54 protein-coding genes and 1 pseudogene are annotated in these 54,060 nt (G+C 54.2%); 16 read left to right on the top strand and 39 right to left on the bottom strand.

Annotated elements, in window-relative coordinates:
- Window positions 1-1,113, top strand: a pseudogene (locus JIN85_RS15820) (hypothetical protein); the annotation flags it as partial.
- A gap of 92 nt (window positions 1,114-1,205) precedes the next feature.
- Here JIN85_RS15820 and JIN85_RS15815 read toward each other — a convergent pair.
- Complete coding sequence (locus JIN85_RS15815; RefSeq protein WP_200272508.1) at window positions 1,206-1,559, bottom strand: winged helix-turn-helix transcriptional regulator; 354 nt, start codon at window positions 1,557-1,559, stop codon at window positions 1,206-1,208.
- An 84-nt stretch (window positions 1,560-1,643) separates the two neighbouring features.
- Between JIN85_RS15815 and JIN85_RS15810 the strand changes: the two genes are divergently transcribed.
- The 4 genes from JIN85_RS15810 (at window position 1,644) to JIN85_RS15795 (ending at window position 6,649) form a co-directional block, all read left to right on the top strand.
- Window positions 1,644-2,321 carry an NAD(P)H-dependent oxidoreductase gene (locus JIN85_RS15810; protein WP_200272506.1) on the top strand — a complete coding sequence of 226 codons (678 nt, stop codon included), beginning with the start codon at window positions 1,644-1,646 and terminating at the stop codon, window positions 2,319-2,321.
- 126 nt (window positions 2,322-2,447) lie between these two features.
- Window positions 2,448-4,547, top strand: a complete 2,100-nt coding sequence (locus tag JIN85_RS15805) for a glycosyltransferase (RefSeq protein ID WP_200272504.1) — start codon at window positions 2,448-2,450, stop codon at window positions 4,545-4,547.
- A 281-nt stretch (window positions 4,548-4,828) separates the two neighbouring features.
- Entirely contained in the window at window positions 4,829-5,863 is a 1,035-nt protein-coding gene (queA, locus tag JIN85_RS15800; protein WP_234047464.1) for a tRNA preQ1(34) S-adenosylmethionine ribosyltransferase-isomerase QueA, read from the top strand.
- A 27-nt stretch (window positions 5,864-5,890) separates the two neighbouring features.
- Complete coding sequence (locus JIN85_RS15795) at window positions 5,891-6,649, top strand: exodeoxyribonuclease III (protein WP_200272502.1); 759 nt, start codon at window positions 5,891-5,893, stop codon at window positions 6,647-6,649.
- 110 nt (window positions 6,650-6,759) lie between these two features.
- Here JIN85_RS15795 and JIN85_RS15790 read toward each other — a convergent pair whose 3' ends face one another.
- The 9 genes from JIN85_RS15790 to JIN85_RS15750 form a co-directional block, all read right to left on the bottom strand.
- A complete protein-coding gene (locus tag JIN85_RS15790) occupies window positions 6,760-7,854 on the bottom strand; it encodes a coiled-coil domain-containing protein (RefSeq protein ID WP_200272500.1) in 1,095 nt (364 codons plus the stop codon).
- A gap of 148 nt (window positions 7,855-8,002) precedes the next feature.
- Window positions 8,003-10,339, bottom strand: coding sequence for a M56 family metallopeptidase (locus tag JIN85_RS15785; protein ID WP_200272498.1), 2,337 nt, complete (start codon window positions 10,337-10,339; stop codon window positions 8,003-8,005).
- 1 nt (window position 10,340) lies between these two features.
- Window positions 10,341-10,721, bottom strand: a complete 381-nt coding sequence (locus tag JIN85_RS15780; RefSeq protein ID WP_200272496.1) for a BlaI/MecI/CopY family transcriptional regulator — start codon at window positions 10,719-10,721, stop codon at window positions 10,341-10,343.
- A 119-nt stretch (window positions 10,722-10,840) separates the two neighbouring features.
- Window positions 10,841-11,224 (bottom strand): VOC family protein, encoded by a 384-nt coding sequence (locus JIN85_RS15775; RefSeq protein WP_325109632.1) that lies wholly within the window; start codon window positions 11,222-11,224, stop codon window positions 10,841-10,843.
- 53 nt (window positions 11,225-11,277) lie between these two features.
- Entirely contained in the window at window positions 11,278-11,691 is a 414-nt protein-coding gene (locus JIN85_RS15770) for a hypothetical protein (protein WP_200272494.1), read from the bottom strand.
- 53 nt (window positions 11,692-11,744) lie between these two features.
- Window positions 11,745-12,023: a hypothetical protein gene (locus JIN85_RS15765; RefSeq protein ID WP_200272491.1), complete on the bottom strand. Its 279-nt coding sequence runs from the start codon at window positions 12,021-12,023 to the stop codon at window positions 11,745-11,747.
- A complete protein-coding gene (locus JIN85_RS15760) occupies window positions 12,016-12,558 on the bottom strand; it encodes an RNA polymerase sigma factor (protein WP_200272489.1) in 543 nt (180 codons plus the stop codon). Before JIN85_RS15760 ends, JIN85_RS15765 begins: the two co-directional genes overlap by 8 nt.
- A 75-nt stretch (window positions 12,559-12,633) precedes the next feature.
- The gene (locus JIN85_RS15755) at window positions 12,634-13,068 is read right to left on the bottom strand and encodes a Spy/CpxP family protein refolding chaperone (protein ID WP_200272487.1); all 435 of its coding nucleotides are present in this window, start codon (window positions 13,066-13,068) and stop codon (window positions 12,634-12,636) included.
- A gap of 48 nt (window positions 13,069-13,116) precedes the next feature.
- Window positions 13,117-13,482, bottom strand: coding sequence for a hypothetical protein (locus tag JIN85_RS15750; RefSeq protein ID WP_200272485.1), 366 nt, complete (start codon window positions 13,480-13,482; stop codon window positions 13,117-13,119).
- Window positions 13,483-13,647: 165 nt separating this feature from the next.
- Between JIN85_RS15750 and JIN85_RS15745 the strand changes: the two genes are divergently transcribed.
- Window positions 13,648-14,100: a universal stress protein gene (locus tag JIN85_RS15745; RefSeq protein ID WP_200272483.1), complete on the top strand. Its 453-nt coding sequence runs from the start codon at window positions 13,648-13,650 to the stop codon at window positions 14,098-14,100.
- Window positions 14,101-14,122: 22 nt separating this feature from the next.
- Here the strand turns inward: JIN85_RS15745 and JIN85_RS15740 are convergent, their stop codons facing one another.
- Together JIN85_RS15740 and lpdA are read right to left on the bottom strand one after the other, a co-directional pair.
- Window positions 14,123-16,249, bottom strand: coding sequence for a prolyl oligopeptidase family serine peptidase (locus tag JIN85_RS15740; protein ID WP_234047463.1), 2,127 nt, complete (start codon window positions 16,247-16,249; stop codon window positions 14,123-14,125).
- A gap of 122 nt (window positions 16,250-16,371) precedes the next feature.
- Window positions 16,372-17,754 carry a dihydrolipoyl dehydrogenase gene (gene lpdA, locus JIN85_RS15735; RefSeq protein ID WP_200272481.1) on the bottom strand — a complete coding sequence of 461 codons (1,383 nt, stop codon included), beginning with the start codon at window positions 17,752-17,754 and terminating at the stop codon, window positions 16,372-16,374.
- Window positions 17,755-18,086: 332 nt separating this feature from the next.
- Here lpdA and JIN85_RS15730 point away from each other — a divergent pair, with 332 nt between their 5' ends.
- Entirely contained in the window at window positions 18,087-18,359 is a 273-nt protein-coding gene (locus JIN85_RS15730; RefSeq protein ID WP_200272479.1) for a hypothetical protein, read from the top strand.
- Between the two features lie 18 nt (window positions 18,360-18,377).
- Here JIN85_RS15730 and pdeM read toward each other — a convergent pair whose 3' ends face one another.
- Together pdeM and JIN85_RS15720 are read right to left on the bottom strand one after the other, a co-directional pair.
- Window positions 18,378-19,025 (bottom strand): ligase-associated DNA damage response endonuclease PdeM, encoded by a 648-nt coding sequence (pdeM, locus tag JIN85_RS15725; RefSeq protein ID WP_200272477.1) that lies wholly within the window; start codon window positions 19,023-19,025, stop codon window positions 18,378-18,380.
- Window positions 19,022-21,448 carry a ligase-associated DNA damage response DEXH box helicase gene (locus JIN85_RS15720; RefSeq protein WP_200272475.1) on the bottom strand — a complete coding sequence of 809 codons (2,427 nt, stop codon included), beginning with the start codon at window positions 21,446-21,448 and terminating at the stop codon, window positions 19,022-19,024. Before JIN85_RS15720 ends, pdeM begins: the two co-directional genes overlap by 4 nt.
- Before the next feature lie 98 nt (window positions 21,449-21,546).
- Here JIN85_RS15720 and JIN85_RS15715 point away from each other — a divergent pair, with 98 nt between their 5' ends.
- The gene (locus JIN85_RS15715; RefSeq protein ID WP_200272473.1) at window positions 21,547-21,978 is read left to right on the top strand and encodes a hypothetical protein; all 432 of its coding nucleotides are present in this window, start codon (window positions 21,547-21,549) and stop codon (window positions 21,976-21,978) included.
- Between the two features lie 5 nt (window positions 21,979-21,983).
- Here JIN85_RS15715 and JIN85_RS15710 read toward each other — a convergent pair whose 3' ends face one another.
- The 6 genes from JIN85_RS15710 to JIN85_RS15685 form a co-directional block, all read right to left on the bottom strand.
- Window positions 21,984-22,826: a hypothetical protein gene (locus JIN85_RS15710; RefSeq protein ID WP_200272471.1), complete on the bottom strand. Its 843-nt coding sequence runs from the start codon at window positions 22,824-22,826 to the stop codon at window positions 21,984-21,986.
- A gap of 102 nt (window positions 22,827-22,928) precedes the next feature.
- Window positions 22,929-23,228 (bottom strand): transcriptional regulator, encoded by a 300-nt coding sequence (locus tag JIN85_RS15705; protein WP_200272469.1) that lies wholly within the window; start codon window positions 23,226-23,228, stop codon window positions 22,929-22,931.
- Window positions 23,228-23,845, bottom strand: a complete 618-nt coding sequence (locus tag JIN85_RS15700; RefSeq protein ID WP_200272467.1) for a hypothetical protein — start codon at window positions 23,843-23,845, stop codon at window positions 23,228-23,230. Before JIN85_RS15700 ends, JIN85_RS15705 begins: the two co-directional genes overlap by 1 nt.
- Before the next feature lie 96 nt (window positions 23,846-23,941).
- Window positions 23,942-28,198 (bottom strand): PVC-type heme-binding CxxCH protein, encoded by a 4,257-nt coding sequence (locus tag JIN85_RS15695; RefSeq protein WP_200272465.1) that lies wholly within the window; start codon window positions 28,196-28,198, stop codon window positions 23,942-23,944.
- A 41-nt stretch (window positions 28,199-28,239) separates the two neighbouring features.
- The gene (locus tag JIN85_RS15690; protein ID WP_200272463.1) at window positions 28,240-29,133 is read right to left on the bottom strand and encodes a helix-turn-helix transcriptional regulator; all 894 of its coding nucleotides are present in this window, start codon (window positions 29,131-29,133) and stop codon (window positions 28,240-28,242) included.
- Between the two features lie 90 nt (window positions 29,134-29,223).
- Window positions 29,224-29,760 (bottom strand): hypothetical protein, encoded by a 537-nt coding sequence (locus JIN85_RS15685; RefSeq protein ID WP_200272461.1) that lies wholly within the window; start codon window positions 29,758-29,760, stop codon window positions 29,224-29,226.
- Between the two features lie 116 nt (window positions 29,761-29,876).
- Here JIN85_RS15685 and JIN85_RS15680 point away from each other — a divergent pair, with 116 nt between their 5' ends.
- The gene (locus JIN85_RS15680) at window positions 29,877-30,341 is read left to right on the top strand and encodes an NUDIX domain-containing protein (RefSeq protein WP_200272459.1); all 465 of its coding nucleotides are present in this window, start codon (window positions 29,877-29,879) and stop codon (window positions 30,339-30,341) included.
- Here JIN85_RS15680 and JIN85_RS15675 read toward each other — a convergent pair.
- The 5 genes from JIN85_RS15675 to JIN85_RS21690 all read right to left on the bottom strand — a co-directional run bounded on the left by JIN85_RS15675 (window position 30,299) and on the right by JIN85_RS21690 (window position 33,915).
- Window positions 30,299-31,117 carry an HAD family hydrolase gene (locus JIN85_RS15675; protein ID WP_200272457.1) on the bottom strand — a complete coding sequence of 273 codons (819 nt, stop codon included), beginning with the start codon at window positions 31,115-31,117 and terminating at the stop codon, window positions 30,299-30,301. The two genes, JIN85_RS15680 and JIN85_RS15675, sit on opposite strands and share 43 nt — an antisense overlap.
- A gap of 63 nt (window positions 31,118-31,180) precedes the next feature.
- Window positions 31,181-31,780, bottom strand: a complete 600-nt coding sequence (gene leuD, locus JIN85_RS15670; RefSeq protein WP_200272455.1) for a 3-isopropylmalate dehydratase small subunit — start codon at window positions 31,778-31,780, stop codon at window positions 31,181-31,183.
- 117 nt (window positions 31,781-31,897) lie between these two features.
- Window positions 31,898-33,322 (bottom strand): 3-isopropylmalate dehydratase large subunit, encoded by a 1,425-nt coding sequence (gene leuC / locus JIN85_RS15665; RefSeq protein ID WP_200272453.1) that lies wholly within the window; start codon window positions 33,320-33,322, stop codon window positions 31,898-31,900.
- A gap of 196 nt (window positions 33,323-33,518) precedes the next feature.
- Window positions 33,519-33,683 (bottom strand): hypothetical protein, encoded by a 165-nt coding sequence (locus JIN85_RS15660; RefSeq protein ID WP_200272451.1) that lies wholly within the window; start codon window positions 33,681-33,683, stop codon window positions 33,519-33,521.
- A gap of 109 nt (window positions 33,684-33,792) precedes the next feature.
- Window positions 33,793-33,915, bottom strand: a complete 123-nt coding sequence (locus tag JIN85_RS21690; protein WP_267906674.1) for a hypothetical protein — start codon at window positions 33,913-33,915, stop codon at window positions 33,793-33,795.
- 203 nt (window positions 33,916-34,118) lie between these two features.
- Between JIN85_RS21690 and JIN85_RS15655 the strand changes: the two genes are divergently transcribed.
- The 3 genes from JIN85_RS15655 (at window position 34,119) to leuA (ending at window position 37,773) form a co-directional block, all read left to right on the top strand.
- Window positions 34,119-34,772, top strand: coding sequence for an OmpH/Skp family outer membrane protein (locus tag JIN85_RS15655; protein WP_200272449.1), 654 nt, complete (start codon window positions 34,119-34,121; stop codon window positions 34,770-34,772).
- A gap of 36 nt (window positions 34,773-34,808) precedes the next feature.
- On the top strand, window positions 34,809-35,852 hold the full coding sequence (gene lpxD, locus JIN85_RS15650) for a UDP-3-O-(3-hydroxymyristoyl)glucosamine N-acyltransferase (RefSeq protein ID WP_200272447.1): 1,044 nt from the start codon (window positions 34,809-34,811) through the stop codon (window positions 35,850-35,852).
- A 238-nt stretch (window positions 35,853-36,090) separates the two neighbouring features.
- Window positions 36,091-37,773 carry a 2-isopropylmalate synthase gene (leuA, locus tag JIN85_RS15645; RefSeq protein ID WP_200272445.1) on the top strand — a complete coding sequence of 561 codons (1,683 nt, stop codon included), beginning with the start codon at window positions 36,091-36,093 and terminating at the stop codon, window positions 37,771-37,773.
- Window positions 37,774-38,017: 244 nt separating this feature from the next.
- Here the strand turns inward: leuA and JIN85_RS15640 are convergent, their stop codons facing one another.
- Window positions 38,018-39,400, bottom strand: a complete 1,383-nt coding sequence (locus tag JIN85_RS15640) for an ATP-binding protein (protein WP_200272443.1) — start codon at window positions 39,398-39,400, stop codon at window positions 38,018-38,020.
- Window positions 39,397-40,068, bottom strand: coding sequence for a response regulator transcription factor (locus JIN85_RS15635; RefSeq protein WP_200272441.1), 672 nt, complete (start codon window positions 40,066-40,068; stop codon window positions 39,397-39,399). The genes JIN85_RS15640 and JIN85_RS15635 overlap by 4 nt, the downstream gene beginning before the upstream one ends.
- 166 nt (window positions 40,069-40,234) lie before the next feature.
- Here JIN85_RS15635 and purE point away from each other — a divergent pair, with 166 nt between their 5' ends.
- Window positions 40,235-40,732, top strand: a complete 498-nt coding sequence (gene purE / locus JIN85_RS15630) for a 5-(carboxyamino)imidazole ribonucleotide mutase (RefSeq protein WP_200272439.1) — start codon at window positions 40,235-40,237, stop codon at window positions 40,730-40,732.
- Between the two features lie 3 nt (window positions 40,733-40,735).
- Window positions 40,736-41,884, top strand: a complete 1,149-nt coding sequence (locus tag JIN85_RS15625; protein ID WP_200272438.1) for a 5-(carboxyamino)imidazole ribonucleotide synthase — start codon at window positions 40,736-40,738, stop codon at window positions 41,882-41,884.
- Window positions 41,885-41,905: 21 nt separating this feature from the next.
- Here the strand turns inward: JIN85_RS15625 and JIN85_RS15620 are convergent, their stop codons facing one another.
- Window positions 41,906-44,302, bottom strand: a complete 2,397-nt coding sequence (locus JIN85_RS15620) for an NPCBM/NEW2 domain-containing protein (protein ID WP_200272436.1) — start codon at window positions 44,300-44,302, stop codon at window positions 41,906-41,908.
- 288 nt (window positions 44,303-44,590) lie between these two features.
- Here JIN85_RS15620 and JIN85_RS15615 point away from each other — a divergent pair, with 288 nt between their 5' ends.
- A complete protein-coding gene (locus JIN85_RS15615) occupies window positions 44,591-45,163 on the top strand; it encodes a fasciclin domain-containing protein (protein WP_200272434.1) in 573 nt (190 codons plus the stop codon).
- Window positions 45,164-45,308: 145 nt separating this feature from the next.
- Window positions 45,309-46,193 (top strand): sugar phosphate isomerase/epimerase family protein, encoded by an 885-nt coding sequence (locus JIN85_RS15610; protein ID WP_200272432.1) that lies wholly within the window; start codon window positions 45,309-45,311, stop codon window positions 46,191-46,193.
- Between the two features lie 9 nt (window positions 46,194-46,202).
- Here the strand turns inward: JIN85_RS15610 and JIN85_RS15605 are convergent, their stop codons facing one another.
- From JIN85_RS15605 to JIN85_RS21430, 11 genes are all read right to left on the bottom strand, one after another.
- Window positions 46,203-47,210, bottom strand: a complete 1,008-nt coding sequence (locus tag JIN85_RS15605) for a DUF2891 domain-containing protein (RefSeq protein ID WP_200272430.1) — start codon at window positions 47,208-47,210, stop codon at window positions 46,203-46,205.
- 285 nt (window positions 47,211-47,495) lie between these two features.
- Window positions 47,496-48,584, bottom strand: coding sequence for a hypothetical protein (locus tag JIN85_RS15600; protein ID WP_200272428.1), 1,089 nt, complete (start codon window positions 48,582-48,584; stop codon window positions 47,496-47,498).
- A 6-nt stretch (window positions 48,585-48,590) separates the two neighbouring features.
- The gene (locus JIN85_RS15595) at window positions 48,591-48,938 is read right to left on the bottom strand and encodes a hypothetical protein (protein WP_200272426.1); all 348 of its coding nucleotides are present in this window, start codon (window positions 48,936-48,938) and stop codon (window positions 48,591-48,593) included.
- 50 nt (window positions 48,939-48,988) lie between these two features.
- Complete coding sequence (locus tag JIN85_RS15590) at window positions 48,989-49,246, bottom strand: hypothetical protein (RefSeq protein WP_200272424.1); 258 nt, start codon at window positions 49,244-49,246, stop codon at window positions 48,989-48,991.
- A 414-nt stretch (window positions 49,247-49,660) separates the two neighbouring features.
- Window positions 49,661-49,900: a hypothetical protein gene (locus tag JIN85_RS15585; RefSeq protein WP_200272422.1), complete on the bottom strand. Its 240-nt coding sequence runs from the start codon at window positions 49,898-49,900 to the stop codon at window positions 49,661-49,663.
- Window positions 49,901-50,053: 153 nt separating this feature from the next.
- Window positions 50,054-50,608, bottom strand: coding sequence for a hypothetical protein (locus JIN85_RS15580; protein WP_200272420.1), 555 nt, complete (start codon window positions 50,606-50,608; stop codon window positions 50,054-50,056).
- Window positions 50,609-50,707: 99 nt separating this feature from the next.
- Window positions 50,708-51,142, bottom strand: coding sequence for a hypothetical protein (locus JIN85_RS15575; protein WP_200272418.1), 435 nt, complete (start codon window positions 51,140-51,142; stop codon window positions 50,708-50,710).
- A 36-nt stretch (window positions 51,143-51,178) separates the two neighbouring features.
- Entirely contained in the window at window positions 51,179-52,231 is a 1,053-nt protein-coding gene (locus tag JIN85_RS15570) for an RHS repeat domain-containing protein (RefSeq protein WP_234047462.1), read from the bottom strand.
- A 396-nt stretch (window positions 52,232-52,627) separates the two neighbouring features.
- The gene (locus tag JIN85_RS15565) at window positions 52,628-53,122 is read right to left on the bottom strand and encodes a hypothetical protein (RefSeq protein WP_200272414.1); all 495 of its coding nucleotides are present in this window, start codon (window positions 53,120-53,122) and stop codon (window positions 52,628-52,630) included.
- 216 nt (window positions 53,123-53,338) lie between these two features.
- A complete protein-coding gene (locus JIN85_RS15560; RefSeq protein ID WP_200272412.1) occupies window positions 53,339-53,836 on the bottom strand; it encodes an RHS repeat-associated core domain-containing protein in 498 nt (165 codons plus the stop codon).
- 14 nt (window positions 53,837-53,850) lie between these two features.
- A partial coding sequence (locus JIN85_RS21430; RefSeq protein ID WP_234047468.1) for a hypothetical protein occupies window positions 53,851-54,060 on the bottom strand: 210 nt, incomplete at its 5' end.

The following is a 54,060-nucleotide window of genomic DNA, read 5'->3' as shown; positions in this document are numbered from 1 at the left end:
ACTGGAGCAACTGGAGCAACTGGAGCAACTGGAGCAACTGGAGCAACTGGAGCAACTGGAGCAACTGGAGCAACTGGAGCAACTGGAGCAACTGGCGCAACTGGACCTGCAGGCACCACCTCATGGGACGGCCTTACCGATGTTCCGACGAATCTACTGGATGGCGACAACCAGACCCTCTCGTTAGGGACCGATGGAACTCTCTCGATCTCAGATGGAAATAGCGTCATCCTGCCAGGAGCCTCGAATATTTATGTTGCCGACGGAACGCTGACTGGCGATCGCGTGGTGACTCAGGACTCGAATACCTTGTCCTTTTCCACCAGCGGCACTGGCCGGGTGGGGATTGGAACCACAACTCCGGATGCCAGCGCCATTCTCGACCTGACTGATTCGAACAAAGGGTTTCTGCCGCCACGGGTGCAACTGACCAGCAACGTGGACACGGTCACGATCCCATCACCCGCAACAGGCTTGATTGTTCATAACATCGAAGCGGCAGGCTCTGGCGCAGCAGCTGTCGACGCCAACACCATGTACATGTGGGATGGTGAGGAATGGAACCGCATCGTCACCAGTAAGGACTCTTTAACTGGTGGTACGAATCCGTTCGAGATCGGAGAAATCAGAAGCTGCATGATGGTCGTTCCCTATGCCACCTTCAGAGCAAATTCAGGCAGCCGCAGATTAATGTCCGGGAAAGCTGTCGGGAATGTGACTACCACCAACCGTCAAGTAGCCAGTGAGTTGGCAACGAATAATCCTGATTACGTTTATATCAACGGGCTTAGACTCGATTTCATGGAATCAACGACGAATGGTAACACTTCTCCAAAATTTTATAATACCACCAGCGATTCCATTTCATTCAGCATCTCCTCACTCTCAACAAATAATGCTTATATTACAGGAGCCAATACTGTAATTGCAACTGATGCATATTCTTACAGAATTGATGGAAACGATGACTTCTCAACCACTGCGACATATGCCGAATATGTCAACGCCATGGTAACCTTCCCCAATGGAGAATGGTATAACTGCACATTCCATGCTACGACCGACGGTTCGAATTACTATTATTTCTTCGTCACCGCCCAACGACTTAATTAATATCAGTCTCGAACTAGGCTAAACCACTAATCCACCTGGAAAGGATTTTTTCTTTCCTGGTGGATTTTTCGTTTTTTGAGTCCGGGAATCAACTAATCGCCTCCCATACGGGCCTGTCGCTGGCGAACTTTGCCTGCTTTTGCCGGAGGATTTTGGCGACCCCAGGCACACATCGCATCCAGAATTGGCATCAAGGTTTCGCCGTGAGGAGTCAGGCTATATTCCACTTTCGGGGGGACCTGCTGATAAACTTTTCGCCGGATCACCGCATCGCGTTCCAGCTCCCGAAGTTGTTGCGTGAGCATCTTCCCACTTGCCTGCGGAATCAACCGACCCAATTCACCGGAGCGAAGTGGCCGCGCTGCTAAAAAATGCAGGATGTAGGGCTTCCATTTACCGCCGATCACCTCAAGGGTGAAAGTAATTGGACATTCTTGCTGATTCATTATCAATAATTAGCACTTTTAAGTTAGTAAGTGACAAAATGGTGGGTAATTGCCGATTTGGGAGTTTCGGCCCATGGTTGGCTCATGTCGAATATTTTGATCGTCCACGCTCACCACGAACCGAAAAGCTTTTCCTCTGCACTAGCTCAAACGGCTAAAGAGGTGCTCACACGTCAAGGGCATGAAGTCGTATTTTCAGACCTTTACGCGATGAAATTTGATCCCGTATCCGATCGGAGAAACTTCCGTAGCGTCGCAAACCCCGACTATCTGAAGCAGCAAGTTGAAGAAACTTATGCGACAAATCACAACGGCTTCGCGGCGGATCTTGAGACAGAAATGCGCAAGATCGAAGCGTGTGACCTGCTGATATTTTCCTTCCCGCTGTGGTGGTTTTCCATGCCTGCCATCCTCAAAGGCTGGGTGGACCGTGTGTTTGCGTATGATCGATTCTATGGAGCCGGGCGATGGTATGATACCGGCCATTTCCAAGGAAAACGGGCGATGGTTTTGATGACGACGGGAAGTGATGAAGAAAAATATTCCGGCCGAGGACCGCATGCCTCTCTTGAAGTCCTACTGGCACCCATTCACCACGGAATTTTTCGCTTCAATGGATTTTCCCCGCTCTCTCCATTCGTGGCCTGGAGCGCTGCCCATGGCACCGATTCTGATCGTGGATTGGTCATCGAAGCTTGGAAGCAACGCCTGAAAAACCTTCTGACTGAAACTGCTTTACCAAATCCCGCTGCGGAGCTGTGAAGACGAGGCTCAAATTGCCATCCATTCAGAATTTACCAACTCATTGCCAGGATTCGGTGGCGACAGAGTCAGAATCGGGCCATTTTTGGATTTCGGAATCCACTGGTAGGCATTTAGTGTCGCCGCGTGGTGAAGGATTCCCTGGATGGGCATTGGCGGACAGACGGGAAATTCTTCCGCGTCGGGGATCGTCGTGTCTGGATCAAGGCGGTGACTTATGGCCCCTTCCCCGGTGGCTGGCCGGATTCGTTCGATTCGGATTTTTCCCAGATCGGTGCCGCCGGATTCAACAGTTTGAGGCTCTATGAACTGCCCGAAAAATCGTTGTTGGACGCTGCCGCAAACCATGGATTCAAAGTATTTGGCGGTCTGAATTGGCGAATGAATGCGGATTTCCTGGACTGCCCCGCGCTGTTTTCCGCCGCAGCGGTCCAGCTTCAGGAATACTTGCGCGAAACAGCGCAGCACCCGGCACTAGCGGGGATTTTCGTCGGGAATGAAATCCTCGCAGACCTGGTCCGCTGGATGGGACCTGTGGAAGTTCGGGAAAAAATCGAAGAACTGATCACCATCGGTAAGTCACTGGCACCAAATGTATTGTTTGCCTACGCCAATTACCCGAGCACCGAGTATTTGGAGCCGGAAAATGCGGACTTCAGCGCGTTCAACATCTACCTTGAGGATCCAAAGGCGTTCCGAAATTACATGCAGCGCTTGCACCACATCGCAGGCGATCGACCCCTCGTGATTTCGGAATTCGGATTGGATTCGCAGCGAAATGGCCTGGAAAAACAGGCCGAAGCCTTCCGCTGGGCATGGCAAATTGCCGCTGAACAGGAAGTCGCTGGAATGACCGCCTACTCCTGGAGCGACCGCTGGCTCAACAATGGTGAAGAAGTGCTCGATTGGGATTTCGGCATCACCGATCGCGCGGGGAAACCGAAGCCCGCTTTGCAGGCGATTCGAGAAGCCCTACCCAACTTTCCAGCAGCTCTGCAATCGGACCTCTCCATCTCGGTCATTGTTTGCACCAGAAATGGAAAAGGCCGCATCGAGGCATGCCTGGAAGCGATTCAGCAAATCCGCGGTGGGCATTTCGAGACCATCGTAGTCGATGATGGCTCAACAGATGGCACTGGTGACGTGGTGGCCGAGCAGTTTCCGTGGGTGCGATTGCTGAGATTGCAACCTGGCGGTCTCAGCGCCGCGCGAAATGCGGGAGCCGCTGCAGCAGTTGGAAAAATCCTCGCCTTCACCGATGACGATTGCGAACCGGACAAGGAGTGGTTGCCGCGATTGAGGGAAATTTTCGAGACCGGAATGTATGCAGCTGTCGGTGGACCCAACCTTCCACCCGCGCCGAAATCCTGGCAGGCAGCGGTTGTTTGCGCCTCACCCGGAGCACCGAGCCATGTCATGTTGAGCGATGTGGAAGCCGAGCATCTTCCAGGCTGCAACCTGGCGGTGACCAAGGAGGCTTTCGATGCAATCGGCGGATTTGATCCGATTTTTCGCACGGCGGGGGATGACGTGGATTTCTGTTGGAGACTCAGGTCAGCAGGCTACCGGCTGGGCTTCGCGGCCGGCGCGTTTGTGTGGCATTGGCGTCGGCCTTCGCTGGTCGCGTTTCTCCGTCAGCAGCTGGGATACGGTCGCGCGGAGAAACTCCTGATCGGCAAGCATCCGGAAAAATTTTCCAAACACGGCCAGGCGAAATGGGATGGATTCATCTATGGCGGCGGCCCTGTCCGGGCTGTCCGAGATTCGGTGATTTACCACGGCGCCATGGGAAATGCCGGCTACCAATCGGTGCTAAATCGAATGTTGCCGCTTCGTGGAATCGCAGCCGATTTCGATCATTTCAAATCCAGAGCAGCGCTCGCACTGATCCATTTCCTGCAGCCTCGTCTGCGTGCGTGGGAGCGAAACCGGCGCTGGTGTTTCAGCGCAAAACGAGTTCACGGGATTTCGCCACCCAGCCCGGTCGCCACTTTCGCGATCTCAAGCCGAAATGGCATGGATCGCCACGATTTCATCCGTTCTCTGCTTTCCGATGGTTGGTCAGCTGGCGGCAACCTTGATTCATGGGACGTCGAGAAAAATGGGACCCGGCTGCTGCTTGCGACGGAGCGCGGAGAAAATCAGGAAACCCGGACATTGGTTCGCGTCTGGGGAGACGACTCACCGGAACTGCGCCAGTGGTTTCACTCGCAAGCAGCGAAGTAGATCCAATTTTTGAACAAATCGCGCTCTTTCGGACGATAGCCTATAAAATCAAAACCCCCGGGAGTGATCCCGAGGGCCTTGATTGTTCTACAAAAGGTCCCCGTTGGACCTAAAGATGGTTGAAAAATAATTCGCAATGCAGATTCTCTTGCCGATTCTGTGCTGCGGTCGCTCAGCGACTGTTCCTAATCACTAGTCAATCTGCACAATTTGTCAACTCGGTATTCGAGGATTTCGCATCGAATTTTACCGGATCATCGGAAATCGGTGAAAAATCGATCATGGAAATCGATAACCGGCGGTTGCCGGGTGCCATGTGGAGGGCTAAAGAGTCGGTCGTGAGCCTGAAAACTAAGGATTTTGACTACCATTTGCCTGAGGAATTGATTGCAGCGCGGCCGCTTGAAGAGCGCTCTGCATCCCGGATGATGGTGGTGAACCGGGCTGCGGGAACGATCGAGCACCGCATGTTCGCCGAATTCCCGACTTTTTTGAAACCGGACGACTTGTTGGTTCTCAACGATACCAAGGTGATCCCGGCGCGACTTTTTTCCGACGATGGCCGGACCGAATTGCTCTGCTTGGATCGGCTTTCGCCATTGGAGTGGCGGTGTCTGGCCAGGCCGGGGAAACGCATGAAAGTCGGGCGCGAAGTCGTTGTCGGCGGCATCACGGGCCAAGTCACCGAAGTTTTCGAAAATGGGGATCGGTTGATCCATTGGGAAAGTGAGCTGGACCTGAACCGGCACGGCCATCTGGCGCTACCGCACTACATGGGGCGGGACGATGAGGAATCGGACCGGGACCGGTATCAGACGGTTTTCGCCAGGGAGGAAGGAGCGATCGCCGCACCAACCGCCGGGCTGCATTTTACGCCGGAAATGTTGGTAAAGCTCAACCATGCGTTTTTGACCCTGCACGTCGGCGTCGGAACGTTTCGCCCGGTGAGCGCGGAGGTGGTGGCGGATCACGTGATGCATTCGGAGAAATATCACCTTTCGGCGGAAACCGCCCGGCGGGTGAAAACAGCGGAGCGTGTCATCGCCGTCGGCACCACCGTCACGCGGGTGCTGGAATCCCTGGGGCCGGAAATTCCGTCAGAGGGGAAAAGCGGAGCGACGGATATTTTCATCCACCCACCTTACCAGTTTGGCGTGATCGATGGCTTGCTGACGAATTTTCACCTTCCGCAAAGCACGTTAATCATGCTGGTGAGTGCGTTTGCCGGAAAGGAGCTGGTGCTGGAAGCCTATCGCCAAGCGGTGGCGGAGCGTTACCGATTTTACAGCTACGGCGACTGCATGTTGTTGATTTGATGAAGTTCACAGGGGAGGATGGCGGCGATGAAGCTGCTATCTTGGAATGTGAACGGAATGCGGGCGGTGCTCGGCAAGGGATTTGGCGATTTCGTCTCTGCGGAGCAGCCGGACATTTTATGCCTGCAGGAAACCAAGGCGCGGCCTGAGCAAGTGCCGATGCCGCCGGAATTGGACGGCTATCATGCTTTTTGGAACTCCGCGCAGAAACCCGGCTATTCCGGCGTCGCCGTTTTTACCCGCAGCGAACCGATCGAGGTTCAAGAAGGAATGGGATTTGAAGATCACGACAAGGAAGGCCGCGTGCTCACCCTCGAATATCCTGATTTCATCCTGGTGAACGTCTACACGCCGAATTCTCAGGATGGCTTGCGCCGGCTGCCTTACCGGATGGAGTGGGATGAGGTTTTCCGGCAGCACCTGATGACGCAGGCGCTGAAAAAACCCGTCATCTTTTGCGGCGATCTGAACGTCGCGCACCAGGAAATCGACCTCGCCAGACCCAAGGACAACCGGATGAGCGCCGGCTTTTCCGATGAGGAACGTGCGGGCTTTGGCAAACTGCTCGATTCCGGATTTACCGATAGTTTCCGCCATCTGCACCCGGAAACACGCGACGCATATTCCTGGTGGTCGTATCGCGGCGGAGCACGCGGCCGGAATGTGGGCTGGAGAATCGACTACTTCGGACTTTCGACCCCCTTGGTGGATCGGCTCAAATCCGCAGAAATCCTGCCGCACGTCATGGGATCGGATCACTGCCCGGTGAGCATCACCTTGGCTTGAACCGCTTTGCTTCGGGCGGCTTTGGGCCAATGAGCGGACACCCGGGAAAGAAAAAACCGCAGGGCCGGTAGGCGCCTGCGGTTCGGGAAATCTGTAATTTGAAGGATGAATTAGGAATCGGCTCCAGCCTCGGATTCCTTATCAGTGTTTTGGGAAACTTCCTTCATTTGAGTTTCCAACTGATTAATTTTTGTTTCGCGGTCGTGCAGTGTGTTTTTGAGGTCAGCACTGCTTTTTTCGACACTATTAAGCTTATCGCCGATTTCCTTGGCGTGAGCTTGCAGAGCGTCGAGCGCTTTACCCATCTTGGCAGTACGGTCCGCAGACTTCTTCAGTTCCTCGGCTTTCGCTTCGAGTTCCTTCTTGAGGTCAGCATTGTTTGACTGGTTGCTGGCGATGGTTTCCTGAGCAGCTTTGAGCTCCTCACGTGCCGACTTGAGTTCACCAACAGTCTGTGCATGGGCTTTTTCAAGCTCTGCAGTGCGCTGATTCAATGCCTCACGGCTTTCGGCGATCTTACCGGCTTCTTCCTTGGCAGCGGCGATCTGGCCAGCCATCTCCTGCTCCTTGGCAGCGGATGCTTTTGCCATTTCAGCGCGCTCCGTGTTGCCTTTCTCGATCTGACCTTTCATCTCGGAAATTTGCTGTTGCGCCTCGTTACCGGCCGCTTTCAGGGCGACGATTTCGGTTTTGAGATCAGCAACCGCAGTTGGCTTTTGGAACTCGGCACGGACGGCGAGAACGTTCTTTTCGATTTCGGAGAAGTTCTTCAGCGACTCCTGCATTTGATCGCGGAGAGCGAGGAGCTTCTGGTGAGCTTCTTCACCCAGTTTGAGCTGACCGGCCAAGGTCTCTGCCTCGTGCTTCCATTTTGCTTGTTCGTGGCGTGAGTCGTTCAGTTGACCGCGGGTCTCGGCAAGCTGCTTGCGAGCTTCCTCAAGCGCCTTTGCAGTTTCTGCCTGCTCCTGTCGGCTTGCTTTGAGCTGGGCAAGCGCTTCATCGCGCTGTCCGACTGCTTCGCTAGCCTGAAGGCGGGCATTCTTGATCGTTTCGGAAATGGCGGCGAAGCTCGCATCGAGCTGAGTGCCGACATTTTCAACAACGGCTGGTGTGGTGGCGACTGGCGCTGCTGCGTCCTCCGCCCGGAGGGTAGGAGCCAACGCCAAGGCGAGGCCCAACAATGTTGCGTATGTAGTGGATTTCATGAATTTTGGAGAATCAAATTCACCCGACAAATACCAACAAGACAGCCTCTGGCAAAGCCTCTTTTACATCTAACAAGATATTTAGGAAAAGTTTAGCATCTTTTGTCAACTACTCGTGTCAAAACGATGAATCATGGCCGAAAATGGGCTATCGAGACTCTGGAGCATCGAGGCACAGCGCTTCAAGAATCGCTCGCGCAATCGGACCACGGACTCTTCCGACTGCCCCGCTACCTTGGGCCATCACCGCCACGGCATAGCGCGGATTTTCCGCCGGAGCGTATCCGATGAACCAGGCATGAGCTATGGCTCGCCCCCGATCCATTATTAGACCCGTGCCCGTTTTTCCACTGATCTTGACCAAATCACTGCGAGCCGATTGCCCCGTGCCACCGGATGCGTTGACGCAATCTTCCATGCCAAGGCGGATCGTCGCGAGATCACGCTGATTCCACCCGAGCTTGACCAGGTCCGCGCGCAACTGAGGCGGCTCATCCAGTGCAACCCGCGGCACCCAAACTTTGCCACCATTGCCGATGGCCGCAGCCAGCACTGCAAGCTGCTGGGGACTTGCACGTGTAAAGACTTGTCCAATCCCGACAAGTGCAAGGGACCGCTGGGAAATTGGATTTTCATCGCCGGCCTGCGACGAGATTTTCTCCAAACCCAGCACTTCCGCTGCGATGTCCAATTCCTTCTGGCCCATCATCATGGCAAGTTGGCTACGATAACAATTGCAGGCATTGGCGATTCCAGCTCGTAAACCCAGCGGTCCATGGCTGTTTCCATACGAATTTTTTATCCAACAGTTAATCTTTGCACCATCGACGCTAAGTGAGCCCGTGCAGTCGAAAACGGCATGCTCCCCTTGCCCGGTGCGGGCTGCTGCGACTGCAGCTACCAAACTGTAAGTGGCTCCCTGCACAAACTTAGCGGTTGTCTGGTCAAGCAACGGCTGATTGGGATCTTTGCTCAACTTTTTCCAATACCCCGGTTCAATCTGGGGAACGAACTGCTGCGGCTCAATTTCCGGAACTGAAGTACTCGCCAGCACTTCACCATTCCGACAATCCAATACCACCACCGCACCGCGCTCCACTCCAGCATTCTGAATCGCAGTCTCAACGATTTGCTGGGCCTTCAAATCCAGCGTAAGCCGGACATCATTTCCAGCGGCCAATGACTGGTCGAAATTTTTCTCCGCGCCCGAGACTCCGATGAATCGAGGAGATACCCACCCGATCTGATGCGCTGCGGCTTTGCCGTGAGGGTACTGGCGCATTTGGTCACCTGAACTTTCCGCCAAAACCAATCCATTCCGATCGAGAATCCTGCCCCGTACGACAACTTCAGGCTCGCCTGCACGAAGCATCGCCAGCGGCCCCCCAACAAAAACAGCGAGGGTCGCAAAACCAAGCATCAGCAAACGACTCGCCGCTCGACGATTTTTGGTCGGGTCCAACAATCCGCAAATTCGGTTATCCAGTCCGGACGACCTCGCCATGCCGAGCGCCATGGTTGGGATTTTGTCGATGCTGAAATCCGCCCCGAGCTCCAGCATCTGCGCTGCGTAATCACTGGATCGGACGCCATGCCTCAACACCGCATCGTCGCAGGCATTTTCCTGTTCGATCCGTAATTGCCGGACCGCCCACCATGCCAATGGATTGAACCAATGCAGCGCCAACGCCAGATGCGCGATCCATAACGCAAGCGGGTCGTTACGCCGCAAATGCGAAAGCTCATGCAGCAGCACCGCGCGGATTCTCTCATCCGGCCATGTCTGCGCTTTCTCAGGCAGCAACACGACTGGCCTGAAAATGCCCCAAACCATCGGCATCTGCGCAGCATCGCCGAGCAGGATCGTCACGCGGCGCCGGATGCACAAATCCGCTTTGAGGGTCTCACAAATCTCGAACAGTGGCCCTGAATCCAAGCGGTGTGCTTTGGACTTTTTGCGTCGCAAGCGCATTGAACTGATCCCTAGCGGAACTGCCAGAACTGCCGCACCCACGAACCACACCCCAATCAGATCACTTACCGGAACTCGAAAAATCTTTGGCTCCGCAGACGCCACGGATGCCGGGGTTTTCGGCTCAATCGCTGTGGAAAATCCAGCTTCCGGCACGTCATCCGCCGGGAGCAACTCCTCCACATTCAGAATTTCAGCGGGCTGTTTGCTTGGCTCCGCCGCCAATACCTGCGCTGGTTTTTGCAGCAACAAACGCGGTGCTTCCTCCCAGCGCATCCACGATGGCAGAACCTTCCAAGCTGGCAAAATTCGGTAACCGAAAGGGAGTAATATGGCCCCGACCAATGCGCACACCCATACCAAATGCCGCTGCGCCGCAGAGGCACGGCGCAGGCAAACGGCGACCAGTGCCGCCAACGCGAGCAACAAGCCAACCTTCGCAATGCCATCCAGCGCATGCAGAAAAAACGAAGCGGCCGACGCGGATCCGACCAATACCAGCCGAAGATTCATGCTATCTGCCCTCCTTCCTCGCTTGTTCGATGAGGGCCTTGAGCCGGGCTAGCTCTTCTTCGGGGATCGAGCGCCGCTCGGTAAGATGTGCGGCCAAGGCTTCATCGAGCGAGCCGCCGAAAAAAGTATCGATCACATGCTGCAGCGCTTTCTTGCCGATCCCCTGTTTCGACTGCTTTGGCTGATACACCACTTCCCGCCCCTCGCCGACCCGCTTGAGAAATCCCTTTTCCTCCAAGATGTGCATCATCCTGCGCACCGCCATCGGGGTCGGCGGGTCCGCCAAGGCAGCAACCACTTGATTCACCGTTGCCTCGCCACAGCGAAACACCACGTCCATAATCTGCCGCTCACGGCGACTCAGCTCGATCGGATCGGTCATGCGCTAATTTTTTAACGCATAAACCCCAAACGTCAATCTTTGCGTTAATTTTTTAACTCAAGTAAGCGAGAGGCTCTGGTTAAAGGATGCAGTTGCCGAAATTGGCCGGGATTTGGCGCTTAGTCTTTGCGTTCCAGAATTTCGACCTCGTAGCCATCTGGATCGGTCACGAATGCCATTTTCCGGTCGCCGCTGGTGAATTTCTCGCGCCAGCCGGATGGCCAGATTTCGATGCCGGATTTTTCCACCCGATCGCAGTAGTCGATGATGTCCGGCACGCCCAATGCGGTGTGCATGAGGTCCTCCGGACAGGTGGTGGTGTAATCCGGCGAATAAGTCAGTTCAAGGAACACCGGGTTTCCAGGCAATTCCATGAACACCAGTTTGTTACCTTGGGGTGAATCTTTCCGTTCGCCCTCGATGTAGCCGAGCTTTTTGTAGAAGGCGATCGAGAGATCGAGATCACGGACACGGATGCGGGTATGCAGAAATTTGATTTTCACGCGGCCAAGTTTGCCCAGAAGTCGCGGATTGCCAAACCGTGATTTTGCGGAACTCAGCGGTTTTCCAGAGGATCGATGCCCCAGGGCAGGAGCCGCTCGCGGGCGATTTCACGAAATTTCTGGCGTTTTTCCTCCGGCAGTCGCTTGCCGATCCGGATCACCGTGCCGATGCCGATGCGGCGCACGTCCCGGCCGATGCCCGTGCGCACCGCGCGCATTTGGACCCGGGTTTGTTCCAGCTCTTCGCCGACCGCCTCTTGCTCGGCAGCGGTCAGATCCAGCTCTTTGGTCAGATTTTTCTCAAGCCGGTTGAACATGAGGTCGACGGGCCCGCTGCTCCGATTCGGGTTGCGCAGATTTTCACGAAATGTCGCCTGGAGGCGCTTCGAGATCACCATGGAGGTGACGCCAACGCCACCAACGGCGCCAAGCAGAAACATCAGCACCAGCAGCGCGATGGCTTTCATGGACACTCGGGATTTCGATGGCGTGGTGAGTTCGGTCGACATGATCGGTTGGATTAAAAAGCAAAGCTCATCAGAAGCGAGAGGTCTTCGGTCGCGCGGTAGCCGCCGTAGCCAATCAGGCCCGTCGCCAAAACACAGCAACCGAAGGCAAAGCGAACGCCCCAGTGGTGTGAGGAAGAGAGTAGAATCTCAGCAAGATTCGGCTTCGGCCGGGAAGGCCTGCGGGATGGGATCGCCGCGAGCACGGCGTGCCGGACATCGATCACGGGCGGTGTCGCCGAGCGCGCACGCTGCGAAAGATCAGTCCAGGATGGGGTTTCGTGGTCATTCATAGCGGTAGCCGAGTTGGGATAAGGTTTTTTGCAGGGATTTGCGGGCTCTGAAAGCTTTGACTTTGGCTTTGGCGCGGCTCCAACCGAAATGGCCGGCCGCTTCCTCCATCGACATGCCGTGGAGGTGGATCAGGGTGAGGAGCGCCTGATCATCGGCAGGAAGTTTGGAAAGCAACACGCGGGCTTCTTCCAAAGCTGCGTTGGCCGGATCCTGGTCCTCCGGCGCGGAACTTTCGGGGAGAATTTCCAGGTATTCGATCGGTGAACGTTTTTGCTTCCGGCAGTATTCAAGCCCGGTGCGAACGGCGATTCGCTTGAGCCAATGCACGAAGGGTTGCCTCGGTTCCCAATCGGGCAAGGCATTCCAGGTTTTGATGAATGAGTCCTGAACCATGTCTTCAAGATCGGCGTTGGATTTCGCGAATCGGTGAAGAATCGCGGCAAGCATCGGTTGATGCCGTTCCACCAGTTGACCGAACGCGTCCGCATCTCCCGCACGGGCGCTCAGGGCAAGGTTCAGATCGGGATCTGCCATGGGGGTTTGGCCTGGTGAAACGGAGAAACGGACACCGGCACATCATCGCCGGTATCCGTGGAAGCAGGAAGCAGTTCACAGACCTTTCGAAAGGAAGGATGCGCGGGCGTCTTCCAAGGTTTTGATTTGCTCCGGAGTCAAAATCGGCCGGATTTCGGAGAAGATGGAAGCGACCAGCAAGGCGCGGGATTTGGCAACGCTGGCGATTCCATCGGCGGCGGTATCCGCTTCCTTCGAGTCCGCTCCATACGTTTCGGTGGCGGATTTCATCTTGGATCTGGCGTCCTGAGCAGCAGCGCGTTGTGCCTTCAACTCGTCTTTATGACTGAGAAGAACTTCGCGGACTTGCGACCGCTGGCTCTGGGTGAGGTTCAGATCATCACGGATTTTCATGAATTCTTGGGCGATCGGGCCATTGAATTGAGAAAATGGGCGCGCGCTCGCAAGGGGTGCCGAAAGGGCGAAAGTCGAGCAAAGCACGGGCAGGCAGAGGTAGGATTTCAGGTTCATGATCGTTTTTGGTTTTGTGTTTGGTGGTTCTTTTTTGAGTTCAGGAAATTATCGCACCCGCACCACAACGGCTGCTGGCGGGCAAGGACGAGGCACAGGAGTGGCGACGAAAACAACGCGGCGTGGATAAACCGCAACAGCGGGAGCACAACGGACCGGAGCTGGCCCAGCCACCACAGTCACTGCTGCATGCGGTGCGGTGGTAACGGTCTGGGTTTTCACGACTGAATTCCCATTCGGACCGGTGCGAACCACGGTGCGAGTGGCTTGATAACCTGCGCAGCCCGAAGTTTGGACGGTCCTGGTGGCGGTGTTTCCTTGCGGGCCGGTTACCACGCGAGTCCGGGTGCCAGCTTGGGCAGTGGCGCAGGTGGCCAGTGCAGCCACGGTGAGAAGGATCGATTTGAGTTTCATGACTTTGGTTTCTGATGATTTCGGAGCGCTCGGGTTGCGCCCTACATCCTCCCAAATGCCCGGTGTCGCGATTTGGTTACAAAAAAGTGCATGCAGCATCATTTCATGCGCATTGATTGATCATTCTTTGCGGGGAAGCATCCGCAATGCTACCAATTAACTGTTATGAAAACGATTGTTGCAGCTGTTGATTTCTCAAATGCCACCCCCGGAGTCCTCGAAATGGCTGGGAGGTTGGCGGATTCTTTTGGCGCCGAGCTCCACCTACTCCATGTGGTAGAGCCTGAACCCGCCTATACTGCATATGGTTTCACTCCGGATGAATTTCCGGCCATGAATGCGTTTCAGGAAGAAGCCCGGCGCCGCGCAGGCGTGAAACTTGAGGAGCTTCACTTCGATCTGGTCCATGAGCACGCCAAAGTCGTCCGGCGCCTTAGCGAAGGCAGCCCGCTACACACCATCATCGACTACGTCGCGGAAACCAAAGCAGATCTGGTCGTTTTGGGAGCTCATGGCCACGGCGCTGTTGCAGCCCTGCTGCTCGGCAGTGTCGCGGAAGGCCTGGTCCGTAAAGCAGTAGTGCCGACACTCGTCGTGCCGGCACCAGAGGTAAAGTAAGCGATTTCGGGCTTCCCGGGACTTATTTGGTGCCGGGAAGTGAGGCTTCCAGAAACGCCCATTCGTCAGATGCGCGCTCGATCACTTTCGATAGCGCGGTCCCGGCTCCGTGGCCGGCGCTGGTATCCACGCGGATCAGCACTGGCGGGCCATCCTTGGCCTGACATTCCTGAAGGCGCGCCGCAAACTTGAAGCTATGTGCCGGCACCACGCGATCGTCGTGATCCGCAGTCGTCACCAAAGTCGCTGGATAACGCGTCCCGGGTTTCAACGAATGGTAGGGCGAATATTTCAACAGCAATGGGAAATCTTTGGCGTTATCCGAGCTCCCGTATTCCTTGGTCCAAGCCCAGCCGATGGTGAATTTCTGGAACCGCAGCATGTCCATCACGCCAACCGCAGGTAATGCAGCGCCGAACAAATCAGGCCGTTGGGTCATGCAAGCGCCAACCAGCAAACCACCGTTGCTGCCACCTTGGATCGCCAGGTTTTTCGAACTGGTGTAGCCTTGCTTGATCAAGGTTTCGCCAGCGCCGATGAAGTCATCGAACACGTTTTGCTTGTTGTGCAAACGTCCGGCATCGTGCCACTCACGGCCGTATTCGCCACCACCGCGCAGGTTCACCACGACCAGAACGCCACCCCGTTCCAGCCACACCGCGCGGGTTACGGAAAATCCGGGCAACATGCTGATCTGGAATCCGCCGTAGCCGTAAAGCAGAGTCCGATTTGATCCATCCAATTTCAGATCTTTGCGGTGCACGATGAACATCGGAACCTTGGTGCCATCCTTGCTTTCGAAAAACTCCTGCTTGGTGACATAGTTCTCGCCATCGAAATCGACCTCAGGCTTCCGCCACAGTTCGCTTTTGCCGGAAGCAATGTCCAACCGGTAAATCGCACCAGGATTGGTAAAGCTGGTGAACGCGAAAAAGGTCTGAGTGTCCTCCATCTCACCCCCGAAGCCGCCTACGGTGCCAATCCCCGGCAATTCCAGCTCCAGCGGATTCTTGCCATCCAGATCGTAACGAACCACCCGGCTCCGGGCGTCTTTCATGTAGGTCACGATGAACTTGCCGCCAACCATGCTGACGTAATCCATCGGTTCTGCCGCTTGCGGGATGATTTCCTGCCAGTTTGCTTTTTCCGGTTTGGCGGTATCGATCGCGATCACCCGGTTGCGCGGAGCATCCAGATCGGTTTGGAAATAAAACACCGAGCCGATATTCCCCAGAAAACCGTAGGAAGCATCTCCTTCCGGCAGCAGCTCAACCACTTCCGCATCCTTATCGGTGAGCGACTTGTAGAAAACCCGATTTTTCGGATCGGTGCCTTGGGAAAGGTCAATGATCAGGAACTTTCCATCATCGGTCACACCACCACCGATCCCCCATTGTGGCTGATCCTTGCGCTCATACACCAAGGCATCCTTCTCCTGCGCCTCACCGATTTTGTGGAAATACAGCTTCTGAAACTCGTTCTTCTGCGTGAGATCCGCCCCTTCTTCCGGCTCCGGATAGCGGCTGTAGTAAAACCCGCTATCGTCCGCCGCCCAAGAAAGGCCGCTGAACTTGATCCACTTCAAGTGATCTTCCAGATCCTTGCCGGTGGCAATGTCACGGACGCGGATTTCCAACCAGTCACTGCCACCGCCGGAAGTCGCATACGCCAGCAATTTTCCGTCATGGCTCGGGCTGGTTTTTGAAAGCGAAACCGTGCCGTCCTTTGACATCTGGTTGGGATCGAGCAGTTCCCGCGGTTCGCCATCCAGAGAATCCGCGACATAAAGCACTCCCTGATCCTGAAGGCCTGAGTTTTTGACAAAGAACCACTTGCCGCTCTCTTCACGAGGAATGCCGACGCGCTCGTAATTCCAGAGCTTCTTCAGGCGCTCACGGATTTCCTCCCGTTGGGGAAGCGTCTCGAGATACTTTTGAGTGACGGCGTTCTCCGCTTTGACCCAAGCTTTGGTTTCCTCGGAATTGTCGTCTTCCAACCACCGATAAGGGTCGGCCACTTCGACGCCGTGGTAGACGTCCACGACCGCATCTTTCTTCGCTTCAGGGTATTCCAGTTTCATGGCTTCGGCACCGGCACATTGGCCCGCGATCCAAACCAGGCCAGGAATCATCAATTTGGGAGCATGCATGATTTTCAATGCTCAAGCCCTACACGATGTCACGCCACCACCCAACTGGTTTCCGGCAAAAAACAAAAAACTCCGGCCAACACGAGGTCGACCGGAGTTGGGTGAATTCGTCAACTCACTGATCAGAAGTGAATCGCGTGACCTTCGGCCGCAAGAGTCGCTTCGTGGATCACTTCGGACATCGTTGGGTGAGCGTGGATCGTCGCGTGGATTTCCTCGCTGGTGAGCTCCTGATCGATCGCGAGGCCCATTTCAGCGATGAGCTCGGTCGCATTTTCACCGATGATATGAGCGCCAAGGAGTTCGCCGTGCTTTTTGCCGTAGAGGAGCTTGGCAAATCCATCCGGCTCGCCGGATGCGATGGCCTTGCCGATGGCAACAAACGGAATCTTGCCGACGGTGTATTCGATGCCTTCTTCCTTGAGGGCGCGCTCGGTCTTGCCGATCGATGCCACTTGTGGATGGCAGTAGGTGCAACCAGGGAAATTCTTCACCTTGCGAGGGGTGTGCCCCTCAACATACAGACCTTCAACCGCTTGAACTGCCTCGAAGGATGCAACGTGAGCGAGCCATGGCGGACCTGCGATGTCACCCGCTGCGTAAACGCCCGGGATCGAGGTTTCATAGCGATCGCCGATTTTGATGTAACCACGGTCGGTAAGCTCAGGCTGCTGGCCACCCGGGAGAACCGGCTGCACGCCGATCGCGACAAGCGCGACATCCGCTTTGAGGGTGCCTTTTTCTTTCGGACCTTCCACGGTCACTTCCACGTGATCGCCTTTGTCAGCGGTCGCAGTGATCTTGGTGTTGGTGAGAACGCGGATGCCTTGCTTGATCAGGGATTTTTCCAATGCATCACCGATTTCATCGTCTTCGACCGGAAGAATGCGAGGCAGCATCTCGACCACCGTGACCTTGGTGCCGAATGCGTTGTAAATGTAGGCGAACTCGATTCCGATCGCGCCCGCACCGATGATGATCATTTCCTTCGGCTGGTTCGGCATCACCATGGCTTCCTTGGAGCCGATGACCGAAGTGCCATTGAATGGAAGGGGTGGCAATGGACGGGATTTGCATCCGGTCGCGATCAGGATGTCTTTGGTTTCCAGTGTCTGGGTGGTGCCATCTGCTGCTTTGACACCGACTTTGCCAGTGCCTTCGATGGAGCCGAAACCGCGCACGTAATCGACCTTGTTCTTCTTGAACAAGAACTCGATGCCGCCGGCGAGACGCTCGGAAACCTTGCGGGAACGGCCGATCACGGAGGACCAGTCATATTGCAGGTTGTCAAAGCTGAGGCCGAATTCCTTCGCGCGATGGGCAAGCGTGTGGAAAAGCTCCGCGTTTTTGAGCAATGCCTTCGTTGGGATACATCCCCAGTTCAAGCAGGTGCCGCCAGCACGGTCCGCCTCGACACAGGCGACTTTTTTTCCAAGTTGGGCAGCGCGGATGGCGGCGACGTAGCCGGCAGGGCCGCCACCGATGACAATGAGATCGTAGGCCATGGAGTAGGGAGGTTCTGAGTTGCTGCCGGAGCGTGCAGTCCCCGTCCAAGCTTGTCAAAGGGTGAAAGGTGGAATTTCACCTACTTGCTGACCAAGCGCATTACGCGATCGCGGAATGTTCATTCGATCAAATTCTGCAATTCTTCAGGAGTTCATCGCTTGCGGACGGCCCTGCCACGCATTCGGTGAAAACTCCCCCCGTAAACGAAGGGGGCGCCCAAATATACCGGCCCCCCTTCGTTTTCCCCTTTGTTCTGGCGGTCTGGGCTTTTCTTACTGCATGCCAATCCAATGCCCCATTGACGCTGCAAGTTTGTGGGTGAAATTGCCGGATGCGGATCAAAACCTTCGTCGATACAAATCCCGAGGATGCCGAAAGCCGGGTGAACCGATGGTTATCGCGCAATCCTGGCATCGAAGTCGTACAGCTCGCGCAATCCGAATCCGGATGCTCTGACCACGGTCCATGGTCGGTCACCATCACCCTGCTCTACCGCGAAGCGACCAAAGAAATCCAGGAAGAGATCTCACTCACCTCGGAACGGGCGCTCGAAGATCCGGTTGTGATGGAATTTCCAAATCAGGAAACCATCGGCTCGGCCTAGGTCACGGGTAGCCACTTCTCACCGCAGGAGTTGCTCAGGGACTTCCGTGATTTTAGCTCCGGGTGCGACGAAGACCCGGTCATTTTTCTGGATTTCTACAATACGTCCTCCGGTAAAAGTGCCAAAAGAAGGAAGGACCAGCATTTCGTGACGCAGCAAAAAGCACGGGAGCCGCAGCGAAGTGCGCTTGCCATCGGCAATGCGTGCGACCGGATGCCAATGACCGCAAATGGTGGGCACGCCGTCCGGAGCATCGGCAGGATCATGAACCAAATGAAATCCGTTGCAGTCGATGATTCGAGCCGGGTTGAGACCATCGGGAAGTCGCTTGAACTTTTCCTCATGATTTCCAATGACCAACTCCACCGGAATGCCCAGTTTCTCGATCCATTGCTGCAACAATGACTCCAGCCGTGGGGAAATTCCTGCAGGCGAGTGGAACAAATCGCCATTGATGATCAACCGCCGCGCTTGCACCTCATGCGACAAGTTCAGCAAGCGGGTCAGATCCGCTTCCGTGTCGCCTTCCGGGACTGCCAATCCTTTCGCCTGAAAAGCGGCGGCTTTCCCCAAGTGGACATCGGAAACCACCAAGGTGCGATCTTCTAACAAAACTCCGTGCCCCGGCAGCAATTCCAATGAGCTGTTTCCAATGCTAAGTTTCATTTCGCAGCCGCGCGGTTCAGTTCATCGATCATCGCCTCAAGCCGGGTCGCAGCGTCCGCAGGCGACATCGTGGCGGAGAATGACTCGGCCCACAACGGAAACGCGAGCGGGCTGAGATGATCCAGCTCCACCAAATGAATCGGGCGCTGCTGCAAATCTTCCAACGAGCGCGCGAGCCGGGTGAACTCGAGTTGCTTTTCGAGAATTTCCCGCCGCGACTGTTCAAGCAGCAGGTTCTCTGGATCGTAGCGTTCGAAGACCTCGAACAACAAGCGCGAGCTGGACTGCAATTCGCGCTGGGACCGATTCGGCCTGCCTGGTGGAGTTTGTAGAATCAAGCCCGCGACTCGGGCAATTTCCCGGAACTGACGACGCGCCATTTCCGCTGTGTTCATGCAGGAAATGAGATCGTCCAACAAATACTCCGTTCGTAGTAGTTCACGGATGATTTTCTCATCGAGATGCAAACCACGCCGGGCGCTGAGGCAAAAACCATAATCATTCTGCGTGACCGAGATGCTATCGGTTAGATTCATCCGCCAGGCAATCAGGGCTCCCAATCCTTCGTGCACCAAACGACCTGCCATCGGATAGAAAAACAAATGTTCTCCATCCCGGGAGTGGGCATGCTCGATCAATAAAATCCGATCATCCGGCAAAGACGACCACCGGCGCTGGATATCAAGAATCGGCTCTACGGCGCCCATTTCCACCGATCGCCCGCCTTCCCCGCGCAGCCGTGCCGCCATCGCATGGGCGAGCTCATTGGATAACGGCATTTTGTTCCCGCCCCAGATTGCGACCACGCCCTTGGCTTGCTTGGTCGCCATTTTCACCGTGGCGATACGTTGGTGAATGCGGACCAAAACCAGGCGCCGCCCCGCGAACACGAATTGCGAGCCGGGCTTCAATCGGTCGACAAATCCTTCCTCCACCGTGCCGAGTGTCTTTCCATTCGCTAGCCGGACCGTCATGTGGCTGTCCGCAGAAATGGTGCCGATTGAAAGCCGGTGCTGCTGGATCAATTGCTTGCCGTCCACCACGTATCGGCCATCTAACAATCGAGCCTTGCGATAGCGATCGTAGGCCGTCAGCGCTTTTCCTCCCGTGGAGATAAACCCGAGACACCATTCCCACTCCGCATCGGTTAGATCCTGATAGGCATGACTCGATTGGATCTCACGCCGCATTTCATCCGCGGCGAATGGTTCTCCGATCGCGCAGGTGACGAGGTGCTGGACCAACACATCGAGTGGTTTTCGCAATGGAACCCGGGTTTCGATGTGACGTGCTTTTGCAGCATCACGCGCTGCCGCAAACTCCACCAACTCCATCGCATGGGTGGGCACGCCAAGAATGCGCGAGGTTTTGCCCGGTTGGTGACCTGATCGACCCGCACGCTGCAAAAGTCGCGCAATCCCCTTCGGTGAACCGACCTGCATCACTTGGTCGACCGGTGAAAAATCAACCCCGAGATCCAGCGACGCAGTGCAAACCACGCAACGCAAGGTCCCATCCCGCAATCCATTTTCCACCCGCTCCCGCTCTGCCCGATCCAGCGAGCCATGATGCATTGCAAGTTGATCCGCCCAATCCGGCTTTAACTCTAACAAGGCCTGAAACCAAATCTCGGTTTGGGATCGGGTATTGGTGAAAAGCAAGGTCGTCCGGGCTTTTTCCAGCTCTCGGACGACTTGAGTTGCAAGCCGTGTGCCGATATGCCCGGCCCAGGGAAAGCGCTCGATTTCACGCGGGATCAAGGTCTCGATCTCGATCTGCTTTTTCAGATCAGCTGAAATCGTCACCGCATGGTCACTAGCATTTCCAAGCAGGACATCCCGCGCTTCATCCAGATTTCCCAGTGTTGCAGAAAGTCCCCAGATGCGCAGGCCCGGAAACCATGCCCGCAGTCTTGCGAGACAAAGTTCTGTCTGGACCCCGCGCTTGGTTCCTAACAACTCATGCCACTCATCGACGATGACAGTGGTTAGATTGGCGAGGCGATCACGCGTGTCACCGTGGGTCAGCATCAGCGATAAGCTCTCCGGCGTGGTTACCAAACCGAATGGTAGCTTTTTCCGCAGCCGCGCCCGCAGCGCCGACGGCGTATCCCCGGTTCGCGCCTCGACTTGCAATTCCGGAGCTAAAATTTCCAGCGGCTCGCGCATTGCTCGCAGCGTGTCCTGCGCGAGCGCACGAAGTGGAGTGAGCCAAAGGACACCGCAGCCAACTGACTTTTCAGGAAAATTCTTGCGAGCTTCCGCCACAGGTCCGAGCCAAACCGCGAGGGTTTTGCCCAATCCGGTCGGCGCATGAACGAGCCCCGATTTTCCCTCTGCGTGGGCCCGCCAGGTTTGCTTTTGAAATGGAAACGGTTTCCAACCTTTTGCATCAAAAAAAGGCCGGAGTTCACGCAAGGACATGCATCCTACTATGCATTGGAACACGATTTCTCAACTCCCGGATTCACTTCAATCCAACACAGGATCATCCAGGACAACATCGCGGAAAAAGTGAATCGATGGATACCTTGCGAATTGTCAATTCATGGCTATATCACCACGATTTACGCATGCCTCTCCAATTTGACCCCACTATTTGGTTACTCCTCCAACTCACGGGTTCGATCGCCACCGGGATCATTGTCTATGCTGGATTCCTATGCAGAAAGAGCAAAGGCGCGGGATCTTGGCTTTTGATTTTTGGCGGAGGTCTTTATTTGGCCGTACAGGTAGCCTATCTGGTCATATCTGTATCACAAAATATCCTGCACCTCGATATTCATAAGCTTCAAGACGCCCTAGTTCGTTTTGCGACGCCTCTCGAATTTGTCGGACAACTTGGCCACGTTTTGATTGCGTGGGGTCTATTACTTTTGGCTTTGAAGGGAAAAAGACTTCATGAACGGGTTTCCCAATTGGAGTCGATCCTCACGGAGGAAAATCGCTCTTGAAAAATTCATGATTTGCCCGCGATTGCCCGGGCAACCGATCGGACGGTGTCATCCAATGCAAACCCGCCCGCGGTGAGCAAGACCCGCTTGCAGTCCGATAAATCCGGCAGCTCATGAGGCGCTCCAACAATCGTCGCCGGCCTGCTTTGCCTCAGCGCTGAATCCGCCAGGGCATCGGATGAGGCTTCGCCGCGGCGACCTATGATGATGACATGGTCGGCATTTGCCAATTGCCGCTCAAGAGCTTGTTCGCGCGCTTTCATGGATTGGCTCACGGTATTGAGAAACGTAAAATCCGCATCGCGCCAGCGGTGGCGGAGCTGTTCCGAAAGCCAGGCAATCCTTCTCGGCGCGAGAGTGGTTTGGCAAACTGCCGCACTCCGTGGCGCGAAATACAGCCGGGCGATGTCCGTGGTGTCCTCCAGCACCCGTGCGTTCGGCTGACTTTCACATATCGCCTTGGACTCCGGATCGCTATGCCGACCGATCACAAACAGCGTGGACGTTTCCATTTTCAATATGCCTAGCGAAACTTGCGCGCGCCGGACTTGTGGTGAGGTCAAATCGATCAGCGGAACGTTTGCGGCGGTCCACTGCTTTTGTTTTTTGGGCGAGATTCCACAATAGGGAATGACGATCCGGGAAAAACGGAAAAACTCCGTCTCGTCCACCAGTTCCACCACCCCGAGCGAGGCCAGGTGCGCACTCACGCCATCATCGGGCATGAACCGACCCACCACCCCGATTTCGCCTTCTTCCGCAAGCTCCTCGATTCTTGCAAGGGCCCGCCTGGCATCGGCATCCATTCCAAGCTGCGTCGCAACCTGAAGATTTTGATTCCTTATCATCGTTTTCATAACTTTGTATGGCAAAGTATTGACGGCGACCTATCGGTTTTTCGTCAGCTCACGGTAAACTTTGTATCACAAAGTGAATTGCTGACAAGGGGATTATTTGCCGAGATTCAAAATCTGTTCCAGCACCGCCAGATAACTCATGAACGCCTCACGACCGGTAGGGGTAAGGGTGTAGAGGGTTTGGGGCCGACCATCACCTGACAGCTTACTGGCTTGGATGAACTCTGCTTTTTCCAGTGTCCGCAAATGGGTGATCAGGTTTCCATCCGACATATCGAGCTCTGCTTTCAGATCCTGAAAGGGCCAAGCGTTGGGACGCGACGCGAGAAGGGTCATGATGGAAAGACGGCCCTTTTCATGAATCGTGCGATCGAGCTGGGAGAAATCGATCATCAGTGAGCTTCGTGGCGCTGGTCAGTTAGGAGAATCACCCCTCCGTAAATGATGTGAAATCCGCCAAATGCAATCGCCATCAGATGCGAACCGTTCACGCCCTTCATCCAGGCGCTGATCACTTGCACCGCATCGGAAAATCCGGCGAGCGTCGAGACTCCAAAAATCACGAACGCCCAACCGAGCCAGGTCATGGATTTGGGGGCAAATTCCCGGATCGCCAGCAGGGCCAGGCCATAGTGCAAAATCCAGATGCAAGCCGCCGGAACATCCGATCCGGACCTGACAAAAAGAAGTCCGAGAAATCCTCCGGAAACGATCGGCGGGATCGCGCCCTTGAGAGCCAGCTTAAGCCCCGAACTCCAAAACGGCTTTCCGTGGGCGGTGCTCGTTCGATTGACCTGGACGATGTTGAAAATCATCACCAAGGCCAGCCCTCCGAGCCACCAAACCGCCCAGGACCAGCCGATTTTTCCTTCGGAAAACCAAGCTGCAGCCAGCGCGGCGGCACCGCCAATGAGTGCCGTTTCGCCGGAAAGAGCCCGAAAAATCGTGGCCCTCTCCATCATGGTGCGGATGATTTTTAACTGTTCCGCTGCCTCCTCGCGCGTGGTCATACCGTGCTTTGCCATACAAAGCCGCTCCCATGCAAGCGACAACAACTTGGCTGAAGAAACCAATCGATTCTCCAGCCAACTTGCGGGCGGATTCGCTCACGGATCAACCGCCCCACCCGCGTCTGGAGGCGAGGCCAATTTACCATCGGCACCAGCGGCCTCCAGAGTGATTGCTGCTACCATGGGCGCCGTATTTCCTTCTGAACTCGTGAGGATCAGCTTTTCAATGGCCTGGCCGCCTTTCTTCAGATCTCTCCAAAGGTAGCGAATCTGACCGTGATCGACCAGGTCGACAAAACTCGATCCCGGCACATCCACCCGCGCGATGTGATCGGCGATGTCCACCCCGTTGGTTAGCACGATTTCTTCAGAGTCACCGCTTTCGTAAACGACCGTGATGGTGAGAACAGGCACCTTTTCTTGCGCAGCGGGAAATCCCCAACCGCCCACGCCACCCAACACATGCAACCGACCGGCTACCGCATGCACCGGGATCTCCACGCTCGCAGGCATCGTCCTGCTGACCACTTGATCTCCCATGCCGCCTTTCAGGACGATGACATTCTTTCCGGTCGCAGAAACCGACGGATCCTGGAGGTCGAATGGCACCCCGTTTGCCTCGACCAAGCCATATTGCTTGAGCGATACGCGATCGACATCCGAAGACGTGGACAGATAAACGCCGCGACTGCCATCTGCTGTAGCTGCTTTACCAAACGCAACCGTGCGGAACCGCTGCTCACCAGAACGAAGGTAGGCGATGAGATCGCGCAACGCGATCGGCCCCAGACCTTCGAAACCCTCGGGCATCAGCGACTTACCCGTATCCGTGCGCGAGGTGATTTCACCGCGTGGGACTTCAACTTCGCCGCCAGCATTGGTCAAAAACAGACTGCCTTCATTTTCACGACTGATGAATCCGCTGACCGTTCGGCCATCCCGCGTTGTCACATTCCAGGTGTGGTAGCTCGGTTCCACCTCGCGGTTTGGATCGACAATGTGAGTGAGCAGAGTTTCCACGCCATGAACGCCAATTCCTTCGAGAACGGGGCCGATGTGATTGCCCTCGCCCTTGAACAAATGGCATGCCGCACAGGTCGCGAACAATTGCTTGCCAGCTGCCGGGTCACCCGGTTTTGAAACTTCAGGCAACAGGCGCTGGATCACCGCCTCCTTCGCCTCTGTCGCGCCACGAAAACGTTTCACGACCGGCGCTGCGTATTCACGCACACTCGCGTCCGGATGTTCCGCGAGTCGCGTCAGCATCTGCGGCCCAACCACCCCTACGGTCACGGATTGGTCGTTGATCGCATCGATCAGGAATTTCGCTGAAGAAGGGCGAGCCAGCAGCGCTTCCAGCAGCGCCGGTTTATCTTTTGGTGAAATCGATGGCAGCAGCGCCACCATCAGCCGGGCCGCATCGACCGAAGGATTTGGCAGTAGTGTTTTGAAAATAGCAGGCCTCAACTCATCTGAACCAGCCGCAGTTTGCCGGAGGTGATCCGCCAAAGGTCCAGGAAACACCGGCAAGCTGGCTAGTGCAGCAAGCGCATCCGGATCACGTGGCGATTTCGCGAGAATCCGCTTCACCGGGGGCAACAATTTTTCCGGCAACTCGTCTGCCTTCCAGGCACGAGCGGCCAATGGCAGAGTCGCCGCCGTCACCCGCGCATCTTCGCTGGCCGCGAGGGTTTCCAAGGCTCTGGAAAATCCCTCGCCTGCGGGTAAATCCCGACCTTGTAGCGCGGCAAGCGCAGCGATCGCGATCTCAGGCACTGGCTTCGCAGCGAGCGTCTGCATCATGGAAATGAGCTCCGGTTTGCGTTCTGCTTCCGATTTGAAAAGCCGGGCGATGAGGTCGGTTTGGCGTGCAGGCTCAGCCGATTCCAAGGCCGCTGCCAGCACTTCTTGCGGTTGTGAAAGAGCCAGACGAGTCACCGCGGCACGTGTCCAGGGGTCTTCTGCAAGCGATTGCAAATGAATGACCAGTTTCGGCTGGATCAGCGATTTCCGAGGGATGGCCTGCAACAAGCGAAGCCGCACTCTCGGCTCGGTTTCCCGTTCCAGACTGGTCTGCATCGTGGTTAAAATGGAATCCGTCATCAGTGCCGGATGCTCGGAAATGACCCGTGCGATGGTCGTTCTCACTGCCGGATCTGTATCCAGCAAGGCATCACGGATTTCCTTTTCCGAGAGCACACCGGCTGCCGATCGAATCCACAGGGCATGCAAGCGCGCCCACCCCGTCGCGCCCTCCAATTGACGCACTGCGGATTGCAGATTTCCCTCCTCGATCAAGCGCTGGGCGTGAAATCGAACATTCCGGTTCGGGTGGCTCAACGCTGCGATCTGACCGTCCAAGGTGGTCAAATCGGCTTTCGGCAACTTCACCGATTCGAGATTTTGATAACGCAGGATTCGCCCGAAAAAGTGATCCCGGTCCGGTCTCGCTGCTTGGTTGTTCCACAAATGCGTGGGTCCACGCGGGTCGTTGTGAAGGATTGCCTGATTGTAGAAATCGATCACATAAAGCTCCCCATCCGGACCGATCCGCGTATCGACCGGGCGGGTCCAGAAATCGCGCGTCGCGGAAAACTCCTCATCTCGAGTTTTCGAAGCAAGGAACGAAACCCCCGCCGCATCGAGTTTTTCATGGTGCAAAATATGCACCGTCGGCTCCGCCGTGAAATACCCGTGGTTCCATTTTTCCGGCCAGGCACCGCCTTCGTAAATCGCACACCCACAAGCTGCAGTGAATGATCCGATGACATCATTCGGTTGGTTCGCCACGATCTCCTCCCACGACATCAGCGGTTTTACCGGACGCAGATGCACCAACACATTCCACGACGGAACATCGCCCATTTCGCCTTCTGCCATGAGCTGATCCGTCGCAGGCAAATGCATCACCAAGTCCCCGGATGTTGGCTGGGTGAAGAAAATTTCTCCATCCGAGGTGTAGGAAACGCCCCAGCAATTCCCAGACTTGGCGCTCACCATCTCAATCGCGCTGCCGTCTGGCCGGAACCGGACAACTCCTGAACCAATCGGCCCGAAGTCGGTCTTGCCGTCGCCAGAAGTCACTTTCGGAGAACTCGAATATCCGTGAGTTGCATAAATCCAGCCATCCAGTCCCCAGCGCAAATTGTTCAGCACCGCATGACGGTCAAACGTGCCGAGATTCGTATAGAGCACCTCCCGACGATCCGCTTTGCCATCTCCATTCGTGTCTCGAAGTCTCAGAATTTCTGGAGGTTGCGACACAATGATGCCGTCTTTGTAAAAGCAGAAGCTGGTCGCCAGATCCAAATCGTCCGCAAAAACATGCTTCCGGTCCATCACGCCATCACCGTCCGTGTCCTCAAGCCACGAAACCGTGTCGCGCGCCAGGCGTTGCGCCGGGGGCGGCTCGGGCAATTGGGTATCCCTCTGCCAAACCGAATACATCGACTCCGGCCCGCCGCCTTTTCGCCCTTCCGGGTACTCGACACTTTCGATCACCCAAAGCCGCCCCTTTGCATCCCAATCGAGATTCAACGGCTTGGAAATCAATGGCTCTGCTGCCACCAGCTCGACTTTGAAATCCGGGTGAGTCTGGATCGTTGCCACGGATGCCTGCGGGCTTAATGGCCCGCCCGGTGGATAAGTCAGGGTTTCCGGCGAAACGTTCGATTTCAGCATTTCATCGCCAGCCAACCGACCCGCCCAATTCATCGCCCGCAGCAACATGGCCTGAATCGCCGGATGCTGCAGAGTCGCTGGATTTTTCCCCGCAACCAAACAAACCACCCTCCCCTTACCCATTTCTTCGGTCCAAATCATCGGCGAAACTCCGTAGACGTAAGGTTGCGGGTCCGTGCCCTTGAGGTTTTTCCGGTTCGGGGTCCAGGTGGTTACCAGCACCTTGGCGGTATCAGGTAGGTCAAACCCGTAGAACATTTCATCCTCAATATCGAAGTTGGAAATGCCTTGGGTAATCTCCTGTTCCCGACCGATCGGCGAAAAAAACAAGGGAACTCCACCATCCCAGCGGTGGACATCCCCGGTAACAAATCCGGATTCAGGAATCGCATCGTGGACTAAAACCAAGCCGCCACCGCGATTGACGAAATCGTGCATTTGTTTGCGCGCGGCATCACTCCAATTGCCGTCGGCCAAAAGCACCACTTTGGCAGTGCCGAGCTCTTGTTCCGTCGGAAATTCCGCATGAGTCGCCACCTCGGGCAGGCCTGATTCGCCCTGGACAAAGAAGTCGGCTGGAGTTGCTGCCGATAGTTGAAATTCCAGCAGGCAAAAGCTGGCCAGGGAAATCGCCAGGGATCGGCTGGATGATAAAAGCGTTCGCAAAGGCATATCGGTGCCTTTTTACGCCGAAACCCGGCAAAGTATAGCGATCAAGCTGGATCGATAGCTGGATATGGATTTGTGATAGTTTTTGACCGCGCCGATTTGCGAATTTCCGAAGGTCGCCACCCGATCCACTTTTGAAAGGTATTCGAAAACGTGAACGGATTCAGGTAGCCGACCTGGCGCGAAATCGACTCGATTTTTTCATCCGTGGTGGAAAGCACATGTCGCGCGTGCTGCATGCGCAAAAAGGTCACCTGCTGCATCGGCGTGCGACCCAGTTCGGCGCGGCATAGTTTGCGCAAATGCTCTTTGCTCAAGCAGGCATGAAGCGCCAGCTCATCCAGTGACCAATCGTGCCCGAGTGATCCCTGCACCCGCTCCCACAGCTTCCAAAGCCGAGCGTCCTTGCGGTGAGGCTCGGCAAATTTCAGCACGTAGGAATGAATCAATTCCGTCCACAAATGCATCAGCGCCGGCGTCGCCAAATGACAGGATTCCGCATGCAAACCCTTGATGGCGTGCAATAAAGAAGTGGAATCAAAAGCACCACGAACGGGTGACCGATGAGAAATCACAGGCTGGGATTCCCGGGATTCCAAATAGCGAACGCCACACATCAGCCATGGTTCGGGCCCCAGGGCGCGCATCCCATTGGTTACGAATGGCGGCAATAAACAGGCCTCTCCCGCGCTCACCCGCTGCCATTTGCCATCGACCAAAACCAGTCCAGCTCCGCCAAAACAAGCAAGCATGAAGGTGCCGGATTGATCCTGCCGGACCATTTGAAATGGTTCTACCGCTGCGACAATTTCCACATGCGCGATGTGGTGCTGACGCAAGAGCGAACAGACCGGTTGGTCCCGAAGCCAATCCCGTTGGTCCGCAGAATCACTGCGAACCACATGGGAACGGGTCACGTGGTCGGACTCGGCAATCATCGGACGCCACGTTACCAAACTAGATCCCGATCCACAACGATCACGGTGGATTTCAGATAGATTGATCGGGCAAGATGACCCCTCGAGAGTTCATTTTACGACCAGTTTGCTCCCCCGACCGTTTTCCCAAGCTTTCCGCACGCTGTTGAAGAGGGTCGTCAGCTGGGCTTTGCTGAGAAGGCGATATTCCACCGTGTGGGCGTGGGTGGTTTCCGGATATTTCTTCACCACCATGTTTTCCAAGCCGTTTGGGTTCAATTGCCCGGCTCGCTCGATCAGATCGGACGTGCGATTCGTTAGAGCTGCCCCGGTATTTCCCGGCAGTTTTTCGGTAACCGGCTCGATGTAGTAGAATCTGGCCAACGATTGGCCGACGGTATCAATCGTCACTTCATCCACAATCAATGCACCATCGAGCAAATACTTGTGGCGGCTGACCGAGGTGATGCGGCTTAGCGCGACTTCGTATTCCCCCCCGGACATGGTCGCTTGCCAGAATCCATCTGTCCGACTGGTTTCGGTACTTTCGGAACTCTCCTGGGTATCGGTCGTATCCGTTGTTGTTTGTGCAAACAGCGGGGAAAAACCCGTCAGCAGCAAGCAGGCGGAGCATAGCAAAATCTTCATACGGCACTCTTTCACATGCGATCGCAGCCGTCCAGAATGGGAATTCTCCGACTCTTGCCAGATACTTCGCAAGAGTTAAGCATTGCGAACTCAGTGAATACGCGGCAGCTTGCGGCATGGTCCGCTTCCGTCAAAACGTTGCCGCGCTCATGGTCCGCCCGGATGGAACTTTATTGATTTGCGAGCGACTCAATGTCCCTGGCGCATGGCAATTTCCGCAAGGCGGTGTCGATGCTGGAGAAACTCTTGAGGAAGCGCTGTTCCGCGAAGTTCGGGAAGAAATCGGTCTACTGCCGACCGACTATGAAGTCGTCTCCCAACGTAGTGGATACCGCTACCTTTACCCTGAGGAAGTCAGGGCGAAAAAACTCCAAAAACACGGCAATCACGGGCAGGAGCAAACCTATTTCCTGTGCCATTTGAAAAACCCGGGCGCGAAAATCAACGTGGATCAGAAGCCCAGAGAATTCCGTGGTTACCGATGGATCGAGCCGCTGGAATTCGATCTCGATTGGCTCCCTGCATTCAAACGCGATGTCTACCGCGAGGTGATGCGCGATTTCTTCGAGGTGGAAGTTTGATTCCACCCCGATCGGTTGGCGATGCCACCTGGGTCCTCGCCGATTCCAAATAGCAGCAAGACCAGTCTGCGCAAAAAGTCCGCCTTGGAAGACCATGGCCGGGTCGGGCGCACGATTTCCCAACCCTCGGCTTCGGCTTTTCTAGCCAACGTTGGGGATGGATTCACTACGGTGGCAGTTTCACACCATTCCAGCATCGGTAGATCCGCCGTGCTGTCGGTAAAGCCGTGGCAGTGGATCAATTGACCGTCCTCAAAGTACGAGGAAGGCAGTACCTCATGCAATTTCCGCACCTTTGCATGACCCTTGTGATTGTCCAGATCCGGAAAAAACCTGGGTGAAGGAGCCGTCTCCACCGGCGTCGCCAAGGTAAGATCAAATCCAAGAAGGGCTCCGATTTCCTTCACATAAAATTCCGGGCTGGCAGATGCCAGAATCAGCAAATGCCCCTCACTGCGGTGCGTTTCCAATTTTTGCAACAGATCCGGATAGATCGAAGGCATCACCGATTCGGCAAATTCGCGGCAATATGCCTCAAGACACTCTGGACTCATCCGCCAGAGATAGCTCAGAAAAACGCGCTTCATCCCGCCAGCGCCCAAAAGACGGGTCAGCGGCAGAAACACCAGAAACACCGGTAGAAAAATCCGCCGCCATGGCTCACGACGGACCACAAAATGGCGGAACAACAGCTGGCAATCCCAAGGGATGAGCGTCCCGTCTAAATCAAATAAGGCAATCCCGACCGGCGGGGTGGATGGGAGTCGTTGGTGCACCCCCTCACTCTCCCGGCCCGACAAGCCGGGTGCAAGCCCGCAAGTCGGCACCACAGGTGAGCATCACACGTAGTGAAGCTCCGCAGCTTTTTTCTCGATCGCCGATTCGTTATCCAACAATTCCTGGATTGGATCCCAGCGACCGGAAACGAGGGCATCGCGCGCAGAATCCGGCATCGTCACCGGAATTTCCAGGCCACCAGACGTGCGGACTTTGAGCTGATCGACATCGATCGTCACTTCAACCTTCGGGTCCGCCTCAATCGCTGCGCGAAGTGCGTCAATATCAGCTGCGCTGGCGACCACACAAGGCATCGCGAGCCCGGTTGAATTGCCGAAGAAGATTTCCGCGAACGATTGCGCGATCACGCCGTTGAAGCCGTATTTGCGCAACGATTGCGGCGCGTGCTCACGGGACGAACCGCAACCGAAATTCAAACCTGCAACCAGAATCGAGGCACCATCGAATCGTGGATCGTTCAGAGGATGGTTGGTTTTGTTGCCGTGTTCATCAAACCGGACGTCGTAAAATGCAAATTCACCTAGGCCATCGAAGGTAACGCATTTCATAAAACGAGCCGGGATGATGCGGTCGGTATCAATGTCCGCGCCGGGAATGAAAATCGCACGGCCGGAAACTTGTGTGACTGGGTCGAGTGGCATGGTGGTGAGTGGAATTGAAATTTGGCAGGTTCCAGATCGGGAGCAATCCCCCCTCTATCCGGAAATATAGGATGATTTTGCCAAGCAAAACCTGGCGATGAACGAATCTCTACACGATTAGGCAACAGCCGCCTCTGGCTCCAGTTCGAAAAGCTCACGGGCATCGGAGATGCAACCGTTGATGGCTGCCGCGGCGACCATGAGCGGCGACATCAGGACCGTGCGACCGGTTGGCGATCCTTGGCGGCCTTTGAAATTCCGGTTCGAGGATGAGGCGCAAAGTTGATCACCCACGAGCTTGTCCGGGTTCATCGCAAGGCACATGGAGCATCCAGCGCCACGCCATTCGAAGCCAGCATCGCGGAAAATTTGGTCCAGGCCTTCTTTTTCTGCCTGCACGGCGACAATCTGCGACCCGGGAACGACAATCGCTTTGACTCCGTCTGCGACACGGTGGCCGCGGATGTATTTTGCGACTTCACGGAAATCGGAAAGGCGGCCATTGGTGCAGGAACCGATGAAGGCGACGTCGATTTTCACGCCTTTGATCGGGATGCCGCCCGGGAGTTTCATGTAGGCGAGGGCTTCCTCGATCGATGCCTTTTCACCTTCGGTTTGTGCCTTGGCAGGATCTGGAATGTCCTGGGAAATGGCGATGCCGTGGTCCGGTGAAATGCCCCAGGTGACGGTCGGTTCGATTTCCGCCGCGTCGATGCGGACAATGTCGTCATATTCCGCATCTGGATCAGACGCGAAGGACAGCCAGCGAGCAGCGGTCGCATCGAAATCACTCATGTCGACGTAAGGACGGCCGCTGAGGTAGGCGATGGTCTTGGCGTCAGGATTGACGTAACCGCAGCGGGCACCGCCTTCGACGGACATGTTGCAAACGGTCATGCGTTCTTCCATCGACATGCGATCGAACACATCCCCTGCGTATTCGTAGGCGTAGCCGATGCCGCCTTTGGCTCCAAGTCGGCGGATGATGTCCAGAATGACGTCCTTGGCATAAACGCCGGGGCGAAGATTGCCATTCACCTCGATGCGGCGGACTTTCAGGGCGCTCAGCGCCAGCGTTTGCGTGGCAAAAACGTCACGCACCTGGGTGGTGCCGATGCCGAATGCGATCGCGCCAAACGCCCCGTGGGTCGCGGTGTGCGAGTCGCCACAGGCAATGGTGGTGCCGGGTTGGGTGATGCCTTGTTCCGGGCCAACGACATGGACGATGCCTTGTTTGCCGGAGGCGAGGTCAAAATAAGTGATGCCGAAGTCCTCGGCATTCTTTTGCAGAGCCACCATCATTTCAGCAGCCAGCGGGTCCTGCGGCGCATCCTGGTTTTCCGTCGGGACAATATGGTCCACGGTTGCAAAAGTCCGCTGTGGGTATTTCACCGAAAGTCCTAGATCCCGGAGCATGCCAAAGGCTTGGGGCGAAGTCACCTCGTGAATGAGATGGGTGCCGATGAAAAGTTGCGTGCGTCCGTCAGCCAAAGTGCCGACCGTGTGGGATTCCCAGACTTTTTGGAAGAGGCTCTTGCCCATGATTGTTAGAGGCCGTGGTTCGCGGCGGGGCGTGAAAGTGCACAGGCTGGGGGGAAATGTCAAAGCCACAAGCTCAGCCGCGCCCCGAATCGATGCTATAACCTCCTCAAAATACGAAAAAAGCGCTCTCCTGAGAGGAGAGCGCTCGCGATTCCGCCCGGCGCTTAGCTACCGGACAGCGATCATGAATTGAAGATTATTTACCGTAGTGAACTTCCGCTGGAGCAGGAACAGTCGTGTCAATCTCACTGAAATGAGGTGCGTCACGAAGTTTAGGGGGCTTGGAGTCACTGGTGCAGCAGCAAGAAGCTGAAACCAATACGAATACGGTAGCTACGAGTGCGGAAATAACGCGTGTCATGGCGTGAAGTTGGATATTTTTTGGGTGATGTCCATACCGGAATTCGATCCGGACTAGATGGAGGATGGAGGAAGTGGTCCGGCTCGCGTTGGAACCGGACCGGAGGAAATTACTTCGAAGGAGCTTGGTAAACTGGTGGCGTAGGTGCGGGGGCAGCTGACGGGCAGCAGGAAGCTGCCACGAGTGAACCTGCGGCAGCGGCGGCAATTACAGCGAGTTTGATGAGTCTCATGGTGGTTGTATGTTTTTTTGATTGAAGCCCACACGAGAATTCATGCGGAGCTCGATCCCAAACTACCTGTCAATGCTTATCGAGCAAGGCAAAAGAGGCACTTCAACGCATCCCCGGAACTCGCAGGATGGGCGTTGACGGAAACGAGTTTTCCATGCACGCTAGATGCCGAACGTCTTTAGGACCCAACCATTACCTTTCCAATGAGTATCATTCGTCGTTTCTTTGCGGTGGCATTCGCCGCCACTCTCTTGAATTTCTCGGCTGGCAGCGCGCACGCACAGGCAGCTCAAATCAAGATCGCCACCGTGGACATGCAGGAGCTGTTCAAGCAATACTACAAGACCAACGAAGCTCAGAAGCAAATCAACGTTGAGCGCTCCCGCATTCAGAAGGACAACAACGAGCGTCTTTCCCGCATCCGCGAACTGGAAACCACCCTGGACAGCCTGCGCAAGCAGCTGGACGATCCAGCGATCAACGATTCCCGCAAGCAAGCTCTCTACAAGGACTTCCAAATGCAACAGCAGGAAGGCACCGCGCTTGACCGCGAGCGCCGCGAGTTCCTGCAACGCCGCAACCAAGCTCTCAGCGAGAAAATGGTCCAACGCATGAAGGGCATTCTCGAAGAAATCCGCAAACTGGTCGAAGAGCAGGCAAAAGCCGACGACTACGACTACGTCTTCGACAAGTCCGGTCTCAGCACTTCCCAAGTTCCATTCCTTCTCTACACCAAGGACGCCACCGACATCACTGCCGGCGTTCTCAAGGACCTCAACAAGGACGCTCCTGCTGAATCCGAAACCTCCGGTGACGACGGCGCGACTGAAATGCCAGAATCCGGCAAAGGCGAGTAATCCCCGCTAATTCCTTAACTCTAAATCAATCGAGAGTTGGCTCTCGCTCTCACACTTCAACAGCTCGCCCAATTGGCCGGTGGTTCCATCGTCCGGGGCGAGCTTTCTGTTACCGTTACAGGCCTCGCAGCTCTGGATGCTGCGGGTCCTGATGATGTCAGTTTCCTGGGAAACGAAAAATACCGCAGCCAGTTTGCCGTCACCAAGGCCGCTGCCGTGATCGTCCCTCCCGGCGAGTATCATGAAGGCACCGCGGCATTGATCGTCGCAGAAAATCCGTCTCTCGCCTTCGCCGCCATCGTCCGCCACTTCGCGGCAGCCACCCGCTCCATCGCTCCGGGCATCCACCCGCGGGCAACCGTCGACGAAACTGCGGAGCTGGATCCAGCAACGGTCTGCGTGCAGGCCGGTGCCATTGTGATGGCCGGTGCCAAGATCGGCAAAAACACCCGCATCGGCCCCAATGTGGTGGTTGGCGAGGATGTTGTCATTGGCGACGACTGCCACCTGATGGCCAATGTCACCATCCGCGAGCGCTGCGTGCTCGGACACCGCGTGATTCTTCAACCCGGCGCTGTGATCGGCGCAGATGGCTACGGCTACGAATTCTCCGGCGGTCGCCATGTGAAAATCGACCAAGTCGGCATCGTTGAAATCGGCGATGATGTCGAAATCGGCGCCAATACGACCATTGATCGCGCCCGCTTCGGCAAAACCGTCATCGGCGAAGGCACCAAAATCGATAATTTGGTCCAAATTGGCCACAACACGATGGTCGGCAAGCATTGCCTGATCATTTCCCAAAGCGGAATCGCTGGCAGCTCCAAGATCGAAGACTACGTCACCATCGCCGCCCAAGTCGGCATTGTGGGCCACGTCAGTGTCGGCTCGAAGGCGATTCTCACCGCCCGCACCGGTGTCACGGCCAGCATCCCTGGCGGTGAAACTTATGCAGGGAAACCGGCGATCCCGATGCGCGAGGAAATGAAATTCCAAGCCCACTTGCGCCGCCTGCCCAAATTGATTTCCCGCGTTAAGTCGTTGGAATCCAAAATGGCTGAAGCCGAATCAGCGGACTGATCTGCTGGTTGACCAGTTCGCTTTTGCCCTCCGGGCTTGACCCAATTGCCGAATTCGGCAAAGTTCGCGCGTCGTGAACATTCTCACCGGGATCCTTTCAAGCAGCCTCCTCCTTCTCCTAGGGGTGGCCTCCCGCTGACTTTTTCTTTCCTTCACTTTCGTTCACCGGCACGCCCATCTTGTGGCGCGGCCTTCTCCTGTCCTCATCGGACCCTAATTTTTTCCTTTTTCCGTACTCATGAATTCTTCCGCCCTGACCAAATACCGCCCATTTCCGCCCATTTCTTTGCCTGACCGCACCTGGCCTGACCAAACGCTGACCGAAGCGCCGATCTGGTGTTCGGTCGATCTTCGCGATGGCAACCAAGCCTTGCCGCAGCCGATGTCGGTCGAGGAGAAGCTGGAATTTTTCGACCTGTTGGTCCGCGTCGGCTTCAAGCAAATCGAAGTCGGATTTCCATCCGCCGCCGATACGGAATTCAATTTCCTGCGCCGCCTGATCGATGAAAACCGCATCCCGGACGACGTGACCATCCAGGTGCTGGTGCAAACCCGTGAACACTTGATCCGCCGGACTTTCGAGGCGATCGACGGTGCCAAGCGGGCGATTGTTCACATTTACAACTCCACCTCGCCCCTGCAGCGTCGCGTCACGTTCAGCGACGCGAGTCGGGAATCGATCAAGCAGGTCGCGATCGATGGAGCAGTCTTGGTCAAAGAGCTGGTGCCGACGATCCCGAACACCGAGGTGATCCTGCAATACTCGCCGGAGTCCTTCTCCGACACGGAACTCGATTTCGCCGAGGAAATTTGCAACGCCGTGATCGATGTCTGGCAACCGACGCCAGAGAAAAAAATGATCATCAACCTGCCGGACACCGTGCAGTGGACCACGCCGAATATCCACGCGGATATGATCGAATGGATGTGCCGCAAACTGCATCGGCGGGATTCCATCGTCGTTTCCCTGCACACGCACAATGACCGCGGTACCGGCGTCGCGGCGACCGAGCTGGGCTTGATGGCTGGCGCGGATCGCGTGGAAGGCACGCTTTTCGGCAACGGCGAACGAACCGGGAATCTGGACATCGTGACCGTCGCGCTGAACCTGAACAGCCACGGCGTGGAAACCGGGCTGGATTTCTCCGATTTGCAATCAATCCGCACGGTTTATGAGCGCGTGACCCGCCTGAGCGTGCCAGAGCGCCAACCTTATGCTGGCGAGTTGGTATTCACCGCCTTTTCCGGATCCCACCAGGACGCGATCAAGAAAGGCCTGGATCGCCGCACGAAGGAAACCGAAACCGATCCCGCCGTGCCATGGGGCGTGCCCTATTTGACCATCGATCCGCAGGACATCGGCCGATCCTACGAGGCCATCATCCGCATCAACTCGCAATCCGGCAAAGGTGGCGTCGCCTACGTGCTCGACCGGGAGCACGGATTTGATCTGCCGAAAACGATGCATCCCCAGGTCGGAAAGCGCATTTACGATCTGGCTGATGAACTGGGCCGCGAACTCTCCACCGAGGAAATCGGCGAGGCGTTTTTCCGGGAATTCGCCAATGTCTCCAGCCCGCTGGAAGTCTTGGAATACGAATTGATCCACCACACCGAAGAGCGCGGCCAGGTTCACTGCACCGCGACGATTTCGATCCATGGGGAAAAACGTGATGTCGAAGGTCTCGGCAACGGTCCGATCAATTCGTTCGTGCACGCCTTGGAGAAAGCCGGGCTTAAGGATTTCAACGTCACCGATTACCGCTCCCATGCCGTTCGCGGCGGCTCGGACTCCAGCGCCGCAGCCTACGTCCAGCTCAAGGGCGAAGATGGTCGCCTGATCTGGGGCGCGGGGGTCGATTCCTCGATCGAAATGGCCGGCCTGCGCGCACTGGTGACTGCCTGGAACTTGCTGCGGTGAGCTGCCGCTAACCCCTCAGCCGTGTCCCCCTACTCGAAAAACGGGTAGGGCGGCATGGCCCATGCCGCCGTGGCGTTCTATGACCTTTTGAAGGTCCAATCAGAGGCTAGCCCCACCGATCCCCGGCGAACTGGATTCAGAGAATATAGCATCGCTTTTTCTCTGCTGACTCGTGGCCTCGGAGTCTGTGATCAAAGAAATCCCGTTGCCAGAGAATACCCACCGCGCGATGGGCCGTCGCGCCCTACCGGGGTTGATCGTTCCACGAAATGACCACGCGGAATCGTCCCGTGGGGGAAAGGTCCGCTTTGCAGGTTCCGCCGAGCACGGCAACGCAGGCGTTCACGATGGACAGGCCCAAGCCGGAGTGTTCGCCCGTTCCCCTCGCCTCATCCTTGCGCCAAAATCGGTCGAAAAGACGGGCGAGATCCTGATCGGTTAAATCCGGTGCCGGGTTTTGGATCACGAAACCCTTAGCCGTCGACTCCATCTGAATACTTCCGCCAACCGCCGTGTAGTGGACGGCATTGCCGATCAGATTTCCCAGAATCGCATTCCAAAGCACGGGATCGATCGATAACTCCTCGTCCGCGATTTCAGTTTTGAAGGTCAGTTCCCGCTGTTCTGCCTGCCGGCGGAATCTATCAACGACGGCTAGAATACTTGCCCGCAAACTCACCGGTTCGCGTTGGATGGGCAGGCTACCGGCATCTGCCCGGGCGAGCAGGGATAGCTTTTCCAGCAACGACTCCAGCTCGTCGATGACGGTCAACATTTCGGCGCAGCGGTCGGGATTTGCTTCTTCCGGCCATGTCGCTCCCAACTCGGCGAGGGTTTTGAGCTCGGCCAGTGGCGTGCGCAATTCGTGCGCGGCATTGCTGCTGAACCGGCGTTCCCGGCCAAATGATTCCTCCAATTTCGCGAGAGTGGCGTTCAAGCGCGTCGCCAAAGCCTCCAATTCCTTCGGCAATCCGGCAGTCCCGATCCGTTTGGTCAGATCATCCGCCGCAATGCCGCTGACTTCGCTCGATAGATTTTCCAGCGGACTCAGGCCACGTTTCAACACCAGCCGGACCATCGGGATCGTCAGTGAAATCGCCATCGCCCCGGCAATTGCCAGCACCAGTGCCAGACCGATCAAGTTCAGTTGCAAATTTCGGACCGGACTGGCGACGACCAAGTGCAGTTCCTGAAAGCGCTTTTTCTTGTCACCTTTCGGCGTGTATTTCTGCACGAAAACCCGGACCGGCGTGCCATCAGCGAGCTTGCCGGGGTGGATTTCCGGTTCAAAATGGTCCGGCACCGCGATTTCTAACAGCCGGGCGGTCGATTTTTTCAGCGAGGGCGATCGCTCGACCAGTTCGCCGTCCGGGTGGCAAATCTCGAAATACTCGCTGCCGCCCGCACCAAATCCGGCGAAGTCCTGCACCGTCATGTCGACCTCGAAATCTCCGCCATCGATTTCAGAAGCGGTGACCAATGCCCGGCCTTTCGCCAGCAAAGTGGCGTCAAATTGATCGAACAACACCGCACGTGCGGCAAAGAAAATCGCAATGCCGACGAGCACCAGCAAACTGCCGATCGAAAGGCAGAGGACTTTGGTGAGATGACTGCGGATTGATCTCATCGTGCCTCCATCACATAGCCCAGGCCACGGCGGGTGTGGATCAGCGGCGGTGTGCCTTCCGGACTGATTTTTCGCCGCAGCGAGTAGATCGCGGCATCGACCGCATTGCTTTGAGGACCATCCAGTTCGGCATACAAATGTTGCTCGATTTGCGCCCGACTCAGCACTTGGCCTGGCCGTCTTGCAAGGCATTCCAGAAGGGAAAATTCGCGCGCGGTGAGGAAAATCGCAACGCCGTCACGGGCGGCGGATTTGCCAGCGGTGTCGATTTCCAAAGGCCCGATCCGCAGTTTGGAATCGGCCTTGCCATGACGGCGCCGTACCAGCGCTTCGAGTCGCGCCACCAGTTCGGCCAAGGCAAATGGCTTGGTGAGATAATCGTCCGCTCCATCGCCCAGACCACGGACTTTTTCCTCGATCCCATCCAGCGCGGTCAGCAGCAAAATCGGAGTGGTGTGGCCGTCTCGCCGCAGGTCACGCAGCACGGAAAGGCCATCTTTTCCCGGCAGCATTCGATCCAGCACGATCGCTTCGTAGGGATTCATCCGCGCCATCGATTCGCCTTCGGGTCCGTCTTCCGCGAGGTCAACCGCGTGGCCCATTTTCGTCAGGGCAAGGCCGAGATTGGCACGCAGACGGGGAGCATCTTCAACGACAAGGAGGCGCATGGTGAAAGCAACATGGAGTCAGAGCGGACGAACGTCCACCCTTGGAGTTTTAGGAGACTTTGCAGAAATTACCCTCTGAAGATGACGGCAGGATGAGCGGGAACCTGCGAAATCTTGGGAAGAAGCGCGCATTGACGGCTGCGCGATCGCCCGGCACGCTCCGCGCATGAGCGAAGCTCCATTGGTCGGAATCATCATGGGTAGCACGTCGGATTGGCCGACGATGGAACATGCCGCGCGCACCTTGCGCGACTTTGGCGTGGCTTGGGAAGCGGAGGTTGTCAGCGCCCACCGCACGCCGGACAAGCTGGTTTCCTACGCAACGGAAGCCCGTGGCCGCGGCCTGAAATGCATCATCGCGGGTGCCGGTGGCGCCGCCCATTTGCCTGGTATGACCGCCGCCATCACCGACATCCCGGTGCTCGGTGTGCCAGTGGAATCGAAAACCCTGCACGGCGTGGATTCCCTGCTTTCGATCGTGCAAATGCCTGCCGGCATCCCAACCGCGACGTTTGCGATCGGCAAAGCTGGCTCGGTCAACGCCGCGTTGTTCGCCATCTCCATCCTGGCAAATGAAAACCCGGAGCTTGCCAAGAAACTCGCCGATTTCCGCAGCCGCCAAAGCGAAACGGTGAAGGCCGCCGAACTTCCAGCGCTCGACTGAATCATGCCTGCCATTCACCCACCCCATTGCGTCGTCGGCGTCATCGGCGGCGGCCAACTCGGACGCATGCTCGCCCTTGCCGCCCGCCGCATGGGCATCCGCACCGCCATCTGGACCGGTGGCCTGGAAGCCCCCGCCGTGGAAGTCGCCGACGAGGTGATTGATCTGCCCTTCGATGATCCGAAGGCGTTGGAGCAATTCTGCAACACCGCCACCGTGGCGACCGTGGAATTCGAAAACATCCCGCGCGAAACCCTGGAAGCCGTCGCCGCGAGAACGCCGCTGCATCCTTCGCCGCATGCGATCTCGATTTGCCAGAACCGCGAGCGCGAAAAGAATTTCCTGCGCGAAAACAACATTCCATGCACCTGGTTCGCGGTTATCGCCAGCGCCGAAGATTTGGCAAAAGCCATGGCCGAACTTGCGGGCCCCGGCGTGCTGAAAACCGCCGCGTTCGGCTACGATGGCAAGGGCCAGGTGAAGCTCGAAGGCACAGAAAACCCGGAAGAAGTTTGGGCAGCGTTCGATGCGGATCGCGCGGTGCTCGAAGCCTGGGTCCCTTTTGAAAAGGAAATCTCGATCATGGCCGCGCGCGGAGCCGATGGCTCGATCGTGACCTACGATCCGGCGGAAAACCGACATCGGCACCACATTCTCGACATGTCGATCGTGCCAGCCCGGGTCTCACCGGCCGTCGGATTGGAAGCCGCGGCAATCGCCCGCCGCATCGCGGAGGCGCTCGATTACCAAGGCATCCTCGGCGTCGAATTTTTCCTGCGGGAAGACGGAACGCTTTTGGTCAACGAAATGGCGCCAAGGCCGCACAATTCCGGGCACCACACGCTCGACGCCTGTGCGACTTCGCAGTTCGAGCAGCAGCTCCGCGCGGTCATCGGCCTGCCTGCGGGATCGCCGCGACTTTTGAGCCCGGCGGTCATGCTCAATCTGCTTGGCGACTTCTGGCCGGATGAAACCACGCCGCCGGATTGGCTGCAACTTTTCGCAGACGGCGAGACTTTCCTCCACCTTTACGGCAAACGCCGTGCCATCGGCCGCCGCAAAATGGGCCACGCCAACGTCCTCGGACCGGATGCCTTGGAACGCGCCGAGGCCATGAAATCGGCGATGCTCGCGGCGGCGGCAAAGCCATAAAACCGCCGCAGCAAGCCAGATTCACTCAGGTTTCACCATCAACACAAAGCCTCCACCGGGGGCTAAAGTGGCGGTGATTTTCTGGCCCGAACGGAGCTTGGGATGGGTGATCTTCAGTTCGGTTTGGGTTTTTCCATCCTCAAAGGAGGTCCCGGACCAACGGCCATTTCCGAGAAAATCCAGATTGAAGCTGTAGTCCTTTTTATCGTCAGTTCCGTTGATCACAGAGACCCACCAGTTTTCTCCGGCACGGCGGGCAATCGCCGCCAATTCCCCGATTTTACTGCCAGGGAGGACAAGGGTCTCATCCCAAACGACAGGTTTCGTGCGAATGAATTCGAGCACTTCCTTCGGCTGGGCCAGATAAGATTGGGCACTGTCCGCCCAGTGGTTGAGCGGCGAGTTGTAAGCGACTGCAGTCGCCATTTGTGAGCCAGCAGTGGTTTGCCCCATCGGTCCTGCTTGAAAGGCCATCGGTGTGAAATCCGCAGGGCCGGTGACGAATCGGGTGAAGGGCAACGCGGCGAGGTGGCTGCGGGCGATGCGCCCACCCTGCTCCATGCCGTAAATGGCTTCACGCGTCATCCAGTTCGGCCATGTGCGCTCCTCGCCAGCCGGTTTGTTGGCACCGTGGAAGTTGATCATGATGTGATGCTTGGCGCCGAGAACCAGGCAATCGTGAAAGAACTCCAGCCGCTCCTGGCTTTCGCTATCCATGAAATCGATTTTCACGCCGACCGCTCCTGCTTTGCTGACATTTTCGAAAAATTCCTCGCGGTCCTTCTTGTCGCGGATTTTTCCCCAATGCTCCCAAACCATGATTTTCACATGTTTGGTCGCCGCATAATCGCAGACTTCTTTCAAACTGGCCCACTCGTCCTTGCCGTTGCGATGCCACCCCATCCTTGGTTCGCGCCATGGATCATCGATGACATAATACTGGCAATTTAGTGTCGCGGCATCATTGACAAATCCTTTGATCCGATCCCACTGGGCAGTGTCCCATTGGCCGAATCCCCATGTCCAAAAAGCACGACCGGGCTGGATCCAATTCGCATTCGGCCCATCGGGAAAAAGTTTGGGATCTGGGTCCGGTGCCAGATTGTAGACGATGCTTTGATTAACGAGCGCGGTCAGGTCCCGGGCAGTGATGACGATGCGCCATGGGCTGATGATTTCACCATTTAGCTTCCACGACGAATCGTCTTCGAAAATGCCATTGAGAGTGCGTCCACGTGGCCCGAGGGTCATGCCGCTGTAATGACGATCCATGATCGAATCTTCCGAGATGCAGGCGTATCCGCCGTCTGGAAGTTCAACCGTAACAGGCATGGTAATTGGCTGACCCGCTGTTAGAGCACTGCCAGGTTGGAAGTGGAGGAAGTTTGCCTCGTAGTTCGCGGTGTTATGATGACTCCAGTAGGTCGCTCCCTCTGGCAGGACAAAGCTGGTCGCTTCACCGGAAACAGTTCGACTTCCCCGCCCTGGGATGATGTAACGCCAAGCGACCCCATCGTTGTAGCAACGGACATCGAGTGTCCACGGCTTGCCATCCTTCGGCGCGATTTCGATTTTCTCCGCTTTGGAAAAATCATGCAGTGGCTCGGGATGGCCAGTGACCGAGTAGGAAACGTCCGTGGTGTACGGTTCCGCCCGACCGACTTTCACGTCCTGCCCGAGATCTACGCCATCCACCGTAATTCCTATCGGTGAAGTATCCAAGCTGACCTTGCCGTCACGAATGACCTTTATCACCAAACGACCATCCACGACACCGACGCCGGCTTTGACGGAACCATCCGGGCTACTGATCACCCGATCCGGCTTGCCAATGGAAAGTTGTGTCGCGTCTGCTTCAAAGTGAGATAGCTCCGCCTCCCACGCCTGCGACTGCACCGGTGCCGCGCCAGAGCTAATGAACTTTGCATCCGCCCAATCCGCATGATCACTATCGATGCCATCACCTGCATCGGTGACCTGGAGCCGGACCACTTGATGACCTGTTAGATCGACATCGACTTGCTTCGCCTCATCGCCCTTTTTCATCACTCCACTATCAAACAGGGTTTTTCCATCCGCGATGACGAGAAATTGCACCGTCCCAGAGTTTTCAGGTCCATCATCCGCGCCGACCATTGCTTGAAATCGAACCGATGTATCTGCGGCGAGTCTGAATACCCCCAGGCTAGGTGCGTGAACTCCAGCCCCGCGATCGAACGATCTACCGGCAACCTGCAGTGCATTTCCTGAGATGGATTGATTCTTCTGAGCCTTGCCCCAGCCGTTAGAAAAAGCGGTGACATCATAGTCATCCAACCAAACACTTTTATCTTCTGCCCTGAGGTCTGGAAACCCGATGGCAAGCAAACAAACAGAAGCCGAAATGCAGCTGGTTTTAAAACTCATCAAGACACTCATGGCAGAAAATCCAGATCAGCCCCAACTCAAAAAATGGTCGAAAACTTCAAACACCAGGCTGCGAATCGATGCAACTTCGTCGGGCATTTTGCCCTAACAATCGGATCCGATGCACTCATTGTTAGAAGCTGTAACCAGCATGAAACATGCATCCTTAGACACTGATGAGTAGCATTTTACATCACTTCATCTCACTGAGAATGGCACTGCTGGCACAATGTCTGCGATAGGCTGTGACACGTTTTGGTCGCCACACGATCAAATCATTTTCACTCAAACTCAATGATTATGAAAACTACTGACTTTACCAAAATTGCCGTCCTTTGCGCACTGAGTGTAACTGCTCCGATCGTGCAGGCTGAACCTGAAGCGAAGGATACGAAAGATGCTAAACCAGCTACCGAAAAGCAGGAAATCAAGCCAGGCACATTGGCCGCCAGCATTCACGATGGAGTTACTTATTCGATCCTGTTCAAAGCTCTGAAAGCAACTGGACTCGACCAAACCCTTGCTGGCTCTGACAACTACACGGTTTTTGCCCCAACTGACGAAGCATTTGAAAAACTGCCGGAAGGCACCTTGGACAAGCTGATGCTTCCGGAAAACAAAGAAAAGCTCCGCTCCCTCATTCTTTATCACGTTATTCCCGGCTCCCTTCCATCCATGAGCCTTAAAGACGGAGACGTGAAAACCGCGAACGGCGAAAAAGTCGAAATCGATGTGGATGGCAACAAGGTGGAGGTCGACGACTCCCACGTAGTTAATTCCGACATCCTTGCCAGCAACGGCGTGATGCACGTTATCGACAAAGTGCTCGTTCCAAAATCACTGGATGGATTCGCAGATCTGGATGCTGATTGATCATTCCCCCCGATTCCTCGATTGAGGAAGAATCGAGCGCATGCGGTCAGATCCCGCATGCGCTCACTCATTTGGGTAGGGTTCGGCTTTTCTGGATATTTTCATGGCAGAGGCTTGCCCTTCGATCATCACCGGTTAGAGGTAAATGATGAACCGCCGGAAATTCATCCAATCGACAGTTGCGACCTCTCTTGTTCTCGGTCTAACCAGCCGCGCCTTGGCAAACCTGGGTCCTGCGGAAAGCTACATCAAGAATATCGGCCTCCAGGCCTATACCCTGCGCGACCTTCTCGTATCTGATCCCGAGGGCACGCTTAAAGCCGTGGCAGATGCCGGCTACAAGCAGGTCGAGTTGTATAATTTTCCAAATTGCGATCCATTGATCAAAGGAGCCAAAGACGCTGGTCTGAAAATTTCATCCAGCCACTTTGACGCTGGTTCCATCCTGGACCCACAGGATAAAAGCTATGCTGCCTTCATGAAGATTCTTGAGAAGGCCAAGGCAAACGGAATGGAGCACCTGGTCGTTCCTTACCTGCCGGATACTTTCCGTAAAACCGCAGATGATTGGAAGAAAACGGCAGAGAACCTGAACGTCGCAGCCGCGAAATCCAAGGAAGCCGGCATCCAACTCGCCTATCACAACCACAATTTCGAATTTCACCCGATGGAAGATGGAACCACTGGGTATGACATTTTCATGAAGGAATTTTCGCCCGACATGCAGTTTGAGATCGATCTTTTCTGGGTCAAAGTCGCAGGGCTGGAACCAGCAGAGCTGATCAAAAAGCTCAAGGGCCGGGTTTCGCAACTTCACATCAAGGATTTGAAGAAAGGCATCCAGACTCCAAATTTCGGGGGCATCCCAGGCGATGCATTCCAGGAGGTCGGCAATGGCGTTCTCGATTGGAAACCCATTTTCGAAGCCGCAAAAGCATCCGGCGTCAAAAACTGCCACGTGGAGCAGGATCAATCGCCCGACCCATTGGGCAGCATCAAGACGAGCATCGCCTTCCTGCAAAAGCTCTGATTCAAAGCATCACTGCATCGTCATGGCACGGACTGCGAAGGTGGCCAACCAGTGGTCGCCTTCGTAATGTCCGCCTCCAACGTAGTTCATGCCTGCGGCAAGATGAGCTTCGGCCGCATTCAAAAGGATTTCTTTACGTGGATCACTGTCGCTGAGAACGCTGGCGATGCCGCGCATGGTCCAGACGCGGCTAAGATTCAATCCAGCCAGATGAACCAAATGGCCATCGGTGGGATCACTCACAACCACGGGAGTTAAAAGATTCCCAGCTTTCCCTTCTGCCAGATGGGGAAAATAAGCCGTCAACCACTCGGAATACTCATTAGCGGGGAGAACCCTTCGCATCAAGTCAGCCACATTGAGACCCGGAGAAAAAAAGTCGTTTCCGGAAGGCTCATACGCTGTCGGGTAATCCCGATCCCCCAGGTAGAATTTGCGGGATTTTTCAACCAACAAGACCTCAAAATCCTCATCCCCCGTCGCACGTGCATAGTCCAGCATGAAACCCAGCGGAAATGCCGATTCCGGATGGAATCCGCAACGCACGGGCCAATCCAATTTTGGCAGATAGCCCTTCGCCAAACCAACAATTTCCTTTTCAAGCGGAGCAAAATTCGCAGCCCATTTTTTGCAGTCAGAATCGTCAAAAGATCGCAGCTCCTGAGCGAGCTTGAGCGCCCACGCCCAGCCATACATGCGCTCGAAGCTCTTATTCGAATCGATCCGAAAATAGGCGGCTTCAGCCAGCAATCCGTCTTGGGTAAGACGCCGATTCATCGTTGATCGAATCTCAGCAGCAAATTCCGCTTCGGGAAATTCCTTCAACAAACGCAACAGCATCCAGTGACCATGGACCGAGGAATGCCAATCAAAGTGGCCATAAAAAACCGGATGGAGCTGGCTCGGCGTTTTCAGGTCTTCCAAGCCATTGAACACATGTGAAGGTTTATTCGGATACTCCCGATCCATCCCCGCCAAAGCGATTTTCACAAATTCAGCCGCTTGTCTCGTGTCCATACGGATTTCCTGAGCCACAACACCCGGTAAGGCAAGCACCACAAACACGGAAAGTACGATTCCAAACCATCGCCAACATGACATCGCATCAACAGAAACAAAAGCTAGCCCAATGGCAATGCTCAGGTGGCAAATTTGGAACGGTAGATACTGTCATTTAGGCCATATACGATGACAGGGTCGAACCATGACAGTCTCTTGGATCGAATAAATCGTGGGAAATTTGGAGGTTTTTCTACACCGATCATTTATGCCTTCGGCTTAGAGTTTGAATCGAATCAGATTCTAGTGTTCAAACGGGTCGACCGTGCTGCCGGAAGTTGGCGGAATATGTCTCAAGGATAATGGTAGGTTTTCCAGATAATCCTTTCGAGCTCTGTCTCTGAGACTTGGATTCGATATTTCGCCAAGCCAAGACTCAAGGTTTACTTCATCACCTCTTTGTAAACGAGCAACAATTTGGAAAATTACTTGATCCCGTTTGTCGCCAGGTGGGGAATCGAGCACAATAGATCCAAGTTCATCCGATTTTTCACGATATAAATCCCCAACAAGCTTCACTGCCATCTTTGGTTCATCGTCAAGGCGGCTTTCCGAGCTTAGGTAATATGTCAAAGCCTCCGGGCTGGCACCCTTTAAGCGCAAGTGATTCAATAACGATCGCTCAATATTGATCTTTATCTTCTCGTCATATGGCAAACTCTGAATCTCTGTCAATGCTTCCGGGCCAGCTGAGGCCAACCGTTGCGCAATCACTTCTCCGGTAAATTCCCCGACCAAGCTGGAACGACTGTTTTCATAATCACTTAAAAGGGTATGCTCTCGCAGGGAAATATCTTCGGTGGAAAACTCTTCCCAATTGGGAATTTTGGAAATCATCCTGCGAAAAATTTCATTAGCCGGTTTATACGCTTCACCAAAGCTTAGAAGTGTTTCTTCATAGATTTTTATCCGTTGGCCAAACAGTTCCAAATCTTCTCTGTTGCGACTGAATTGAATCGCAAAATTGGCCCCGATGTCCATGAGCATTAGATCTTTCTCGGGTGACTGAGGAAGGTTCATCACGATGTTGAACTCTTCACTCAGCGTTTGTTTCAGTTGGCTTAATTCATACGGAAACTTGATATTTTGATAGTATGCCTCCATCTGATTGAGCCTTTTGTCTTCTTTGATCAGATCTTCAATCTCTGAATGGTGATTTTGCTGAGGGGTTGTGCCGGTTTCTGATTGTGTTTTTTGAGAAGTTGGATTGGTATGTTTGCTTGATGAAAAGTCATCACTTTTCCCAGGATCAGACATATTCCATATATATCCGCCGAGAAATACCGCTATCGGAATCAAGATAATTATCAGTATTCTTTTATTCTTGAGCATCTGCAATCAGGCGTTGCCTGTGATGGGTTTCGAGTCTTGGTGGCGATTTCCCGAGTGTGAGGGTGCAAGGTAATTCCATTCATGAAACTTTGCATCTTTCGGAATAGCGCGAGTGCATTTCCATGTTCCAACGGTTTGTTCGACAGCTATCAGAGCAGCTGCGACACCGTTGGTTCCAGTGATGAATGGAAGATTACGTGGTGTCATGGTTGAAACGTCGCCGCTAAGATTATTTCCGATGCAAGTGCTTTTGCCCGGAGCTGTAAAATTAACATCTTTTGCATTTTGATAAAATACAGCCTGGACAGCAGCTAGGTTCGCGTCAACACCGCAAATGGTTACAACGCGTTTCATCTTATATTCCATTCTAAATTGAAGGACCTCCCCTTGTTTTTAATTTTACCTTATTCAATACTGGTTATAACACCATTCATATTTGATTCTATGACAGTTGATATTGGTGAATTATCAATACTAATCCCAGCCGCGTAGAAAAACCCTCCTGTCGGGGTGAGATTATCATGATTAACAATCATCATCAAATGATCGCCGAGTCCGGTTGGGTCATAAACTTTAGATGAGTCCTTTCCAATTTTCTCTAATTTCTCTTTAGCGCTATATATATTATCTCCGACCTTCACCAATGCCTTAACCTTATCCAACTCCAAATTATAGGCTGGACTCGGGTAGGTGTTCGCGCAACCATATAATAACGAAAAAATCAATGATTGAATTAATGTTTTTATAAATATATAAAATTAACGCTCGCCTCCTCCCAGTGAGAGGGGTCTGGGCTCCAGACACTGAGCAATGGCATCTGATCCACAATGCTCAGCAAATGTGTATGCTTCGACATCAGACAAATAATACTCAGAAACCGATGTTTCGGGTGAAACGAAATCAGTCGTGCCGGCGCCTTGCCTTTCCGTAACGAGATTATCATCTGAATCATAACAGAATTGTTGTCCCGATTTTATTTACTTCTCATGCAATTCTCTGCTGCTGGGTGTAAGTTCTAACAGGATTTTTATGGCTCATATCTAAAAAACCGCCCCTTTGTCATTATATATCATTACCTAATAATTTATTCCATCTTCTTTAATAGGATGTTCTGATTTATAAAATTCAGAATCAAATTCAAGATCTACAATCTCCTCTGTATCATCGATTCCAAAAAATTTAATTTCAGGCAAAGGCGAGCCATCATACCTAACTTCGGGAAACTTAGTCTCGGAATTCGTAACGCCAGAACCCATTTCCTTTGAACATGCGCAGCCTGATAAAAACATCACTATCAGCGACAAAAAAACCTTCATATTACAATCAATATCTAATCATTTCCCATCAACACACATCATCAAGACATGACTAAAGGCCTGTCTATTTGTCATGTCTTTTTGATGTAGACCTGCTAAAACAAAAAGTTTTCTACACCGATCCATGCATATTCCTTTGGTAAGCATCTAAAACTACTCGTTATGTGGCAGTTTGCAAATCTCCTTAAATTCATCAATAGTGAAAAGCGGAGGATTGCGCCTATCAACAACGTCTTCAATATTTTTTTTGTATATTAAACCATCCATTCTCACTAAAGTTCCTTTGCGCAGAGACCCATCTAAAATCACATTGATAGTGGAAATTCCATTTGTCAATGCTACATACCATTCATTTTCTTGCGAGTTATAAACTACATTAGTCGGAAATTCTGAGTTAGAAAGCTCGTTTGCCACGTCTTGACCGTATGCAGTTTTGATAAATTCTAAAGCGAACCTAATTGCTTCACGCTCTGTTTTTTTTCCTGAATTTTTGTTTATTGAAATCTGCGCTCTATGTTCTAGCGGATCTGATTTTTTCCCATCTTTACAAGAAGGAAAAAATGCAATGATTGCAAGCAAAGCAGTCACCTTGAATACTGACCCGATAATTAGACCAAGACCTTTCTTAAAGTCCCAAAAATTGCGTAAGTACTTACAGAGAATGTCGGGGAAAAAACGAATATTTAGAATATTGTTCATTATTTTCATGATATATTACGCAATCTTGAACTTACTATTTTAGATATCCTGCTTAATTGCGCATGAGCGCAAGTCTGTCCCTCTGCCATGAAAAACAACTACTGTTATTCAAGGTTTTGTTTTCATCTTGAGCACAATCCGCTTATCATCTTTCCCTTTAAAGGAAAGATGGACAACGCTATTTTCTAAAAACGGCTTTTTAACATTAAAAGAATATACTAATTTATCTCCATCCATTGTAGATTTTACCGGAACATCAACTATTAATCGATTTTCACCATCCAAGAGAAACAAGACAGCTTTATCGACAACCTTAAGCGAATCGCAAACGATTTTCACGCAAACAATTTGCTCATCAAACGCAATTTCAGGTCGAAGCAGATCAGTGATTATAACATTAACAGATGGATCAGAAGTTTTTCCTACATCTCCACCTGAAATAATAATTATATCTTCCAACTCAAAAGAGGTCGCCTGCAAACTCAAACAACTAAAGACCCAAAAGACTACACATAATATAAAACTTCGAAGTAAATTAAACATGACTTAATCAAAAATATTAGATTATTTGTTTCGTTTTCACTTAAGAAATGGTGGCAATGGCCTTAAAGGCGGAGGGGACCCAATCGGACCCTCAGGAGGCAGTTGAGGATATGGATAATCATTTGGAGTAGTTCCGGGAGCCTCGCCCTCAACTGGTTTGGGAGGTAAATTCCGTGATCCCGGCCGAGGAGGATATCCAGTTCCATCTGCCGGTAGAGGACTTTTAGAGTCAGACGAATGGCCTTTTGACGCATATAATACAGCATTCATTTGCACTTGGAATGCAAATTCAACTAATTTTGCATATCTGATGGTATTTTCCTGAGAGGTCATACTTCTAATTGCCCTTTCTACGCCCATCGCCGCCTTCTGCGCTGCGTCGATGTGCATCTGTTCATGACCGTATACGCCCTCCCAAGTTGCAGGCCCTCCTCCCTTCATAATCCCATCAGGCTTGACCCAGGAGTTGTTAAGGCGAATTTCACCAACTCCAGTCACATCACATTTTATCTCCGCATCTCCGCATGAGCATTCAACTCTCACGGTATAAGTATGGTGTCCCATTGCACGATAATTTTCTCCAGCGAACGGGACTCTTCCAGCATCTTGCCAAGTGGCTGCAATATCTTTTCCTTTTGGCAAATCTGTAGAACCTGCTATTAGACCGAGGGAATCCATCCAGTTCACCCCATCATTTCCAAGGAAGCCATACAAATTCATCCCACCCCTCTCCTCAATCGGATCTCTGGATGGCCATCTTCCCGTCGCTGGATCGTAGTATCGATATCCGTAATAGAGTAGTCCTGACTCAGTGTCCTGAAATTTGGTTGAGAAGCCGAAGTCCGGCACTCCGGAAAGCAGGCTACGTTTCATCACCAGATTACCAAGTGGGTCGTAATCGTTTTGACGAACCAGAGCTCTTGTATGGCTCGTCCAGGCGAGAATATTGCCATTGGCATCATAGCTTGGGACGATATGGGTGTCTGGAGTGGTCGTGGAGGAACTGTAGTAGCTGCTTGCATGCAAACCTCCTAGCCCACCTGCGGCCCGGAAATCGGCAGATTCTGACACCTTTCCTGAAGATCCCATGTCTGGTCCCCACAGGTTGGTCCATTTGAGGCTCATCGCGCCCATCGAGCTGGCGGTGCCAGTCCGAGTGCCGATCGCCACCGGGTTCCAACCATCGTAGATGTAGAGCATGTTGGTGACTCTATTTAGATTCGGCTTCTTGTGCAAGATTCAATTTGCATATCGGCATTCAGATGGCCTGTCATGTTTCGGGACACCTGCCAGGTCCATGTTTTAATGTGTCGTATGGTATATTCTTCTTGATTTGAGGGGAATTTTGAAGAGTCCGCTAAACCCTGTGAAACTCGACCGTGCTACGTTGATCCTAGAGCCAAGAAACAGGTTCGGAACGGGAAAACTTCGGTGAAGTTTTCTACACCGATCCATGCTCAACCCCCATATGCAGGCGTGTCAGGTTCACTTTTTATCAGGTATAAAAATTTCGTAGATTCCCTGCACTCGAAGCCGCGGAGAGATTCTTTTTCCTAATACAATACCATCCCCAACTTCTTTATACTCGTAAAACATACCCGCTCTCTCTGGAGAACCCGGTATGATCATTAGTGCAATATTATCTTTATGATCAACAAACTTAAAAAGTATACATAAATGATCTCTTTCAAAGATCGCATTTATCTTAATGGGTACAAAATCACCGCGATCCAATATTTTAAATAACTCCTCTTTTTGAAGTTCGTTCGCTTCCGCGAATTTCGTAAACTCCCAAGCATCTTTCGTAATTTTTTTCAAATCAACTTCTGATGGAGACACCATAGCCTCTTTGAAATCACGAGAAACGAAAATATGCTCAACTTGCCTGTAGGCAATTGCATTAAGACGATCTAAGGAATGTTCTTTTGCGCTCAATATTAGTATAGATGAAAAACTAATCGAAATTAAATATTTTATCATAAATTATTAATTTGTTAAATTCATTGATAGTCTCCCCTCCTACAACTGCATCGAATGCGCTTCCATCGTTGCCACTGCACTTGGATCCGCCACCACACGAATTTTCTGTTGCTAGATCAATCCCATTGAGTGGAGCTGTTGAATCCCCATGTGCAAATCTAATTATAATTTCACAAAGACCCAATAAGTCATATTTATTTATCAAATTATTGTGACCTATTCCATACAAGTTACTCCCCCACGTTTCTCAATCGGATCTCTGCTTGGCCACCTGTCGGCGACTGGGTCGTGATCGCGGTAGCCGTAGTATATCAGGCTAGTTTCTTTGTCCTGCAACTTGGTCGAAAAGCCAAACTCAGGCACGCCCGTCAATAGACTACGCTGTATTACCACATCGCCAAGTGGGTCGTAGTCGTTTTGACGAACCAGAGCTCTTGTATGGCTCGTCCAGGCGAGAATATTGCCATTGGCATCATAGCTTGAGATAATATGGTTGTCCGGAGTGGTCGTGGAGGAACTGTAGTCGCTGCTTGCAAGCAAACCTCCCACCCCACCTGCGGCCTGGAAATCAGCAGATCCTGATACCTTTCCAAAAGATCCAATGTCTGGTCCCCACAGGTTGGTCCATTTGAGGCTCATCGCGCCCATCGAGCTGGCGGTGCCAGTCCGAGTGCCTATCGCCACCGGATTCCAACCATCGTAGATGTAGAGCATGTTGTTGACTCTATTTAGATTCGGCTTCTTGTGCAAGATTCAATTTGCATATCGGCATTCAGATTGAGCTGGCCCCCGAAAATCGGGCCAGTGGCTAAGCTATGATTGTGATGTTTGGGTTGGTACCGCAAACCGAACCGAACACGCACAAAATGAAAAGCAAACGCAGAAGACACGACCCCGAATTCAAGGCCCGCGTGGCGCTTGAGGCGCTCAAGGGAGTC

The sequence above is a fragment of the Luteolibacter pohnpeiensis genome (genome assembly GCF_016595435.1).
Lineage (GTDB): Bacteria > Verrucomicrobiota > Verrucomicrobiia > Verrucomicrobiales > Akkermansiaceae > Luteolibacter > Luteolibacter pohnpeiensis.
Note: the sequence above shows the minus strand (reverse complement) of the source record. Positions and strands in the feature narration are given on the sequence as shown.

Bases quoted from the DNA above. Each gene is read 5' to 3' on its own strand.
- JIN85_RS15815 (WP_200272508.1), bottom strand. From the start codon at position 1,559: ATGAATCAGCAAGAATGTCCAATTACTTTCACCCTTGAGGTGATCGGC.
- JIN85_RS15810 (WP_200272506.1), top strand. From the start codon at position 1,644: ATGTCGAATATTTTGATCGTCCACGCTCACCACGAACCGAAAAGCTTT.
- queA (WP_234047464.1), top strand. From the start codon at position 4,829: ATGGAAATCGATAACCGGCGGTTGCCGGGTGCCATGTGGAGGGCTAAA.
- JIN85_RS15795 (WP_200272502.1), top strand. From the start codon at position 5,891: ATGAAGCTGCTATCTTGGAATGTGAACGGAATGCGGGCGGTGCTCGGC.
- JIN85_RS15790 (WP_200272500.1), bottom strand. From the start codon at position 7,854: ATGAAATCCACTACATACGCAACATTGTTGGGCCTCGCCTTGGCGTTG.
- JIN85_RS15785 (WP_200272498.1), bottom strand. From the start codon at position 10,339: ATGAATCTTCGGCTGGTATTGGTCGGATCCGCGTCGGCCGCTTCGTTT.
- JIN85_RS15780 (WP_200272496.1), bottom strand. From the start codon at position 10,721: ATGACCGATCCGATCGAGCTGAGTCGCCGTGAGCGGCAGATTATGGAC.
- JIN85_RS15770 (WP_200272494.1), bottom strand. From the start codon at position 11,691: ATGAAAGCCATCGCGCTGCTGGTGCTGATGTTTCTGCTTGGCGCCGTT.
- JIN85_RS15765 (WP_200272491.1), bottom strand. From the start codon at position 12,023: ATGAATGACCACGAAACCCCATCCTGGACTGATCTTTCGCAGCGTGCG.
- JIN85_RS15760 (WP_200272489.1), bottom strand. From the start codon at position 12,558: ATGGCAGATCCCGATCTGAACCTTGCCCTGAGCGCCCGTGCGGGAGAT.
- JIN85_RS15755 (WP_200272487.1), bottom strand. From the start codon at position 13,068: ATGAACCTGAAATCCTACCTCTGCCTGCCCGTGCTTTGCTCGACTTTC.
- JIN85_RS15750 (WP_200272485.1), bottom strand. From the start codon at position 13,482: ATGAAACTCAAATCGATCCTTCTCACCGTGGCTGCACTGGCCACCTGC.
- JIN85_RS15745 (WP_200272483.1), top strand. From the start codon at position 13,648: ATGAAAACGATTGTTGCAGCTGTTGATTTCTCAAATGCCACCCCCGGA.
- JIN85_RS15740 (WP_234047463.1), bottom strand. From the start codon at position 16,249: ATGCATGCTCCCAAATTGATGATTCCTGGCCTGGTTTGGATCGCGGGC.
- lpdA (WP_200272481.1), bottom strand. From the start codon at position 17,754: ATGGCCTACGATCTCATTGTCATCGGTGGCGGCCCTGCCGGCTACGTC.
- JIN85_RS15730 (WP_200272479.1), top strand. From the start codon at position 18,087: ATGCGGATCAAAACCTTCGTCGATACAAATCCCGAGGATGCCGAAAGC.
- pdeM (WP_200272477.1), bottom strand. From the start codon at position 19,025: ATGAAACTTAGCATTGGAAACAGCTCATTGGAATTGCTGCCGGGGCAC.
- JIN85_RS15720 (WP_200272475.1), bottom strand. From the start codon at position 21,448: ATGTCCTTGCGTGAACTCCGGCCTTTTTTTGATGCAAAAGGTTGGAAA.
- JIN85_RS15715 (WP_200272473.1), top strand. From the start codon at position 21,547: ATGGATACCTTGCGAATTGTCAATTCATGGCTATATCACCACGATTTA.
- JIN85_RS15710 (WP_200272471.1), bottom strand. From the start codon at position 22,826: ATGATAAGGAATCAAAATCTTCAGGTTGCGACGCAGCTTGGAATGGAT.
- JIN85_RS15705 (WP_200272469.1), bottom strand. From the start codon at position 23,228: ATGATCGATTTCTCCCAGCTCGATCGCACGATTCATGAAAAGGGCCGT.
- JIN85_RS15700 (WP_200272467.1), bottom strand. From the start codon at position 23,845: ATGACCACGCGCGAGGAGGCAGCGGAACAGTTAAAAATCATCCGCACC.
- JIN85_RS15695 (WP_200272465.1), bottom strand. From the start codon at position 28,198: ATGCCTTTGCGAACGCTTTTATCATCCAGCCGATCCCTGGCGATTTCC.
- JIN85_RS15690 (WP_200272463.1), bottom strand. From the start codon at position 29,133: ATGATTGCCGAGTCCGACCACGTGACCCGTTCCCATGTGGTTCGCAGT.
- JIN85_RS15685 (WP_200272461.1), bottom strand. From the start codon at position 29,760: ATGAAGATTTTGCTATGCTCCGCCTGCTTGCTGCTGACGGGTTTTTCC.
- JIN85_RS15680 (WP_200272459.1), top strand. From the start codon at position 29,877: ATGGTCCGCTTCCGTCAAAACGTTGCCGCGCTCATGGTCCGCCCGGAT.
- leuD (WP_200272455.1), bottom strand. From the start codon at position 31,780: ATGCCACTCGACCCAGTCACACAAGTTTCCGGCCGTGCGATTTTCATT.
- leuC (WP_200272453.1), bottom strand. From the start codon at position 33,322: ATGGGCAAGAGCCTCTTCCAAAAAGTCTGGGAATCCCACACGGTCGGC.
- JIN85_RS15660 (WP_200272451.1), bottom strand. From the start codon at position 33,683: ATGACACGCGTTATTTCCGCACTCGTAGCTACCGTATTCGTATTGGTT.
- JIN85_RS21690 (WP_267906674.1), bottom strand. From the start codon at position 33,915: ATGAGACTCATCAAACTCGCTGTAATTGCCGCCGCTGCCGCAGGTTCA.
- JIN85_RS15655 (WP_200272449.1), top strand. From the start codon at position 34,119: ATGAGTATCATTCGTCGTTTCTTTGCGGTGGCATTCGCCGCCACTCTC.
- leuA (WP_200272445.1), top strand. From the start codon at position 36,091: ATGAATTCTTCCGCCCTGACCAAATACCGCCCATTTCCGCCCATTTCT.
- JIN85_RS15640 (WP_200272443.1), bottom strand. From the start codon at position 39,400: ATGAGATCAATCCGCAGTCATCTCACCAAAGTCCTCTGCCTTTCGATC.
- JIN85_RS15635 (WP_200272441.1), bottom strand. From the start codon at position 40,068: ATGCGCCTCCTTGTCGTTGAAGATGCTCCCCGTCTGCGTGCCAATCTC.
- purE (WP_200272439.1), top strand. From the start codon at position 40,235: ATGAGCGAAGCTCCATTGGTCGGAATCATCATGGGTAGCACGTCGGAT.
- JIN85_RS15625 (WP_200272438.1), top strand. From the start codon at position 40,736: ATGCCTGCCATTCACCCACCCCATTGCGTCGTCGGCGTCATCGGCGGC.
- JIN85_RS15620 (WP_200272436.1), bottom strand. From the start codon at position 44,302: ATGAGTGTCTTGATGAGTTTTAAAACCAGCTGCATTTCGGCTTCTGTT.
- JIN85_RS15615 (WP_200272434.1), top strand. From the start codon at position 44,591: ATGAAAACTACTGACTTTACCAAAATTGCCGTCCTTTGCGCACTGAGT.
- JIN85_RS15610 (WP_200272432.1), top strand. From the start codon at position 45,309: ATGATGAACCGCCGGAAATTCATCCAATCGACAGTTGCGACCTCTCTT.
- JIN85_RS15605 (WP_200272430.1), bottom strand. From the start codon at position 47,210: ATGGACACGAGACAAGCGGCTGAATTTGTGAAAATCGCTTTGGCGGGG.
- JIN85_RS15600 (WP_200272428.1), bottom strand. From the start codon at position 48,584: ATGCTCAAGAATAAAAGAATACTGATAATTATCTTGATTCCGATAGCG.
- JIN85_RS15595 (WP_200272426.1), bottom strand. From the start codon at position 48,938: ATGAAACGCGTTGTAACCATTTGCGGTGTTGACGCGAACCTAGCTGCT.
- JIN85_RS15585 (WP_200272422.1), bottom strand. From the start codon at position 49,900: ATGAAGGTTTTTTTGTCGCTGATAGTGATGTTTTTATCAGGCTGCGCA.
- JIN85_RS15580 (WP_200272420.1), bottom strand. From the start codon at position 50,608: ATGAAAATAATGAACAATATTCTAAATATTCGTTTTTTCCCCGACATT.
- JIN85_RS15575 (WP_200272418.1), bottom strand. From the start codon at position 51,142: ATGTTTAATTTACTTCGAAGTTTTATATTATGTGTAGTCTTTTGGGTC.
- JIN85_RS15570 (WP_234047462.1), bottom strand. From the start codon at position 52,231: ATGGGATCTTCAGGAAAGGTGTCAGAATCTGCCGATTTCCGGGCCGCA.
- JIN85_RS15565 (WP_200272414.1), bottom strand. From the start codon at position 53,122: ATGATAAAATATTTAATTTCGATTAGTTTTTCATCTATACTAATATTG.
- JIN85_RS15560 (WP_200272412.1), bottom strand. From the start codon at position 53,836: ATGCTCTACATCTACGATGGTTGGAATCCGGTGGCGATAGGCACTCGG.